This is a genomic window from Inquilinus limosus, assembly GCF_002195995.1.
In the GTDB taxonomy this organism is placed as follows: Bacteria; Pseudomonadota; Alphaproteobacteria; order DSM-16000; family Inquilinaceae; genus Inquilinus; species Inquilinus limosus_C.
In genome coordinates this window covers 1-55,932 of the sequence record NZ_NHON01000045.1, presented here as the reverse complement: position 1 = coordinate 55,932, position 55,932 = coordinate 1, and the positions used below count along the sequence as shown (strand labels likewise).

Annotated in this window: 53 protein-coding genes and 1 tRNA gene (1 of these 54 only partly in view); 25 read left to right on the top strand and 29 right to left on the bottom strand. The window is 69.0% G+C overall.

From position 1 onward, the window contains the following. On the top strand, positions 1 to 665 hold the 3' portion of the coding sequence (locus BWR60_RS21905; protein WP_088153140.1) for a response regulator. The gene continues 46 nt to the left of window position 1, outside the view; 665 of the gene's 711 nt are visible here — the last part of the coding sequence; its start codon lies beyond the left edge, outside the window; its stop codon occupies positions 663 to 665. On the opposite strand, the gene BWR60_RS21900 is transcribed toward BWR60_RS21905, so the two are convergent. Next, a complete protein-coding gene (locus tag BWR60_RS21900; RefSeq protein ID WP_179221890.1) occupies positions 662 to 2,101 on the bottom strand; it encodes an MFS transporter in 1,440 nt (479 codons plus the stop codon). The two genes, BWR60_RS21905 and BWR60_RS21900, sit on opposite strands and share 4 nt — an antisense overlap. Positions 2,102 to 2,658: 557 nt before the next feature. On the opposite strand from BWR60_RS21900, the gene BWR60_RS21895 reads away from it, so the two are divergent. From BWR60_RS21895 to BWR60_RS21865, 6 genes are all read left to right on the top strand, one after another. Further along, entirely contained in the window at positions 2,659 to 3,300 is a 642-nt protein-coding gene (locus BWR60_RS21895) for an RNA polymerase sigma factor (protein ID WP_218823613.1), read from the top strand. Positions 3,301 to 3,316: 16 nt separating this feature from the next. Continuing rightward, positions 3,317 to 3,547, top strand: a complete 231-nt coding sequence (locus BWR60_RS21890) for a RebB family R body protein (protein WP_088153138.1) — start codon at positions 3,317 to 3,319, stop codon at positions 3,545 to 3,547. 16 nt (positions 3,548 to 3,563) lie between these two features. Continuing rightward, a complete protein-coding gene (locus tag BWR60_RS21885) occupies positions 3,564 to 4,058 on the top strand; it encodes a hypothetical protein (protein WP_088153137.1) in 495 nt (164 codons plus the stop codon). Positions 4,059 to 5,916: 1,858 nt separating this feature from the next. Continuing rightward, complete coding sequence (locus BWR60_RS21875) at positions 5,917 to 6,264, top strand: hypothetical protein (RefSeq protein WP_088153135.1); 348 nt, start codon at positions 5,917 to 5,919, stop codon at positions 6,262 to 6,264. Continuing rightward, positions 6,224 to 6,868 (top strand): hypothetical protein, encoded by a 645-nt coding sequence (locus tag BWR60_RS21870; RefSeq protein ID WP_088153134.1) that lies wholly within the window; start codon positions 6,224 to 6,226, stop codon positions 6,866 to 6,868. The genes BWR60_RS21875 and BWR60_RS21870 overlap by 41 nt, the downstream gene beginning before the upstream one ends. Before the next feature lie 106 nt (positions 6,869 to 6,974). Next, positions 6,975 to 7,307 carry a RebB family R body protein gene (locus BWR60_RS21865; protein WP_034845624.1) on the top strand — a complete coding sequence of 111 codons (333 nt, stop codon included), beginning with the start codon at positions 6,975 to 6,977 and terminating at the stop codon, positions 7,305 to 7,307. A 77-nt stretch (positions 7,308 to 7,384) separates the two neighbouring features. Here BWR60_RS21865 and BWR60_RS21860 read toward each other — a convergent pair whose 3' ends face one another. Further along, a complete protein-coding gene (locus BWR60_RS21860) occupies positions 7,385 to 8,200 on the bottom strand; it encodes a DUF1194 domain-containing protein (protein WP_088153133.1) in 816 nt (271 codons plus the stop codon). Positions 8,201 to 8,535: 335 nt separating this feature from the next. Between BWR60_RS21860 and BWR60_RS37185 the strand changes: the two genes are divergently transcribed. From BWR60_RS37185 to BWR60_RS21850, 3 genes are all read left to right on the top strand, one after another. Continuing rightward, positions 8,536 to 8,682, top strand: a complete 147-nt coding sequence (locus BWR60_RS37185) for a hypothetical protein (RefSeq protein ID WP_179221889.1) — start codon at positions 8,536 to 8,538, stop codon at positions 8,680 to 8,682. A gap of 46 nt (positions 8,683 to 8,728) precedes the next feature. Then, on the top strand, positions 8,729 to 8,932 hold the full coding sequence (gene rpsU, locus BWR60_RS21855; protein ID WP_034845628.1) for a 30S ribosomal protein S21: 204 nt from the start codon (positions 8,729 to 8,731) through the stop codon (positions 8,930 to 8,932). Positions 8,933 to 9,109: 177 nt separating this feature from the next. Continuing rightward, positions 9,110 to 9,394: a hypothetical protein gene (locus BWR60_RS21850; RefSeq protein ID WP_088153132.1), complete on the top strand. Its 285-nt coding sequence runs from the start codon at positions 9,110 to 9,112 to the stop codon at positions 9,392 to 9,394. Positions 9,395 to 9,504: 110 nt separating this feature from the next. Here the strand turns inward: BWR60_RS21850 and BWR60_RS21845 are convergent, their stop codons facing one another. Further along, positions 9,505 to 10,479, bottom strand: a complete 975-nt coding sequence (locus BWR60_RS21845) for a quinone oxidoreductase family protein (RefSeq protein ID WP_088153131.1) — start codon at positions 10,477 to 10,479, stop codon at positions 9,505 to 9,507. Positions 10,480 to 10,609: 130 nt separating this feature from the next. Between BWR60_RS21845 and BWR60_RS21840 the strand changes: the two genes are divergently transcribed. Next, entirely contained in the window at positions 10,610 to 11,224 is a 615-nt protein-coding gene (locus BWR60_RS21840) for a helix-turn-helix domain-containing protein (RefSeq protein ID WP_088153129.1), read from the top strand. A 6-nt stretch (positions 11,225 to 11,230) separates the two neighbouring features. On the opposite strand, the gene BWR60_RS21835 is transcribed toward BWR60_RS21840, so the two are convergent. From BWR60_RS21835 to BWR60_RS21805, 7 genes are all read right to left on the bottom strand, one after another. Further along, positions 11,231 to 12,160 (bottom strand): histone deacetylase family protein, encoded by a 930-nt coding sequence (locus BWR60_RS21835; protein WP_088153128.1) that lies wholly within the window; start codon positions 12,158 to 12,160, stop codon positions 11,231 to 11,233. 3 nt (positions 12,161 to 12,163) lie between these two features. Then, on the bottom strand, positions 12,164 to 12,394 hold the full coding sequence (locus BWR60_RS21830) for a sulfurtransferase TusA family protein (RefSeq protein ID WP_088153127.1): 231 nt from the start codon (positions 12,392 to 12,394) through the stop codon (positions 12,164 to 12,166). Between the two features lie 45 nt (positions 12,395 to 12,439). Next, positions 12,440 to 12,808, bottom strand: a complete 369-nt coding sequence (locus BWR60_RS21825) for a DUF423 domain-containing protein (protein ID WP_088153126.1) — start codon at positions 12,806 to 12,808, stop codon at positions 12,440 to 12,442. Between the two features lie 132 nt (positions 12,809 to 12,940). Continuing rightward, entirely contained in the window at positions 12,941 to 13,945 is a 1,005-nt protein-coding gene (locus BWR60_RS21820) for a 4-hydroxyproline epimerase (RefSeq protein WP_088153125.1), read from the bottom strand. A gap of 7 nt (positions 13,946 to 13,952) precedes the next feature. Then, a complete protein-coding gene (locus BWR60_RS21815; RefSeq protein ID WP_088153124.1) occupies positions 13,953 to 15,182 on the bottom strand; it encodes an NAD(P)/FAD-dependent oxidoreductase in 1,230 nt (409 codons plus the stop codon). Between the two features lies 1 nt (position 15,183). Beyond that, positions 15,184 to 15,939 (bottom strand): GntR family transcriptional regulator, encoded by a 756-nt coding sequence (locus tag BWR60_RS21810; RefSeq protein WP_088153123.1) that lies wholly within the window; start codon positions 15,937 to 15,939, stop codon positions 15,184 to 15,186. A gap of 230 nt (positions 15,940 to 16,169) precedes the next feature. Further along, positions 16,170 to 16,877: a TetR/AcrR family transcriptional regulator gene (locus tag BWR60_RS21805; RefSeq protein WP_088153122.1), complete on the bottom strand. Its 708-nt coding sequence runs from the start codon at positions 16,875 to 16,877 to the stop codon at positions 16,170 to 16,172. Between the two features lie 130 nt (positions 16,878 to 17,007). On the opposite strand from BWR60_RS21805, the gene BWR60_RS21800 reads away from it, so the two are divergent. Continuing rightward, a complete protein-coding gene (locus BWR60_RS21800; protein WP_088153120.1) occupies positions 17,008 to 19,038 on the top strand; it encodes a glycoside hydrolase family 3 protein in 2,031 nt (676 codons plus the stop codon). Here the strand turns inward: BWR60_RS21800 and BWR60_RS21795 are convergent. Further along, a complete protein-coding gene (locus BWR60_RS21795; protein ID WP_218823612.1) occupies positions 19,032 to 19,985 on the bottom strand; it encodes a cupin domain-containing protein in 954 nt (317 codons plus the stop codon). The genes BWR60_RS21800 and BWR60_RS21795 overlap by 7 nt on opposite strands. 101 nt (positions 19,986 to 20,086) lie before the next feature. Here BWR60_RS21795 and BWR60_RS21790 point away from each other — a divergent pair, with 101 nt between their 5' ends. Both BWR60_RS21790 and rclC read left to right on the top strand, forming a co-directional pair. Continuing rightward, positions 20,087 to 20,434, top strand: a complete 348-nt coding sequence (locus BWR60_RS21790) for a carboxymuconolactone decarboxylase family protein (protein ID WP_429913035.1) — start codon at positions 20,087 to 20,089, stop codon at positions 20,432 to 20,434. Positions 20,435 to 20,458: 24 nt separating this feature from the next. Then, positions 20,459 to 21,067 carry a reactive chlorine resistance membrane protein RclC gene (rclC, locus tag BWR60_RS21785; RefSeq protein ID WP_088153118.1) on the top strand — a complete coding sequence of 203 codons (609 nt, stop codon included), beginning with the start codon at positions 20,459 to 20,461 and terminating at the stop codon, positions 21,065 to 21,067. 104 nt (positions 21,068 to 21,171) lie between these two features. On the opposite strand, the gene modC is transcribed toward rclC, so the two are convergent. The 10 genes from modC to galE all read right to left on the bottom strand — a co-directional run bounded on the left by modC (position 21,172) and on the right by galE (position 31,790). Then, complete coding sequence (gene modC / locus BWR60_RS21780; protein ID WP_088153117.1) at positions 21,172 to 22,296, bottom strand: molybdenum ABC transporter ATP-binding protein; 1,125 nt, start codon at positions 22,294 to 22,296, stop codon at positions 21,172 to 21,174. Continuing rightward, positions 22,293 to 22,985, bottom strand: a complete 693-nt coding sequence (gene modB, locus BWR60_RS21775) for a molybdate ABC transporter permease subunit (protein WP_230983135.1) — start codon at positions 22,983 to 22,985, stop codon at positions 22,293 to 22,295. The genes modC and modB overlap by 4 nt, the downstream gene beginning before the upstream one ends. Positions 22,986 to 23,189: 204 nt before the next feature. Then, positions 23,190 to 23,981: a molybdate ABC transporter substrate-binding protein gene (gene modA / locus BWR60_RS21770; protein WP_088153115.1), complete on the bottom strand. Its 792-nt coding sequence runs from the start codon at positions 23,979 to 23,981 to the stop codon at positions 23,190 to 23,192. Positions 23,982 to 24,100: 119 nt separating this feature from the next. Further along, a complete protein-coding gene (locus tag BWR60_RS21765; protein WP_218823611.1) occupies positions 24,101 to 24,877 on the bottom strand; it encodes a TIGR00730 family Rossman fold protein in 777 nt (258 codons plus the stop codon). Between the two features lie 87 nt (positions 24,878 to 24,964). Further along, entirely contained in the window at positions 24,965 to 25,933 is a 969-nt protein-coding gene (locus BWR60_RS21760) for a glycosyltransferase family 2 protein (protein WP_179221888.1), read from the bottom strand. Between the two features lie 327 nt (positions 25,934 to 26,260). Beyond that, the gene (locus BWR60_RS21755; protein ID WP_088153113.1) at positions 26,261 to 27,256 is read right to left on the bottom strand and encodes a glycosyltransferase family 2 protein; all 996 of its coding nucleotides are present in this window, start codon (positions 27,254 to 27,256) and stop codon (positions 26,261 to 26,263) included. A 14-nt stretch (positions 27,257 to 27,270) separates the two neighbouring features. After that, entirely contained in the window at positions 27,271 to 28,221 is a 951-nt protein-coding gene (locus tag BWR60_RS21750) for a polysaccharide pyruvyl transferase family protein (protein ID WP_088153112.1), read from the bottom strand. Positions 28,222 to 28,348: 127 nt separating this feature from the next. Continuing rightward, positions 28,349 to 29,080 carry a TylF/MycF/NovP-related O-methyltransferase gene (locus BWR60_RS21745; RefSeq protein ID WP_179221886.1) on the bottom strand — a complete coding sequence of 244 codons (732 nt, stop codon included), beginning with the start codon at positions 29,078 to 29,080 and terminating at the stop codon, positions 28,349 to 28,351. Positions 29,081 to 29,165: 85 nt separating this feature from the next. Then, positions 29,166 to 30,626 (bottom strand): oligosaccharide flippase family protein, encoded by a 1,461-nt coding sequence (locus BWR60_RS21740; RefSeq protein ID WP_179221885.1) that lies wholly within the window; start codon positions 30,624 to 30,626, stop codon positions 29,166 to 29,168. Between the two features lie 165 nt (positions 30,627 to 30,791). Then, entirely contained in the window at positions 30,792 to 31,790 is a 999-nt protein-coding gene (gene galE, locus BWR60_RS21735; RefSeq protein WP_088153109.1) for a UDP-glucose 4-epimerase GalE, read from the bottom strand. A 288-nt stretch (positions 31,791 to 32,078) separates the two neighbouring features. Between galE and BWR60_RS21730 the strand changes: the two genes are divergently transcribed. The 4 genes from BWR60_RS21730 to BWR60_RS21715 all read left to right on the top strand — a co-directional run bounded on the left by BWR60_RS21730 (position 32,079) and on the right by BWR60_RS21715 (position 36,619). Further along, complete coding sequence (locus tag BWR60_RS21730) at positions 32,079 to 33,047, top strand: glycosyltransferase family 2 protein (RefSeq protein WP_088153108.1); 969 nt, start codon at positions 32,079 to 32,081, stop codon at positions 33,045 to 33,047. A 66-nt stretch (positions 33,048 to 33,113) separates the two neighbouring features. Further along, on the top strand, positions 33,114 to 34,022 hold the full coding sequence (locus BWR60_RS21725) for a glycosyltransferase family 2 protein (protein ID WP_088153107.1): 909 nt from the start codon (positions 33,114 to 33,116) through the stop codon (positions 34,020 to 34,022). Positions 34,023 to 34,353: 331 nt separating this feature from the next. Continuing rightward, entirely contained in the window at positions 34,354 to 35,304 is a 951-nt protein-coding gene (locus tag BWR60_RS21720; protein WP_144445698.1) for a hypothetical protein, read from the top strand. After that, positions 35,297 to 36,619: an O-antigen ligase family protein gene (locus BWR60_RS21715; RefSeq protein ID WP_144445697.1), complete on the top strand. Its 1,323-nt coding sequence runs from the start codon at positions 35,297 to 35,299 to the stop codon at positions 36,617 to 36,619. Before BWR60_RS21720 ends, BWR60_RS21715 begins: the two co-directional genes overlap by 8 nt. A gap of 309 nt (positions 36,620 to 36,928) precedes the next feature. Here BWR60_RS21715 and BWR60_RS21710 read toward each other — a convergent pair whose 3' ends face one another. Further along, complete coding sequence (locus tag BWR60_RS21710) at positions 36,929 to 38,011, bottom strand: acyltransferase family protein (protein WP_088153104.1); 1,083 nt, start codon at positions 38,009 to 38,011, stop codon at positions 36,929 to 36,931. 370 nt (positions 38,012 to 38,381) lie between these two features. Here BWR60_RS21710 and BWR60_RS21705 point away from each other — a divergent pair, with 370 nt between their 5' ends. The 6 genes from BWR60_RS21705 (at position 38,382) to BWR60_RS21680 (ending at position 43,914) form a co-directional block, all read left to right on the top strand. Then, a complete protein-coding gene (locus tag BWR60_RS21705) occupies positions 38,382 to 39,407 on the top strand; it encodes a hypothetical protein (RefSeq protein WP_144445696.1) in 1,026 nt (341 codons plus the stop codon). Positions 39,408 to 39,444: 37 nt separating this feature from the next. Beyond that, positions 39,445 to 40,191, top strand: a complete 747-nt coding sequence (gene rfbC, locus BWR60_RS21700; protein WP_343216414.1) for a dTDP-4-dehydrorhamnose 3,5-epimerase — start codon at positions 39,445 to 39,447, stop codon at positions 40,189 to 40,191. Continuing rightward, on the top strand, positions 40,188 to 41,222 hold the full coding sequence (gene rfbB, locus BWR60_RS21695; RefSeq protein ID WP_088153101.1) for a dTDP-glucose 4,6-dehydratase: 1,035 nt from the start codon (positions 40,188 to 40,190) through the stop codon (positions 41,220 to 41,222). The genes rfbC and rfbB overlap by 4 nt, the downstream gene beginning before the upstream one ends. Next, positions 41,219 to 42,073 (top strand): dTDP-4-dehydrorhamnose reductase, encoded by an 855-nt coding sequence (rfbD, locus tag BWR60_RS21690; RefSeq protein ID WP_088153100.1) that lies wholly within the window; start codon positions 41,219 to 41,221, stop codon positions 42,071 to 42,073. The genes rfbB and rfbD overlap by 4 nt, the downstream gene beginning before the upstream one ends. A 63-nt stretch (positions 42,074 to 42,136) precedes the next feature. After that, positions 42,137 to 42,955 (top strand): NAD-dependent epimerase/dehydratase family protein, encoded by an 819-nt coding sequence (locus tag BWR60_RS21685; protein WP_088153099.1) that lies wholly within the window; start codon positions 42,137 to 42,139, stop codon positions 42,953 to 42,955. Next, complete coding sequence (locus BWR60_RS21680; protein WP_179221884.1) at positions 42,952 to 43,914, top strand: dTDP-glucose 4,6-dehydratase; 963 nt, start codon at positions 42,952 to 42,954, stop codon at positions 43,912 to 43,914. Before BWR60_RS21685 ends, BWR60_RS21680 begins: the two co-directional genes overlap by 4 nt. 168 nt (positions 43,915 to 44,082) lie before the next feature. Here BWR60_RS21680 and BWR60_RS21675 read toward each other — a convergent pair whose 3' ends face one another. The 4 genes from BWR60_RS21675 to BWR60_RS21660 form a co-directional block, all read right to left on the bottom strand. Beyond that, positions 44,083 to 45,999, bottom strand: a complete 1,917-nt coding sequence (locus tag BWR60_RS21675) for an ABC transporter substrate-binding protein (protein WP_088153097.1) — start codon at positions 45,997 to 45,999, stop codon at positions 44,083 to 44,085. A 306-nt stretch (positions 46,000 to 46,305) separates the two neighbouring features. Then, positions 46,306 to 47,442, bottom strand: a complete 1,137-nt coding sequence (locus tag BWR60_RS21670) for an acetate/propionate family kinase (protein ID WP_088153096.1) — start codon at positions 47,440 to 47,442, stop codon at positions 46,306 to 46,308. 8 nt (positions 47,443 to 47,450) lie between these two features. After that, positions 47,451 to 49,829 (bottom strand): phosphoketolase family protein, encoded by a 2,379-nt coding sequence (locus BWR60_RS21665; protein WP_088153095.1) that lies wholly within the window; start codon positions 49,827 to 49,829, stop codon positions 47,451 to 47,453. Positions 49,830 to 50,105: 276 nt separating this feature from the next. Continuing rightward, positions 50,106 to 51,407 carry a hypothetical protein gene (locus BWR60_RS21660; protein ID WP_088153094.1) on the bottom strand — a complete coding sequence of 434 codons (1,302 nt, stop codon included), beginning with the start codon at positions 51,405 to 51,407 and terminating at the stop codon, positions 50,106 to 50,108. Between the two features lie 250 nt (positions 51,408 to 51,657). Between BWR60_RS21660 and BWR60_RS21655 the strand changes: the two genes are divergently transcribed. Then, on the top strand, positions 51,658 to 53,046 hold the full coding sequence (locus tag BWR60_RS21655; RefSeq protein ID WP_088153093.1) for a DUF4910 domain-containing protein: 1,389 nt from the start codon (positions 51,658 to 51,660) through the stop codon (positions 53,044 to 53,046). 146 nt (positions 53,047 to 53,192) lie between these two features. Here BWR60_RS21655 and BWR60_RS21650 read toward each other — a convergent pair. The 3 genes from BWR60_RS21650 to BWR60_RS21640 form a co-directional block, all read right to left on the bottom strand. After that, positions 53,193 to 53,267: transfer RNA gene (locus tag BWR60_RS21650), tRNA-Thr, on the bottom strand. Positions 53,268 to 53,325: 58 nt separating this feature from the next. Further along, entirely contained in the window at positions 53,326 to 54,723 is a 1,398-nt protein-coding gene (locus BWR60_RS21645; protein WP_088153092.1) for a heme biosynthesis protein HemY, read from the bottom strand. Next, positions 54,720 to 55,932 (bottom strand): COG4223 family protein (locus tag BWR60_RS21640; RefSeq protein WP_218823610.1); only part of this gene is annotated, 1,213 nt, incomplete at its 5' end. The genes BWR60_RS21645 and BWR60_RS21640, both read right to left, overlap by 4 nt.

The window sequence follows — 55,932 nt, the reverse complement described above, 5'->3', positions numbered from 1 at the left end:
ACGACGAGCCGCAGATCCGCCGCTTCCTCAAGATCAGCCTGGCCGCCGACGGCTATGCCCCGATCGAGGCGGCTGGCGGCACCGAGGGGCTGGAGCGGGTGGTGCAGGACCGGCCCGACCTGGTGATCCTCGATCTCGGCCTGCCCGACATCGACGGCCAGCAGGTGCTGAGCCGGATCCGCGAGCTGTCGGCGGTGCCGGTGATCGTGCTGTCGGTCCGCGCCGGAGAGGCGGAGAAGGTCGAGGCGCTGGACCGCGGCGCCAATGACTATGTCACCAAGCCCTTCGGCATCGCCGAGCTGACCGCCCGGCTGCGCGCCGCCCTGCGCCGCGGCGGCCAGGAGGACGAGGCGGCCGAGGCGGTGATCGAGGCAGGGCCGCTGACCGTCGACGTGCCGCATCGCCGCGTGCGCTTCGAGGGGCGGGAGATCCGCCTGTCGAAGAAGGAGTTCGAGATCCTGCGCCTCCTGGCCGCGCATCACGGCCGGGTGGTGACGCACCAGAAGATCCTGCGCGAGGTCTGGGGCCCGGCCCATATCGACGCAATGCAGTATCTCCGCGTCTATGTCGGCCAGCTGCGCCAGAAGCTGGGCGACGACCCGGCCCGGCCGCGGCTGATCGCGACCGAGGCCGGGGTCGGCTACCGGCTGGTGGTGGAAGGTTAGGGCGGCGCTGACGACGCATGCCCGCGCCGCGCCGCCGGCCGGGCGCGGCCGACGCGCAGCGCCACCGGCAGGCACAGCAGCGGCGCCAGGGCGACCAGGCCGAACAGCCAGCGGGCGGCGCTGGCGGTGCCCGCGACGCCGCCGGGATCCAGCAGGCCGCCGAGATTGGCCACCATCCCGGCCAGGGCCGCGGCCAGCGCCGTGACGAACATCTGCACCGTGGTCAGCGAGCTGGCGGTCAGCGTCCTCTCGTCCTCGGGCGCGGTCTGCAGCGCCCGTGTCAGCAGATGCGGCCAGGCCGAGCCGATGCCCAGGCCGATACAGACCAGCGCGACGCAGATCGGGGCCAGCAGGGCCCAGTCGCCGCCGCCGGCGACCGGCACCAGCGCGGCCAGGCAGGCCATGCCGGCCAGGGCCAGCACCGGGCTGGCCAGGATGGCGCGGCCGGCCGCGCGCCCGCCGGCGCCGGAGCTGGTGATCGACCCGGCCGACCAGCCGGCCGACATCAGCGCCGCGAGGTAGCCGGAGACCAGCGGCGTCTGCTGGTGCAGCACCTGCAGGAACAGCGGGATGAAGATCTCCGTGCCGGTCACCGTCACGGTCAGCAGGGACATCACCACGAACAGGCGGCTCAGCGGCGTCGACAGCCGGAAGATGTCGCGCGGCAGCAGCCGGGTGCGGGCCCGCCGCTCGACCCCGATCAGCGCTGCCATCAGCGCCAGGGCGACGGCCAGGCCGGCGATGCCGATGCGGATGTCGGCCGAGACGCTGCCGGCGGAGACGACCAGGACGGCGACGGTGAGCAGGACGAGCTGGAGCAGGGGCAGGGCGGCGCGGTCGCCGGCCTCGCCCCGCTTCGGCAGCACCGAGGCGGCGAGCAGCGCGAACAGCACCGCCAGCGGCGCCGCGCACCAGAAGGCGGCGCGCCACACCCCCAGCTCGGCGAAGACGCCGCCGATCGCCGGGCCCAGCAGCGTGGCGATGCCCCACATGGCCGAGACCAGCCCCATGCCGCGGGACCACAGCGCCTCGGGCAGGATCAGCCGGATCATGGCGTAGGACAGGGCCAGCATGACGCCGCCGCCCAGCCCCTGCACCAGCCGGCCCAGCAGCAGCACCGGCATCGTCGGGGCCAGGCCGCAGGCCATGGCGCCGGCGGCGAAGGTCAGGGCCGCGGCGACATAGGCGCCGCGCGGCCCCAGCACCGCCAGCAGCCGTGGCGACAGCGCCGCGCCGAGGATCGAGGCGGCCACGAACAGCGTCGTGTTCCAGGCATAATAGTCCAGCCCGCCGATATCCTTGACCACCGAAGGCAGGATGGTGATGGCGATGTAGACGCTGACGGCGTGCAGCGCCGTCCCGCCGGCCAGGGCCAGCGAGCGGATGGCATTGGCGCCCGAGAACAGCGTCCCCCAACCCGGCTCCGGCTGCGACATGGAACGTCTCCTCAGATCCGTGGTCCCCCGTCCGATGACGGGTATTCCAAGGCATTTCTTCATTTATTAGCGAAGCCTTCCTGGATTGGTCAAGCTGCTACTTGGTAAACCGAGCGGCGAGGCTTTGGGGCGGATCCGGCGATGCGCAGGACTCGATCCTTCACCGGCCTTGGTCGCGTTCGAGTCCTGGATTGGGCCGGGCTGACCGGCCCCGGGTCGTTGCGGAGTTGCGGCTGCCCATGGAGTTCTCCACCAGTCTGCCGGCGGCCGTCCTTAAGGGACGCCGTCTCAATGTTCAGCTCCCGCTGTCTTCGCCGAGAGATGAACAGTCGTTCACATTTGCCGGATGAACTTTCTTTAAATTGAATCGATATCTCGCTGAAGATTTTGTGTGATTTGCAAAACTACTTATATTCAGGATCAAAAATTTCCTAAAATATAATCAATTTCTGGAATTTATATTGCGAATCTCTGAGCCGTTTTCACAAACAGCCGGCTCCCGCGTCGATCCCTCCGAATTCCAGGCCCTCGGGCCCTCGGACATTTCAGGAGGGATTATGACCGACCGTGACGGCGTATCGCCGGGCGGCATGGGCGCGGCTGCGCCGGATATTTGGGACAGCTGGATCAGCAACACCACCATTCTTCGCCGACGCGCCATCCGTCTGACCAATGGCAATATCGACGACGCCGAGGAAATATTGTCCTCGACCATCATCAAGACCGTCAGCCATGTCCGCCGGCACCAGACGGTCATCCGCGAGCCGAGGGCGTTCTTTCTCTTCGCCCTGAACAACGAGTTCATCAGCCATTGCCGGCGGCGGCGGAACGAACGGCAGATCCACGATTTCCACGTCGATGTCTATGCCGACCATTTCGACCCGCCGGCGGATGACGGGCCGGACCCGGAGCGGGTGCTGCCGCTGCAGGAGACGCTGAAGACCGTGCTCGCGGCGGTCGAAGGCCTGTCCCCCTCCTATCGAATCCTGTTCCGCATGCGTTTCTGCGAGGAGCGGTCCTACAAGGACATCGCCGAGTCCTTGAACATCTCGCAGCCGCTGGCGCGCAAGCGGGTGCAGTTCCTGCGCGAGCGGCTGCGCGACGCCGCGGCGGAGGCGCATCGGCGGACCCCCCGGAAAAATGGTTCACACCGGCTGAGGCCGGACGTCTCTAAGGGCACCAAGGCTTCCACGGCATGAACGGCAGGGCAGGACCATGGCTGACACCGTCAATCCCCAGATCACCGATGCGGTCACCCAGACCAACGTCAAGGTGGTGGCGGAGGCTCCGGCCCAGGCCATCGCCGCGCTGTACCAGGTGGTCAGCCACGCGTCCGGCCTGTCGGTCCAGAACGCGGTGCAGAGCCAGCAGGCGATGAACCAGATCACCACGGCCATCGTCTCCAAGGCCTGCCAGCTGATCATGGACGTGGCGGCGAAGGCGTAGGCGGGGAGGCCGGATCATGCCGCTCAACCCCTTCCGCTCCCGCTCCGGCCCAGGCGGCCAGTCCCTCGGCGCCGCCGTGCCCGGGGCCCAGGACGACGCCGCGCCGTCGCCGCCCCCGCCGCCGTCTCCCCCACCTCCGCCGTCGCCGCCGACGCCGCCCGCGACCGGTGCGCTGAACCAGCAGATCGTCCAGGCGGTCGGCTTCGCCAACCAGCAGACCACGGCGGCGCTGCCGCAGCTGGTCCAGGGCCCGCCCGAGGTGATGGTGACCGAGGCCGCCGGCCTCGCGGTGCAGGATGCGACCGGCTACATGAACGGCATCATGCAGATCGCGCTCGCGGTCCAGGCCGTGGCGGCCAAGAAGATGGCCGAGAACCCGGAGGCGGCGGCCACCGAGGCGCCGGTCCTGGCGGCCGCGCAGGCCATGGTCACCGCCGCGGTCACGGTGTTCGGCACGGTCAGCACCACCGCCGGCTCCGGCGCCCAGACCTTCATCGGCGACCTGTCCTAGCGCCCGGACGCATCCGCGCCGGCGCCCGCAGCAGGAGGATCTCTGCGATGACGACCTTCGGAGCCTATCTGTGGGGCAGCGGCCTGCCCGGCGACCGCACCTACGCGCTGGCGATCCCGGAGCTGAGCTATCCCACCTACAAGGGCGACCTGACCGACGCCAAGGACTTCTACCTGTACAGCGTCGATGTCGCCGATGCGAAGATCAACGGCACCGCCGACGCCTGGCTCGATGCCGATGCCGGCCGCGACGACCTCTACCTGCTGCCCGCCGCGCTCAGCTACCTGGCCGCGGCCGCGAAGGAGGGCGGGCACGTGATCCTCGACGTGGCGGTGCCGGGGTGGGATTCGATCGCCTATGAATCCCTGCCGTTCCTCTACATCAACAACGACAAGATGATGCTGCTGCAGCGCAAGTCGTCGCGGCGGATTCAGCTCGTGGCCGGCGGCGCGCTGCCCGGCGCCTTCGATCTGAGCCTCGATCTGCGCAGCGGCGACAGCGAGATCGGCAAGTCGGGCGTGTTCCGGATCACCGAGAGCACCGCGATCCGCGACTACGCCTATCTGCAGCCGGCCTTCGTCCACCAGATCCAGCTCCAGCGCGACTTCATCGAGAACATCGACCGGATCTTCGTCGCCGACGTCTTCGGCAACATCGAGACGTTCGACGGCAAGTACCGCGACGTCTTCGACGGCAAGGACCTCGGCGACCAGAACTCCGCCATGCGCCAGGTCCTGGCGCTGCTCGCCAATGAATGGGACGAGGGCCACCGGAAGCGCGGCTACAACATCGCCGCGGCCCTCGCGGTCCAGACCCAGGCGAAGCTTCAGCTGGCCCTGCTGGTGCTGAACGAGAAGAAGCGCAGCCGGATCGCCCATGCCGAGACGCGGGTGGTCTCGTTCATGAACGTCGCCTGCCGCGCGGGCGACTGGCAGGCAGGCAGCCCGGTGGTCCGGTACATCAGCGGGCTGACGGGGGCCGGCGGCCAGGGGGTGGGGCCGGACAAGGTGGTGGAGATCCGCGGCCGGTTCCTGGCCCAGGAGCAGGAGGCCTCGAAGCTGATGTTCTTCAGCTCCTTCCAGCCCTGCTACATGTGCCGGGCGGAGCCGGACGGCGCCGTCATCGACAGGATTTCGGCCGTGAACGGGACCGCTGTCGCCCCGGACGGCCGCACCCTGCGATCCTCCTTCGGCGGCTCGTATCTGAGCCGGATGGAGGAGCTCTACTACTTCGACATGGACTCCAACATCTTCTATCCGCGCGTGGTGGTGGACAGTGTCTCGGCCGGCGACGCAACGGCGCACCGGAGCCTGGTGCAGGTCGCGGCGACGGGCTTCGTGTCCCCGCAGGGGCAGCCGGTCTTCGGCCCGGTGGCCATCGGCAACGCCAAGGAGGACTACGCCACCAACGCCGCCCGGGCGCGCATCACCAACAGCAGCTACCTCCCGGTCGTCGCGGATGGCACGCTCGGCTTCCAGCCGGACGCGAAGGTGGAATATGAAGGGCTCGATCCCGGCCCGACGCAGCCGATCGGGATGCGGACGACGCTGGCCCCGGCCACGCAGCCGCTCGGGGCCGTGGGCGATGCGCTCCCCGGCGCCATGCCCGCCGCCGGCCCGCCCNGGCCGGGGGGCTCGCGGGCGCGCTCCCCGGCGCCATGCCCGCCATCGCTCCGGCCGGTCCGGACCCCGCGGCCGGGGGCGCCCCGCAGCCCGCATCCGGCCGGGGGCGGGCGCTCGGGATCTCCGCCGACCAGCTCAGGACCCTCCAGCGGGCGGCCGTGCTGCTGGGCACGCTCGGCCGCGGCTGACCGGCGGCGCCGTTCGTTCCAGGCCTCGGGCAAGCGAAAGGACATCCGATGGACCGCGACGTCGACTACATCCGCGAGGAGCTGGACGTGGTGCTGGCCAATTATCTGCGGCAATGGGCCTCGGCGCTGACCGATGCCGAGCGGCCGCGGGCCGGCACCGGCTGGTATCCGCCTTTGGTGCAGCACCTGACGCAGGCGCAGTCCGCGCTGCGCCATGCCGCCGGGGTGGTCGCGGCCGAGAGCGGCGCCGCGGCGGCCGGGGGCGCCGGCGACCCGGTCCCCTGCTGCGAGCAGTGCGGCCGGCCGATTGCGGCCGGCGAGGCCGACGAGTTCTTCCGTGGTGAGGAGAGATGCGATGACCGATGCAAAGGGAGGTTCCGGGGCCACCGGCGCTGATGCCGGCCCCGAGGCCCTCGGCGGCGCCGAGGGGCTGCTGGCCCGCCTGGTCCGGTCCGGGGCCGAGGTCGACTCGGCCCAGGCGGATTACGGCGGGCTTCGCCGTTTCCTGCCCGGCCTGCTGGCCCGCGCGGCCGGCACCACCGAGCGCCAGAAGGAGGTGGCGGCCGAGACCCAGGAGGATCTCGCCGCCACCCGCCAGGTGATCGACGCGATCACCGCCACCGCCCGCCGGCTGACCCGGTCGCTGGCGGAGGAGAACGACGCCCTGGTCGCCCTGTTCAGCGACCCCGGCGCGCTGGAGACGATTTCCCGCTCCGGCAGCGGGGTGCTGTCGCAGCTGCAGGCGGCCGCGCCGGCGACGACGCCGGCGGCCGTCCCCGCCGTCGCGCCCGCGGGCACGACGCCCGCGGCGCTGTCGCCCAAGGCGCAGTTCCTGCTGCCGCAGATCACCGAGGCGCTGCGCCGGGTGATCGAGCGCGAGGTCGAGCGCCGCGTCGACGAGCGGCTGGCGCCGCTGCGGGCGCAGCTGGCCGGGATCATCAACAGCGCGACGGCCGCGCCGCCGCCGCCGGCCGAGCCGCGCGGCCGGCTGATGCGGTGATCGGGCCTGTGAATTCTTCGGGGTCGGTTTCACAACTCCCCGGCCCCGGCGTCCTTTCCCATGCGTGAAGGCGTCGCCTTCGCGAGATCAACCCAGGAGTACGGACATGGCAGATCCCGTTACCGTCAACCCGATGGTCACCGACGCCGTCACCCAGTCCAACGTCAAGGTCGTGGGCGAAGCCCCGGCCATGGCCATGGGCACGCTGTTCCAGACCATGGCGCATTCGACCGGCATCCTGTTCGAGAATGCCGTCGCGGCGCAGCAGCAGCAGAACACGCTGGCCCAGGCGGCGGCGAACCAGGGCGTGATGCAGATCTACAGCCTCGACACCACCTCGGTCGCCGGTGCCACCGAGAAGGTCGGTCAGACCGGCGTCGCCGACAACCTGACCTCGCTGCTCACCGTGCTGCAGTCGCTGGGCGGCGGCGGCCGCTGACCGGCGGCCTTGCGATGCCGGCCCCGGCCGGCGTCATCGGCTCCCTCCCGGCCTCCGGGAGGGAGCTTTTTCATGGCTCATCGCTCGTCCAGGTCCAGCCAGCGCGGCCGGGTCTTCTCGCCGATCATGCAGTCGGTGCCGCCGGCCTGGACGGGGATGAAGGCGGCAGGCGTCGCCTCCGGCGTCCGGCCCGCGATCTCCAGCACCAGCTTGCGCCGGATCGCGTCGGCGAACTGCGCGGTGCTGCGCACCGGCACGGTGAAGGCGCCGGGGCCGCCGATCACGCAGTCGCGATAATAGGCGTCCAGCATCTCGGGCTCCGGCAGCCCGCCGAAGCCGCCGCGCTTCAGGATCACCGGCAGGCCGTTGATGGTGATGCCCTTGGCCAGTGCCATCTGGCGTGCGCCCGACACCGGCCAGCCGGCATTGTTCGGCCCGTCGCCGGAGATGTCGATGGCGCGGCGGATGCCGTCGAAGCCGTTGTTGTCGAACAGCGCGGCGGTGAACAAGAGCGCGCCGGAGATCGAGGTGCCGCGCCGGGTCAGCGTGCCGGAGGTCTGGGACAGCTCGGCCGCCGCCGCCCGCGCCGCCGCGGCGCCGTCGATCAGCCGCCAGGGCAGGATGATGGATTGCGAGCCGGGGCCGGCCCATTCGACATAGATGATGGCGATGCGGCCCTGGACGCCGGAGGTGATGGCGTCGATCACCTCGGGGTGGGTGAGGGCGGTGACGTAGCCGTCCCGCTGCAGCGCCTGCTCGTCCTCGTCCATCGAGCGCGAGACGTCGACGGCGAGCACCAGCTCGAGATCGACCGGCTGGTCCTGGGCGGCCGCGGAGGCGACCGGCAGGAACAGCACGAGAAGCAGGCCGAGTCCGACGAAGCCGAAGCGCATGGATGCCCCCCGTGTCAGCCGCCGATATCCTGTCGATGTGGGCATGGCCCGGCCGGCTGTCACCTCCGCCCGCCGGGTGTTTTTCGTCCCCGCGGGTTGCAATCCGCCGGCGGTTGCCCCATATGGAGCGTCGAGATCGGTTTCGACACGATCCGCGCCGTTCCGTGGGAACGGGCCCGGATCCCCCTCCCAACCATGATCCGAACGATAAGACGGGCGCTTCGCCTGTCGATCGTGCTTTGCGCCGGGACGGGCAGGCCGATGGCTTGGTGTCGCGGTTTAAGCGATATTGCGTGCAACGAGGCCCCAAGGGCCCAGAGAGTAAAGATACAGAGATGAAGACCGTACAGACCAAGACCTTCCGCCGCCGCCCGCGTCGCCCGATGCAGCGGCTGGCAACCACCCCGCTGCGGCAGCCGGCGCACAAGGCAGAGCTGTCCCGCGCCGAGATTCGTCGAATCGTTCTCGACATTCTCGGCTGAAAGGCGTAACCCCGCCCGACCCGTTTAGTGAAAAGGCCTTTGCCCGATGCAGGTGCTCGTCCGCGACAACAACATCGATCAGGCGCTGCGCGTCCTCAAGAAGCGTATGCAGCGCGAAGGCATCTTTCGCGAGATGAAGCAGCGTCGGAACTACGAGAAGCCGTCCGAGCGCCGCATCCGCGAGGAAGCCGAAGCCGTCCGCCGCCAGCGCAAGGCGCTGCGCAAGCGGCTGCAGATCCAGGGCTACTGATCCGGCTCGCCGGGGCCGTACGGTCCCGGGCCTGATCGTACCGACGGATGAGACCAGGGGCCTTATGGCCCCTTGTTTCGTTGCTGCGGCTCCATCTCCGGCTTGTGCCCGGCGCCGGGCTGTGCGGTGATCCCGACTTCGGGGCACCGCGCCCCGTCCGACCGGAGAGGCCGACCGATGGATGTCCCCGCCCTCAGGCGCACCCTCGACCAGGACCAGCCGCCCGCGACCCTGTCGCCACCGCTCGCCGCCTTGTGGTGGGACGCCAAGGGCGACTGGGACCGGGCGCATGGCTGCGTCGATTCCGAGGACGGCGCCGACGCCGCCTGGGCCCATGCCTATCTGCACCGCAAGGAAGGCGATCTCGGCAATGCCGGCTACTGGTATCGCCGCGCCGGCCGGCCGATGTCCCAGGTCAGCCTCGAGCAGGAATGGGCGGAGATCGCAGCGGCGCTGGGCTGACGCCGGCGGGCGCAGGGACCTCTTCCGCTCCGGCTTTCTCAGCCTCCTATGCCGTCATTGCTTCGCTACGCTCGCAATGACGGCGAGGAATGGGCGCCCGAGCCGCCGCCTCAATCCAGTCCGTCCGGCACCAGCACGATCTTGCCGGTGACGGTGCGGCTCTCCAGCCGGCGATGCGCGTCGGCGCCGCGCGACAGCGGGAACACCTCGATCTCGGGCAGGGCGATCTCGCCGGCCCGCAGTGCGGCGAACAGCGCCGCGGCGCGGGCCAGTCGGCCGGCGCGGCTGTCGAGATGGTCCCACAGGTCGCCGCCGACCACCGCCTTCGACTGCTCCATCAACAGCCGCGGATCGATCGCCGGCGGATCGCCGCCCGCGGTGCCGTAGGCCACCACCGTGCCGCGCGGCCGGGTGGTGGCCAGGCTGCCCGCCAGCGTCGTGCCGACCGAATCATAGGCGATGTCGACCCCGCCATCGCTGAGCCGCCGCACCGCCGCCACCCAATCCCCTTCATAGGTCAGCCCGTGCTCCGCACCCCGCGCCACGGCCAGCGCCGCCTTCTCCGGCGTCGAGGCCAGGGCGATCACCCGGGCGCCGCGCCGCCTGGCCATCTGCACCAGCAACTGCCCGACCCCGCCCGCCGCGGCATGGACCAGCACCCGTGCCCCGGCGCGGACCGGGGCGCTGTCCGCCACCAGATACTGGGCCGTCAGCCCCTGCAGCAGGATCGCCGCGGCCTCGCGGAAGCCGATGTCGTCCGGCAGCGGGATCGCACGCTCGACCGGCACGGTCACGCGCGTCGCGTTGGCGAAGGGCACGTCGGCGAAGCCGATGCGGTCGCCGAGGCGGACGCCCTCGACCCCGTCGCCCAGCGCCACCACCTCGCCCGCGCCCTCATAGCCGGCGATATGCGGCGCCGCCCCGGCCAAGCGGTAGTTGCCGCGACGGCGGTGCAGATCGGCGAAGTTCAGCCCGGCCGCGCGCAGCGCCAACTGGATATGGCCCGGCGGCACCGGCGGGTCGGGCAGGGTGCGGACCTCCAGCACCTCGGGGCTGCCGAACCGCTCGAACACCAGTGCTTCCATGATCCTGCCCTTCCACGGCCGATGATGAGGGTGGTTTGTCTACTATAATGGAAATTTCCATCATAGTGGAAAGGTGGCTTGACGGGCCGCGGCGATCGCCGGAGAAGCGGGGGCAGACAAGGACGGGACCATGCCGAAGATGGATGTGCGGCGGGCGCCGGAGCATGGCGGCCCTTCCGGCCCGGTGCCGGAGATCGACCTGGCGGAGACCGCGCGCCGGCTGCGGGCCGCGCGGGGCTGGACGCTGGAGGAGGCCGCCGGCCGCACCGGCCTGTCGCGCTCGGCGCTGTCGAAGATCGAGCGCGGCGAGATGTCCCCGACCTTCCAGGCGATGCAGAAGCTCGCGCGCGGCTTCGGGATCGAGCTCGCGGGGCTGTTCGGCCCAGCCGATTCGCCCCTGCGCGGCCGCCGCATCGTGGTGCGGGCGGGGGAGGGGACGGCGACCGAGATGCCGAACTACCGCCTGCGTCCCTTCGGCGGCGGGCTGAAGGATGCGCCCTTCCTGGCCTCGGAGGTCACGCTCCGAGCCCGCTCCTTGGATGCCTTCGAGGACTGGGAGCGCCACGACAGCGACGACTTCCTCTATGTCATCGCCGGGCGGGTGACGCTGTTCACCGAGCATTTCGGCCCGGTCGATCTCGACCCGGGCGACGCCGTGTATTTCGACGCCCGCATCGGCCACGCCGCGATCGCCGCGGGCGAGGAGGAGGCGCGGGCGCTGTGGGTCACGGCGCCCGCGCGATAGCCGGCCTCAGCCGGTCATCAGCGTGTGCACATGGGCGGCGGTGGAGAGGGCGAGGGCGCGCAGGTCGTAGCCGCCCTCCAGCGTCGAGACCACGCGGCCGCCGCAATGCCGGTCTGCCAGGCGCATCAGCTCCAGCGTCGCCCAGGCGAAATCGCCCTCATGCAGCTCGAGATGGGCCAGCGGGTCGCGGGCATGGGCGTCGAAGCCGGCGGAGATCAGCAGCAGCTCCGGCGCGAAGGCGTCGACCGCGGGCAGCACGATGCGTTCCATCGCCCGGCGGAACTCGACCCCGCCCGACATCGGCGGCAGCGGCGCGTTCAGGATGTTGCCGGCGACGCCGGTCTCGTCCTCCGACCCGGTGCCGGGATACAGCGGCGACTGGTGGGTCGAGGCGTAGAACAGGTCGGGCTCGGACCAGAAGATGTCCTGGGTGCCGTTGCCGTGATGGACGTCGAAATCGACCACCGCGATCCGCTGCAGCCCATGCGCCAGCCGGGCGTGCATGGCGGCGATGGCGACGCTGTTGAACAGGCAGAATCCCATGGCCCGCGTCGCCTCGGCATGGTGGCCGGGCGGCCGCACGGCGCAGAAGGCGTTGCGCGCCTCCCCCGCCAGCACCGCGTCGACCGCGGCGCAGCCGGCCCCGGCCGCCCGCAGCGCGGCGGCGCCGGACCCCGGCGACAGCACCGTGTCGGCGTCGATCGGCTGTAGCCCGTCCTCCGGCACCGCGGCCAGCAGGCGGCGGACGAAGGCGTCGGGATGGGCCAGGGCGATCTGCTCGATCGTCGCCTCCGGCGCCTCGCGCCGCTGCAGCAGGGCGAAGCTCTCATCCTCCAGCGCCGTCAGCACCGCCCGCAGCCGGTCCGGCCGCTCCGGATGGCCTGGGCCGGTGTCGTGGCCGATGCAGGCCGGATGGGTGAAGAGCAGCGTGTCCATGCCCTATCCTGCCTTGCGGATGCTGTAGCGGGTGGCGCCGTCCGGTTCGTCGGTCACTGCGACCAGGACATGGCCGGTGGCGTCGCAGAAGGCCGGGAAGTCCTTGCGCGCCGCGGCGTCGGTGGCTAGCACGTCCAGCACTTGGCCCGGCGCCAGCCCCTGCAGCGCCTTGCGCGCCTTCAGGACCGGCATCGGGCAGATCAGGTCGCGCGCGTCGAGATCCAAATCAGCCATGGCGAACCCTAGCGCGGGTCGCGGCCGCAGCCAACGGCTCCGGCCTCAGCTTTCCGCCAGGCGGAAGGCGGCCAGCACGGCCAGGCCCCAGCCCAGGATCATCAGCACGCCGCCGATCGGGGTGATGGCGCCGAACCAGCGCGGCGCGCCGAAGGCCATCAGATAGAGCGTGCCGGAGAAGATCACGGCGCCGGCCAGGAAGGCCCAGCCGGCCCAGCGCAGCGCGCCCGGCGCACCCAGCAGGGCCAGGGCCAGCAGGGCGGCGGCATGGACCAGCTGGTACTGCGCCCCGGTGTGCACCCAGCCCAGCCGCTCCGGCGCCGCGTCGGCCATGCCATGCGCGGCGAAGGCGCCCATCGCCACCGCCACCATGCCGTGCAGCCCGGCCCCGATCAGAAGCACCCGGTCGATCATCCCGTTCTCCCCGAGGAGAGGGAAACCGGAGCATGCCCCCTGACACCTCTCCTTGGGGAGAGGTCGAAATCGCGCAGAGATTTCGGGTGAGGGGGTGGCTCCGGCCCATACGGTAGCGGAGCGAGACCGTCGTCACATGACCGTGAAGCCGCGGACGAAGGGGTCGCGATCGTCGAGGAAGATGGTGTTGTAGCCGGTCAGCCAGGCCTGGCCGGCGATCGACGGGATGATCGCATCGAACGGCCCCACCTTGGCCGTGCCCTCGACCCGGCCGTGGAACAGGCTGCCGATGATGCTCTCATGCACGAAGGCGTCGCCGGTCTTGAGATCGCCGCGCGCCGCCAGCTGGGCCATGCGGGCCGAGGTGCCGGTGCCGCAGGGCGACCGGTCGATCGCCTTCTCGCCGTAGAACACGGCGTTGCGGGCATGCGCCTCGGGGTGCTTCGGCTTGCCGGTCCACTGCACATGGCGCAGGCCGCGGATGGTCGGATCCTCCGGATGCACCATGTCGAACCGCTCGTTCACCACCCGGCGCACGATCGGCGACAGCCGCTGGATCTCGCCGGCGGAGAGAGCCTCCAGATCGGCATAGCCCGGCTGCGGTTCGATGATGGCGTAGAAATTGCCGCCATAGGCGATGTCCGCCACGAGAGGGCCGAAGCCCGGCAGCTCGAACTCCAGCTTCTCCTTGTACAGGAAGGACGGGACGTTGCGGATGCGCACCGAGGTGACATGGCCGGCAGCGTCCTGCTCGTACTCCGCATCGACGATGCCGGCCGGCACCTCCAGCCGCAGCTTGCCCGGCACCTTCGGCCGCACCAGCCCTTCCTCGACCATCACCGTCACCGTGCCGATGGTGCCGTGGCCGCACATCGGCAGGCAGCCGGAGGTCTCGATGAACAGGATGGCGGCGTCGGCGTCGTCGCGGGTCGGGGCGTACAGGATCGACCCCGACATCACGTCATGGCCGCGCGGCTCGAACATCAGGCCGGTGCGGATCCAGTCGTACTCCGCGACGAAGTGTTGGCGCTTCTCGCTCATCGTCGCGCCCTGCAGCGGCGGGGCGCCGCCGGCGACGACACGGACCGGGTTGCCGCAGGTGTGGGCGTCGGTGCAGAAGAAGCTGCTCTTGGTCATGGCACTCTCACTGGAAGCGTTCGATGCCGAAGGGGCCGGGATCCGCCGGGCCGTTGGCCGACAGGAAGCCGGCGGCGAGGCGGGCGGTGGTGGCGGACAGGGTCAGGCCGAGATGGCCGTGGCCGAAGGCGAGGACGATGCGCGGGTCGCGCGGATGCGGGCCGATCACCGGCAGGCTGTCGGGGGTGGAGGGGCGGCGGCCCATCCATTCGGTGCCGCCGGTCTCCGGGATCGCCGGCAGGTAGCGCCGGGCCTTCTGCCGCAGCGCCCGGGCGCGGGCCAGATTGGCCGGCGCGTCCACCGCCGCCAGCTCCACCGCCCCGCCGATCCTGAGGCCGTCGGCCAAAGGCGAGGCGACGAAGCCGTGATCGGCGAAGACCACCGGCATCGGCAGCGTCACCGGCGCCCCCGGGATCGTGGTGTTGTAGCCGCGCTCGGTCTCCAGCGGCACCTTCAGGCCCAGGCCGCGGACGATGTCGCGCGACCAGACGCCGGCGGATACCACAACCCTGTCGAAGGCACGGGCTGTGCCGTCGGCGAGGCGGATGGTGACGCCCTCGGCCCCGGGCTCGACGGCGGCGACCGCGCCCGTGACCAGCCGGTCGCCCAGGCCGCGGCGCAGGCCCTGCAGCACGCCGAGCGGGCTGTCGACCATCCAATAGGCGGGGCACAGCACGGCGCGGGCGAATCCGCCGTTGAGGTCCGGCACCAGCTCGCGCGCGTGGTCCGGCGCCAGCGGCTCGAAATCGTGGCCGCCAAGGCGGCGGCGCAGCTCCCATTCCGGCAGGGCGGCCTGGAAGCTGGCCTCGGTGTCGTAGATGTCGATCGCGCCGGTCTGGCGGAGATGGCCGTTCAGCCCGGCGCGGCGGGCCAGTTCCCGATGGTCGTCGAGGGCGGAGCGCATCAGCCCGCCCAAGGCGGCGGTCGACCGTTCCACCTGCTCCGTCCGCGCCGCGGCCAGGAAGCGCAGCAGCCAGGGCGTCAGCGCCGGCAGGTCGCGCCAGCGCAGGGCCAGCGGACCCAGCGGGTCCATCAGCCAGCGCGGCACCGATCGCAGCACGCCGGGCCGGGCCAGCGGCGTGATCTCCGGAAAGGCCAGCATCCCGGCATTGCCGGCGGAGGCGTGGCGGTCCTCCGGCCGGCGCTCATAGACCATGACCTCGTGCCCGTCGGCGGCCAGCCAGGCAGCGATGGCGCAGCCGATGACGCCGCCGCCGAGGATGGCGATGCCCGCCATCTCAGGCCGGCAGCGCGGGCTGGGCGGGCTCGGCCGTGGGGCCGAGGGCGACGTCGCCGCCGACGCCGCTGGCCAGGAAGCCCTGGATCTGCCGCACCACCTGGCCGGCATGGGCGCGGCCCAGGCTGTCGGCGCGGTCGGCGTCGCGGTCGATGATCGCCTGGATGATGGCCTCGTGCTCGGCCACGAACTCGGCCGGCAGGTGGTCGTCGAAGCTGGCGTAGTAGATCCGGTTCAGCCGCCGCCCCTCGTCCAGCAGGCGGCCGAACAGCTCGGTGTAGTAGCGGTTGCGGCCGGCGCGGGCGATCGCCAGGTGGAAGTCGCGGTTGGCATCGGCCATGCCGATCGCGTCGGCCGCCGCCACGGCCCGTCCAAAGGCGGCCTGGTGGATGCGGATCTCCTCCAGGTCCTTCGCCGTGCGGCGCAAAGCGGCCAGCCGGGTGGTGACCCGGTGCATCAGGGTCAGCGCGTCGAAATGGGCGGGCAGGGCGGAGAAGTCGATCGGCGCGACGATGGTGTTGCGGTTCGGCAGGGTCTCGACCAGCCCTTCGCCGGCCAGCCGCACCAGCGCCTCGCGGATCGGCGTGCGCGACAGGCCGAAGCGCTCGGCGATGCGGGTCTCGTCCAGCGCCGAGCCGGGGGCCAGCACCAGGTCGAGGATGTCGTGCTTCAGCGCCTCATAGACCTTGGCGACGCCGCCGCCGCGGGCCCGGGTCTCGCCGCTCTCCGCCGCCTGTTCCTTCGCCGCTCGCGCCAAGGGCCTGTCCTTCCCCGCAACTCTGTTGAAGGCGGATGATAGGACGGTCGAATGCAGTTTGTCGACAAGGCTCGATGGGCCAAGAAAAAGGGCGGCGGATGGACCGCCGCCCCGAAAGGCTGGGCCGCGCGCCGGGCTTGGGACGGGACCGGCACGCAACCTGGGAGGCTGTCGGGACTGCCCGATCGCCAGTCGATATATTCCATCGAATATATCGTAAGGTCAAATCCTCAGTCGTCCCCGGCTGCCCTGGCCCGGATTCCAGCCTCCAGCCGCCGCAGATAGGCCTCGAAGCCGGCGGCCATGTCGACGCCGTCCGGGTCGCGCAGCCACTGGATCTGCAGCCCGTCCATCATCGCGATGAGCTCATAGGCCAGAAGCTGCGGGTCGAGGTCCGGCCGCAACTCGCCGGCATCGATGCCGGCCTGGAACGCGGCGCGCATGAAGGCCAGCAGATAGTCCGAGCGCCGGCGGAAGAAGGGCGCCGCCGGATGGTCCTCGATCAGGCTCTCGCCGTTCAGGATGGCGAAGACCTGGACCAGGTTCCGCTTGCCGGCATTGGCCCGCACCACCCGGCGGGCGTCGTCCAGCACCCGCCGCCAGGTCAGCCCGTCCGGGGAGAGCAGCCTTCCGGTCCTCGGGTCGCGTCCCTCCGTCTCCGCCGCCAGCAGCCGGCCGGTCTCGTGGTCGCGTTCCTCCATCGCCGCCAGCAGCAGCGACATCTTGCTGGGGAAATGGTGCAGCAGCCCGGGCAGGGTCAGGCCCGCCTTCTCGGCGATCGAGGCGATCGCGGTGCCGGCATAGCCGCCCTGGGCGAACATCTCCATGGCGGCGTCCAGGATCTGCTGGCGGCGGCGCTGCCCCTTGGGCGACCGCCGGGTCTTCGGGGCTTCGGCAGGCACGGCCGGACCGTCGGCCGCTGGGGTCTTCGAAGGCATCCCGCTCTCTAGCACGGCCGCGCCGCCTTGCGCAGCGCCGCCGCATCATCCCGCTTGGAAAACTTACCGAGTGATTGGTAGGTTTAAGCAAACGGGTTGCGCAACGACACCCAGCAGAGGGGAAGCGAAGATGCCCTTGTCACGATATTGGCCCGCCATCGCCGCGATTGGCCTCGGCGGATGGCTGGCGGCCGGCCCGGCCATCGCCGACGCGGCGCAAGGCCTGGAGTCGCGCTCGGCGCCGATCCTGTCGCAGCGCGGCTTCCCGTACCGCGACCTGAACCGCAACGGCCGGCTGGACCCCTATGAGGACCGCCGCCTGCCGGCCGCGCTGCGGGCGCAGGACCTGGTCCGCCGCATGACGCTGGAGGAGAAGGCCGGCGCCATGATCCATGCCACCGCGGCCTCGACCGCCACCGGCGACGGCTGGACCGAGGAGTCGCTGCAGGCGCTGGTCGGCGGCAACCATGTCGCCGCGCTGATCAGCCGCCTGTCCGGCAGCGCCGAGGCCCAGGCGCAGGCCGCCAACCGGGCGCAGGAGATCGCCGAATCGACCCGGCTGGGCATCCCGGTGCTGATCAGCTCGGACCCGCGCAACCACTTCCAGTATGTCGCCGGCGCCAGCGTCGAGAACACGGCCTTCTCGCAATGGCCCGAGACCACCGGCCTGGCCGCGATCGGCGATGCCGGCCTGGTGCGCCGCTTCGGCGACGTCGCGCGGCAGGAATACCGGGCGATCGGCCTGCAGGAGACGCTGTCGCCGCAGGCCGACCTGTCGACCGAGCCACGCTGGCCGCGCATCAACGGCACTTTCGGCGAGGATCCGCAGCTGGCCCGCCGCATGGTCGACGCCTATGTCAGCGGCTTCCAGAACGGCGGGCGCGGCCTCAACCCCGGCAGCGTCGTCACCGTGGTCAAGCACTGGGTCGGCTACGGCGCCCAGGTCGACGGGTTCGATGCGCACAATTATTACGGCCAGGACCTGACCTTCCCGGCCGGGCGCTTCAACGACCACATCGTGCCCTTCCTCGGCGCCTTCGCCGCGAACGCGGCCGGGATCATGCCGACCTATGCGGTGCCGCCGCAGGGCCTGACCCTGTTCGGCCGGCAGCTGGAGCGGGTGGGCGCCGGCTTCAGCAAGCAGCTGCTGACCGACCTGCTGCGCCGCCGCTTCGGCTTCGACGGCGTGATCCTCAGCGATTGGGCCATCACCGCGGATTGCGACGTCCATTGCCGCGACGGCTGGCCGGAGGGGCAGGCGCCCGGCTTCGTCGGCTTCGGCACCTCCTGGGGCGTGCCGGACCTGACGGTGCAGCAGCGCTTCGTCAAGGCGATCGACGCCGGCATCGACCAGTTCGGCGGCAGCGGCGACGACCCGGCGCCGATCGTGGCGGCGGTGCGCGCGGGGCAGCTGAGCGAACGGCGGCTGGACCAGTCGGTGGCCCGCATCCTGCTGCAGAAGTTCCAGCTCGGCCTGTTCGAGAATCCCTATGTCGACACGGCGGCGGCCGGCCGTATCGCCGGCAACGACCGGTTCAAGGCCGAGGGGCGTGCCGCCCAGCAGGCCTCGCTGGTGCTGCTGGAGAACCGCCCCGCGGCCCGAGGGCCGCTGGTGGCGGCGGCGGATGGCAGCGCCTGGCGGCCGAACCGCCGGCCGGTCCTGCCACTCGCCCCGTCGATGCGGCGGGTCTGGCTGCACGGCGTCGATGCGGCGACGGCGCGGGCGCACGGCTTCACCGTGGTCACCGATCCGCGCCAGGCGGATTTCGCGCTGGTGCGGGCGGCGACGCCGTTCGAGACGCTGCACCCCAACTACACCTTCGGCAGCCGGCAGCATGAGGGGCGGCTGGACTTCCGCGACGGCGATGCCGATTACGAGGCGATCAAGACGGCCGCGGCGGCGGTGCCGACCATCGTCACGGTCTATCTCGACCGGCCGGCGATCCTGGCCAATGTGCGCGACCGGTCGACGGCGCTGATCGGCAATTTCGGCATCACCGACGACGCGCTGCTGGACGTGCTGCAGGGCAAGGCCCGGCCGCGCGGCCGGCTGCCCTTCGAGCTGCCGTCTTCGATGGCCGCCGTCCTGGCCCAGGCCTCGGACGCGCCTTATGACAGCCGGGCGCCGCTGTACCGCTTCGGGGCGGGCCTGAGCTACTGAGGGCCGCCCGCCGCCTCGGCGCCCCGGCGGAGCTCGCCGGGGCGGAGGCCGTGGCGGCGATGCATGGCGCGGCTCAACGCGCTTTCCGACTGGTAGCCGACCTCGGCGGCGACCTGGGCCGCGGCCCCGCCGCGCAGCAGCTGCCGGCGGGCCAGGCCCAGCCGCAGGTCGGTGAGGAAGGCCAGCGGCGGGCAGCCCGCCGCGGCCCGGAACGCCCGCACCAGCGTGGCGCGCGAGGTCGCGGCCCGGGCCGCCAGCTCGTCCAGCGTCCAGGGCCGCGCCGGGTCGCGCAGCATCGCCAGCACCGCGCGGGCGGTCGGGCGGTAGCCAAGCAGCCGCAGCAGGCCGCCGGACGCGCCGTCGGCGCCGAGATGGGCGCGCAGCATCATCACGAACAGGGCGCTGGCGAGGTGGATGGCGATCGCCGCGGCCCCGGCGCCATCGGCATCCAGCTCGTCGCGGATGGCCTCGAGCAGCAGCCGCGTCCGCGCCGCGTCCGGCCCGCCCGGGCCGCGCAGCAGGATGCGGTCGGGCAGGGTGGCGATCAGCAGGCTCTCGCCGGCGGCCTCGAACTGCAGCCGGCCGCAGATGATCTCGGTGTCCGGCTCGACGCCCAGGCTGGCCCGGTGGCGGATGGCGTTGCGGTAGGCCTTGCCGGTGCCGGCCGGGATGCCGGTGGCGCCGGGGCGGGCGCGCATCACATGCGGGTCGCCATGCGGCAGCAGCAGCACGTCGCCGGCCTGCAGTCGCAGCGGGGGATGGCCGGGGCTCTCCAGCTCGCACTCCCCGCGCGCGACGATGTGGAAATAGGCCCAGCCGGGGCCGCCCGCAGCCGCGTGCGGCGACGCCCAGCGGCCGCCGAATTCGCAGAGGTCGTCGAGGACCGGGCGCACCTGCAGCAGCGGGGCCAGGCTGCTGAGGGGATCGTCGGGCGAGTCCAGGCTCATGATGCGGCTTTGATCCGTCCGGTCATACCGTTGCGCTTTGAAGCCATATCCTGAGCGCGGCGGCGAGCCTAGATCTATCTCAGCGATCACGGAGACGCATCATGCACATGCACGACTGGAACACCTACCGGCAGCAGCTCATCGCCGGTGTGGGCGAGCTCGGCAAGCTCAGCCCGGACACGGTTCGCGGCTATGCGGCGCTGGGCGGCGCCGGGGCCAAGACCAACCATCTCGACGCCAAGACGCGCGAACTGATCGCCCTGGCCGTGGCCATCTCGCTGCGCTGCGACGGCTGTATCACCGTCCATGCCGATGCCGCACTCAAGCAGGGCGCGACCAAGGAAGAGGTCGCTGAGGCTCTCGGTGTCGCCATCAGCGTCAATGCCGGCGCGGCGCTCGTCTACTCCACCCGCACACTGGATGCCTTTGCCGCAGCCCAGGAAGGCTGACCGGGGCACTCAGGGAGATCCAGCATGAACACCATCATCCGCCGGGGGCTGAGCCTTGTCGGCGGCGCCCGGTCCGATCGCATCGGGATCGACGCGATGCGGATTGCCATCGCCATCGTCTTCCTCTGGATCGGCACCCTGAAATTCGCGCCCTACGAGGCCGACAGCATCACGCCATTCGTCGCCAACAGCCCGCTGATGTCGATCTTCTACGAGCACCCCGAGGACTACAAGGCGCACCTCACCCGCGAGGGTGAGCTGAAGCCCGAAGACCGGGCGTGGCAGGCGGCCAACAACACCTACGGCTTCTCCCGCGGGCTCGGCACGCTCGAGATCCTGATCGGCGCCTTGACGCTGGCGGGCCTGGTCTCCGCCCGGGTCGGCTTCCTCGGGGCGGCCCTCGCCTTCGCCACCCCGTTCGTGACCCTGTCCTTCCTGGTGACCACGCCCGAGGCCTGGGTGCCGGCGCTGGGCGACGCGCAGCACGGCTTCCCCTGGCTGTCCGGCGGCGGCCGGCTGGTGATCAAGGACGTCACCATCCTGGCCGGAGCGTGGCTGGTGCTGGTGGACAGCGCCCGCGCCATCCTCCGGCAGCGATCGAGCCCTGCCGCGGAACGGCAGCTGGCCTCCTGACCCATCCCGATCCGGCACAGCGCGGGTCCCGTCCGGGAATCCCGCGCTTCGTGCTGTGACGGCCACCGGCGCCGGCACGAACCGTGAGCGAAGGCCATGGACGCTCAGCCGCCTTCCAGTTCCGCATCGGCGCCGTCCGGGCCGCGCAGGGCGCCGCCGACCGTGTGGCTGTCGAAGGCGACGCTCTTGATCACCGCATGCACCGGCCGGCCCGGTGCCAGCGCCAGCGCCTCGACCGAACGCCGGGTCAGCCGGGCCAAGAGGCCGTCGCCGGCGCAGTCCAGCCGGATCGCGGCGGTCGGCCCGTCGCCCGCCGCGATCGCCAGCACCGTCGCCGGCAGCACGTTCAGTGCGCTCAGATGGTCGGGCGGCTGCGTCGCCAGCATGACGTCGCGGGCGCGGATGCGTATGCGCACCGGGCTGCCGGCGGGCAGCTCGACCCGCGGCACGGTCAGGAACCCGGCGGCGACGCGCAGCCGGGTCAGCTGCCAGCGCTCGTCATGGTCCTCGACCACGGCCTCCAGCACCGCGCCGGCCTCGGCCCGCGGGAACAGGTCGGCCCGGCCCATCACCTCGCGCACCGGCCCGGCGGCGGCGACCCGGCCCTCGGCCAGCACCACCAGCGTGGCGGCCAGCCGCGCCACCTCGGCCATGGCGTGGCTGACATAGATGATCGGGATCCGCGCCTCGTCGCGCAGCCGCTCGACATAGGGCAGGATCTCGGCCTTGCGCGCCTCGTCCAGCGCCGCCAGCGGCTCGTCCATCAGCAGCAGGCGCGGGCTGGACAGCAGCGCCCGGCCGATCGCCACGCGCTGCTTCTCGCCGCCCGACAGCCCGGCCGGCCGCCGCTCCAGCAGCGCGCCGATGCCCAGCAGCTCGACCACCCGGCCGAACTCGGCGCCGCGGTCGGCCTTGGGCGTGAACCAGCGGCCGTAGAGCAGGTTCTGCCGCACCGTCAGATGCGGGAACAGCCGGCCCTCCTGGAAGACGTAGCCGATGCGGCGGCGATGCGGCGGCAGGAAGATGCGGCGCCCGGTGTCGACCAGCGGCCGGCCATCGACCACAACCCTTCCGTGCTGCGGCCGCACCAGCCCGGCGATGACGTTGATCACCGAGGACTTGCCGGCGCCGGAGCGGCCGAACAGCGCGGTCAGCCGACCTTCGCTGGCGAAGGCGATGTCCAGCGCGAAATCGCCCTGGCGGTGGCGGATCTCGACCTCGAGAGTCACGCTGCCTGCACCCGGACGCCGGCCCGGCGCGCCATGATCTCGGAGGCGAGGAGCGCGGCCATGGCGATGACGACCGACACCAGGGTCAGGCGCAGCGCGCCGATGTCGCCGCCCGGCACCTGGGTGAAGGTGTAGATCGCCGAGGGCAGGGTCTGGGTCTGGCCCGGGATGTTGGAGACGAAGGTGATGGTGGCGCCGAACTCGCCCATCGCCTTGGCGAAGCACAGGATGGCGCCGGCGATCACGCCCGGCAGGATCAGCGGCAGTGTGACGGTCAGGAACACCCAGGGCGGCGAGGCGCCCAGCGTGCCGGCCGCGGCCTCCAGCCGCCGATCCACGGACTCGATCGACAGGCGGATGGCGCGGACCATCAGCGGGAAGCCCATCACCCCGGCGGCCAGGGCGGCGCCGGTCCAGCGGAAGGAGAAGACGATGCCGAGCTGGGCCAGGACCGAGCCGATCGGCCCCATCTTGCCGAACAGCAGCAGCAGGATGTAGCCGGTGACGACCGGCGGCAGCACCAGCGGCAGGTGGACCACGCCGTTCAGGATCGACTTGCCCCAGAACCGGCCGCGCGCCAGGGCCAGGGCCACCAGCACGCCCAGCGGCAGGCTGACGACCATGGCCCACAGCGAGACCTTGAGGCTGAGGAGGATCGCGGTCAGCTCGTCGGGGGTGAAGTCGAACACGAGGTTTCCACACGCGGATCTCCCCCTCCCCTCGCGGGAGGGGGTAGGGGGAGGGGGCTGCCGGCGCCACGGCCGGCGCCGACGACTATAAGCGATGAAGGCCGGATCCCAAGGCGCAGCCCCGCACCGGCGGCCCCTTCCATCCTCCCCTCCCGCAAGGGGAGGGGAGGATGGAAGGGGCATGTCCGGGCCAGGCGCCCCGGCTTACTGCGCCACCACCGTGAAGCCCTGCTTCTCGAACAGGGGCTTGGCGGCAGCCGACTTCAGGTAGTCGACGAAGGCCTGGGCCTCGGGCTTGCTGCTGCTGGCCAGCACCGCCACCGGGTACAGGATCGGCGGGTGGCTGTCGGCCGGGAAGGTGCCGACGATCCTGACCCCCGTGTCGGCCGCGGCGTCGGTCTGGTAGACGATGCCCAGCGGGGCCTCGCCGCGCGACACCAGCGCCAGGGTGGCGCGGACATTCTCGGCCTGGGCGATCTTGTCCTTGACCGCATCCCAGACGCCCAGCTTCTCCAGCGCCGCCTGGCCGTACTTGCCGGCCGGCACCGCCTTGACGTCGGCCATGGCCAGATGGCCGTCGCCCAGCGCCTTGGCCAGCTCGAAATTCGGGCCGATGGTCAGCTGCACCGTCGACTCCTTCGGCGCCACCAGCACGATGCGGTTGCCCAGCAGGGTCGACTGCGTCTCCGGCTTGATCAGCTTGCGGTCGGCCACGTACTTCATCCAGTCGAGATCGGCCGAGATGAAGACGTCGGCCGGGGCCCCGGCCTCGATCTGCTTCGCCAGCGCCGAGCTGGCGGCGTAGGAGATGGCGGCCTTGTGCTTGAACTCGGCCTGCCAGTGGGTGTTGATGTCGTCCAGCGCGTCCTTCAGGCTGGCAGCGGCGAACACCGTGATGTCCTGCGCCTGGGCGCCCGCCGGGGCGCCGAAGCCGGCAGCCGCGCCCAGCACGCCGGCCAGCAGCGCGCCGAGCCAGCCGCGTCGAGTGATCCGCATTGTCCTGTTCCCCGTTCCCTATGCCGGCCGGGCGGGCGCCGGCCTGTCGCGCGCAATCTTACAGCGTCGCTATATCCGGGCAAACATTTCGCAAAATGCCGCGGGCCGCGCCGGTGTGGTCACGACCGCCGGTTCAGCCCCTGCTCGGCCAGGATCGACCAGATCTCCTCGGCGCTGTCGGCGAAGCGGAACAGCTCCAGGTCGCGGGCGTCGATCATGCCGTGCTCGACCAGCGCGTCGAAGCCGATCACGGCGCGCCAATAGGCCTGGTCGAACAGCACGATCGGCAGGGCCGAGGACTTGCCGGTCTGGCGCAGGGTCAAGAGCTCGAACAGCTCGTCGAAGGTGCCGAAGCCGCCGGGGAACACCACCAGCGCGTTGGCCCGCATCGCCAGATGCATCTTCCGCATGGCGAAATAGTGGAAGCGGAAGGTCAGCGCCGGGGTCGACCAGGCGTTCGGCTCCTGCTCATGCGGCAGGGTGATGTTGTAGCCGATGGTCGGGGCCCCGGCCTCGACCGCGCCGCGATTCGCCGCCTCCATGATGCCCGGGCCGCCGCCGGTGGCGATGACGTTGTCGCGCAGGCCGCCATGGTCGGTCAGGGCTCCGCCGCGCTCGGACGCGATGCGGCCGAACTCACGCGCCTGGGCGTACCAGTGGCCGTGGCGGCCGGGTCCGTCCTCGGCGGTGCGGGCGCTGCCGAAGACCACGATGGTGGAGCGCACGCCCCAGGCCCGCAGCGATTCCTCGGCCTTGGCGTATTCCAGCATCAGGCGCACGCCGCGCGTCGAATCGCCGAGCAGGAAATCCTGGTCGAGCTCCGGCAGGCGATAGGAGGGCGACGCCATCTGCGCCGCGTTGGAACGGGAGGGTTGGTCGGGGGCTGGCTTGCTCATCGCCCCTCTAAAGCAGATCGCGGGCCGGGCGGGAAGGGGCCCCGCCGTCACACCGTGCGATGCGGGGCGGTCGTCCCGGCCTCGCCGTCAGGCCCAGTAGCGCCGGTTCAGGCTGATCCGCCGCTTCAGCGGGCGCGGGATGCGGGCCTCGCGGCGGCCGCAGTGATACGCGGCCAGCTTGACCGCGCTGCGCAGGATCGCCGACGGGATCTGCAGCGGCTGGTGCCGGGCCAGGTGCCGCAGCTCCGACCGCACGAAGCGCCGGCCCTCGCCCCCGGCCTTGCCGAAGCGCTCCAGCAGCCAGGGGGCGCGGGCGTGCATCACGCCGACGTCGAAATAGCGGCGGAACTCCTCGCCGATGCTGTAGCTGTGCGAATGGTGCACCTGCGCCTCGGCGACATAGGCCTTGGCCCAGCCCGACAGCAGCATGCGGCCGGTCACCGCGGCGTCCTCGCCGAAGATGGTGCCGGACGGGAAGCCGCCGACCATCTCCAGCGCCCGCCGGCGATAGGCGGCGAAGGAGTTGGAGCAGAAGGTCGCCTTGATCCCGGCGCTGACGGCATCCTCCGGGCGCAGCACGACGCTGTCCGGCGGATAGTTGAACAGCCGGGCATGGGCCTCGATCGCGCCGGCGCCGTGATGCGGCAGCTGCCGGCCATAGGCGACGCCCAGCTCGGGGTCGGCGAAGGTGCCGACGATGCGGGCGATGGTGTCGCTGTCGGCCGGCACCGCATCCTGGGTCAGGAAGACCACCACCTCGACCCGCGGCGACAGGCGATTGACCGCGCGCTGGCGGGTGCCGCCATGGTCGAACTGGGCACGCGGGATGACGATCACCTCGGCGCCGGCTGCGGTGAAGCGCTCGGCCGTGTCGTCGGTCGAGCTGGAATCGATGACGAGCAGGGTTCCGGGCTGGAAGGACTGCGCCTGCAGGGCCGGGATCAGGACATCGAGATGCTTCGCGGCATTCAGCGTCGGAATGACCAGCGCCACGCGATTCTCGGCGATCGACGGCTCGAGCGCCGGCAATGACTTCTTTCCGTCGAGGGACGTCATGCTGCGCTCGTCACGTTGTGCAATGCAGCATCATAACGGCAATCTTTCATCGCGATCCAGCCGCACTCATTCCTAGGAAAGGTTCAAAAACATCCGCCGGCTGCGCCTCGAAGGGCAGGTCGCCCGACAAATCATTCGCCCGTGGATGACGGATGATCGTGGCGACACCGTGACGTCGGTGCCTGGGATGCGCCGCCCCGCCGCCGAAATGATTAAACACATGGGGCGCAACAATGATCCCACGAAAAATCGAAAATCGATCCTCATCGGAGCGCGGTCGGGCGAGGCGCCGTCTGCCCGTCTATGGCCCCGGTCGTCGGTTCCGGCTCAGCGGATGGCCCCGGCCGACCGCAGCGCCCCCTTGGCCGCCTTCGCCGCGACGAAGGCCGGATAGCAGAAGGTCAGCAGGAACAGCTGCGGGCTGCCCGCGGCATAGCGGCGGACGGTGGCCGGAAAGGCGGCCAGCGCCGGGTCGTTCAGGGCCAGGCCGCTGGTGCGGATCGCGATCATCGCATTGGTCAGCACGCGGACGACCAGCCGGCGCAGGCTGCCATAGGTCTCCGGCTTCAGGCCTTCCGTCCGCAGCATCGCCTCCAGGGTTCTGGCGGCACAGAAATAGCCGTAGATATGTCGTTCCGACTTGCGCCGGGTCATGATCGAATTGGCGCGCAGCCGCCGCTGGAAATACGCCTTGTCGCGCACGAAGGCCGGGCCGCATCGCACGAACAGCCGCGGCGTGTGCTCCTCGTCCTCGTGGAAGATCGAGAGGAATTCGAGGCCGTGCCGGTCGGACACGGCACGGCGATGGATATACAGCCATGAGGTCGGCAGGTAGTTCTTCCGGCCCACCTGGAAGTTCAGCAGATCCTCCCCGCTCGGGAACCGCCCCTCGGTGCGCTGGCGGTAATCGATCAGGGCGTGGCTGCCGTCCTGGTTCTGCCCGTCCAGGAAGGACTGGCCGGAGAAGCAGAACAGGTCGAGGTCCGGATGGGCCTCGAGCGTGGCACGGAAATCGGCGAACAGCCCGTCCGCCAGGATGTCGTCGGAGTCGAAATAGTAGATGAAGTCGCCGGTCGCGGCGGCGGTGCCGACGTTCCGCGCCGCGCCGAGGCCCTGATTCTCGGTGTGGATGATGCGGACATTGCCCAGCTGGCCGTAGAGCTCCTCCACCAGCCGTCCGGTGCTGTCGGTCGAGCCGTCGTCGACGATCACGATCTCGTCGGCCGGGGAGGATTGATGAACGACGGAGTCGATCGCCTCCCGGACATAGGCCTCGACATTGTAGCAGGGGATGACGACGGACAGGCGGGGCGGGTTCGGCATCGTCGGGGTCCCGCCTAGGCCTTGACCAGGTCGCAGGTCTCGACCCGGTTCGTCCACGCCTGGTAGTAGGTGGAGTTCTTGCCGTAGGAGTTGTCGAGCAGCGTCGTCCTCATGCCCAGGAGGCACCCCAGGATGTGGCCGTGCATGCGCGAGGTGACGATCCGGTCGTGCTGCAGGATCCGGCGGTTCAGGCGGTCGACCAGCGCATCCGTGAAGCGATACCAGGCGGCGTCGGTCGGGAATGTCTTGCGCCCGAGCCTGGCGTTGGTCCGGTCGGCCTTGACGATCAGGCGGGTGAGGAACCGGTCCCGCCCGTTGCACAGATCCTCCCAGTCGACGGGATGCTCGACCGTTCCCCGGAACTGCTCGGGGACGTCCGACTGCTCGACGTCGCGGCGGATCATCCACAGCGTCTTCGCCCCCACGGGACCCGCGCCGTACTGCTTCACCGGGAAGCTGCCCCACAGGAAATGCGCCATGTCCGGGCACATCTCGACATTGTTCGAGAAGGCTCGCCTGAAGGTATCGTAGGTGCGCTGGTCGCGGGCGAGGAAGTGCAGGTCGCGATGGCGGGTGAAGACCTCCGCGGTGTGCTGCAGCTCGGCCTCGTCGCTGAAGAACAGGGTCTGCGGGAAGATCACGATCCGGTTGTCCGGATAATGCTCGACCACATTCCGCCGCAGCACCTGGTGCGACTGGTAGATGTCGCCGAAGTTCCCCCCGCCGTGCAGGATGATGGTGGTGTCCCGGGACAGCTTGGGGAAATGCGCCGGATTCTCCGGGAATCCGAATGTCGAATAGCGGCTGACCACGTCGTACTTCCGATCCCGGAAGAACGCCTCGGTCCCCTTCATGATCAGGATGTCGCCCACATTGAGATGCATGGGGTAGTCGATGTAAATGACCTTGCTGCCCGGCTTGATATACTGGTCGATGACCGAAAGCCGATCCTTCAGATAATCCATTCCATGCATGCTAAAGGGCTTTTCCTGGTGATGCTCGGCCGCGGAAGGTTCTATATAGAATAGAGCCGGAAGGCGTGGCAATCTCATGGCCGAGATGCCGTTCGCCGCCCGCCGGCGGCAGCCATGCTCAGCCGATGCGGCGGAGCAGCACGTTCTCCCCATCCTCGAAGCGGAAGTCGCGGCGATGCGCCAGGAACTCGTCGGTCGCGGTCCGGCAGCCGGCATAGTCGTGATAATCGTCGATCAGGATCATGCCGCTGGGGCTGACCCGGTCGGCCACCGCGGTCAGGCAGTACAGCACCGGATCATACCAGTCGCAGTCGATATGGGCGAAGCTGACCGCCCCGAGCGGCGCCGCCGGCACCGTGTCCTCGAACAGCCCCTTGTGCAGCATGATGGTGCTGCCGTTGACGGCAAGGCCATGGCGGGCCAACGACCGGCAGACGTCGCCGTAGAGGTCCTGGCGATAGCCATAATAGTCGTCGCTGCCGCCGATGCCTTTCGAACCGCCCGAGGCGATCGTCTCATAGCGCTGCTTGGACCGGGCGTCGTCCTTGTCGGAGGTCGGCGGCGGGATCATGCCGAACACGTCGAAACCGTGGAAGCTGCGGCCGGCGCCCTGTGCCGTCTTGGCCAGGAGGATGGCGCTGCCGCCGAGCGCGACCCCGAACTCGATCAGGTCGCCCGGGATGCTGTCGTCCCGGACCCGGCGCAGCGCCGCTTCGAGCCGGTGCAGCTTGACCGGAGAGAGATAGGTCAGCCGCTCGCGCAGCACGGCCTTGGTGGCATCCCCCAATGTCTGCCGGAGCAGCGCCAGACGGGCGTGGCGGACCAGGCGACGTGCGGCCGAGACGGGCATCAGACAATCCCTCCAATTGCCGTGCAGGCTGCCGACCATGCGATAGATCCTGCGCCGGGGCAAGGAGCCGGCGTTGGATTCCGGGTCAGGCGTTCCTGCCCTGCTGCCGCGCCCGGCCTATCATCGACCGCAGCGGTGCGATCAGATCCCAGTTGAAGACCCGCATCGAGACCGCGGCGACGAGCAGCCCGACGACGATGCTGGCGGCCAGGCGCGCCCCGGTGCCGGCGTCCCGCAGCAATATCTGGGTCGCGATCACGAAGATGGCCATCAGCACCATCGGCAGCAGCGGCCGCACCACGGCGCGCAACTGCTGGGCGGCCGGGATGCCGCCGTACCGCCCGACCATCAGATAGCTCCAGGGCAGCGAGACCAGGTTGCGGGACGCCCAGCCGAGGACGACGAGGACCAGCGGCATCTGCGCGGTCACCAGGCCGCTGGTCAGGGTGATCACGCAGGCGACGAAGGCGTACAGCACCAGGATGTTCTGCCGCCCCTTGGCCCGCAGCAGCGGGCCGACGAGCGCCCGCGACAGCAGGAAGAACCAGGTTGCGGCGAAGATCTGCACCAGCGGTGCCGCCGGCACCCATTTGGCGCCGAAGACCAGCGGCACCAGGTCCGGTGCCACCAGCAGCAGGCCGATGAACATCGGGCCGCCGAAGGCGGTGATCAGGCCGGTTGCCGCCAGGAAGACGCGGCTCGGGTCCCGTGACGACCGCTCGAGGTCGGAGAAGAAGGACAGGCCGAAGCGGACGATGTTGCCCTGGATCAGGTTCCCGGCCTCCTCCACCAGCCGCTGGGCGAACTGGAAGTAGCCGAGCGCGGCGGTGCCGTGGAAATAGCCGACCATCAAGGCGAAGGCGCGCGACGTGCCCTGCCACAGCAGCATCTCCAGGCTGATCGACCCGCCGAAGGAGGAGAGCGACCGGAACTCGTGCGCATGGAAGCGGAAGCGGGGCCGCCGCGGCATCGCCGCCCACAGGACGACGACCGAGAGGGCGTTCGAGAACAGCATGCCGCCGATCATCGCCCAGGCGCCGAGGCCGGCGTATCCCAGCGCGGCGATGCCCGCCACCTGCGCCACCCGGGCCAGCATCATGCGCCGGGTCAGCACATTCGCCCGCATCTTGCGGGTCAGGATGGCGACCGGGACCGCCATCGCCGCGTTCAGCAGCAGCAGCAGGCTCATGGTGCCGAGCAGCAACGGCACCTGCGGGTCGTCGAACAGCCAGCCGACGGGAAAGGCCAGGATCCAGCAGGCGGCGACGGCGACCAGGGCGATGCCGACGAGGCCGGTGAAGGCCGTGTCGGTCACGCTGGTGTGCACCGAGCGGTGGCGGACGAGCGATTCCTGGATGCCGAAGCCGGAGATCAGCCCGAGCAGCATGACGATGCTGATGGCGATCCCGGCGCGCCCGATATCGACCGGGGCCAGGAACCAGCCGGCGACGAGGACCGACGCGAAGCCGGTGACGGCGTTGGACAGGGCTTCCGCCGCCGCCCAGGGGGCCGCCCGCACCACGCGGGTCTCCAAACGTTTCGACATGGCGTGCCTAGGCTGCGCGTCGGACAGGAATGAACGGCCGGGCCGAGCTCTCCCGCACGGGAAAGGTGGGGCGACCATAGCGGGATCGGTCCCCGCGGGCGATGGGAGATCGGCGGCCCGCCACGACGCCGCGGGCGGGCTGGGCGGCGATCCGCCGTCCGGCGGTCAAGCCTCCATGCCCCCGGACTGCTTGAGGTACCAGCGCCAGGCCGTGCGGATCGACTCCTCCAGGCCGAAGCGGGGCCGGAAGCCGAGGGCGGAGTCGGCGAGGCGGGGATCGGCGACGAGGCTCGGCGAGTCCCCCGGTCGGGGCGGCGACAGCCGCACCGGGACGGACCGGCCGGTCACCTTCTCCACCGCGGCGATCACCTCGCGCACCGTATGGCCGGTGCCGGTTCCCAGGTTGAAGGCGCGCGAAGGCCCGCCGTCGATCAGGTAGCGCAGTGCCCGGACATGGGCGTCCGCCAGGTCGGTGACATGGATGTAGTCGCGGATGCAGGTGCCGTCCGGCGTGGGGTAGTCGTCACCGAGGATCTCGATATGCGGGCGATGCCCGGCTGCGGCCATCAGCACCAGCGGGATCAGATGGGTCTCGGGGTCGTGCGCCTCGCCGATCTCGCCGTCCGGGTCGGCACCGCAGGCATTGAAGTAGCGCAGCGCGGCCCAGCGCAGCCCGTAGGCGGCGGCAAAATCGGCCAGCATGCGCTCGATCATCAGCTTGGACGCGCCGTAGGGATGGATCGGATGCTGCGGCGTGTCCTCGGCGATCGGGCTGCGTTCGGGCGGACCGTAGGTCGCACAGGTGCTGGAGAACACCACATTGCCGACGCCGTGGCGCCGCGCCGCCTCGAGCAGGGACAGCGAGCCCGAGACGTTGTTGCGATAGTACAGGGCGGGTTCCGTCACCGACTCGCCGACATAGGTCAGGGCCGCGAAATGCATGATGGCGACGGGCTTGTGCCGCGCCATCACCCGGTCCAGCGCGGCTTCGTCGCCGATATCCGCCTGCTCAAGCGGTCCCCATTTGACGAAGTCGCGGTGTCCTCGCGACAGGTTGTCGACGGTGACCGGAAGAAAGCCGGACGCAGCCAAGGTCTTGCAGGCGTGGCTGCCGATATAGCCGGCGCCGCCCGTCACCAGCACGGTCCGCTTGTCACTGTCCATGATCAGGGAATCCTGCCTTCAAGCCCGCGAGCACCACGCCGTCACCGACGGATATTTCACGCCCATCGGTCAGAAAGATGGCAGTGTCTGCCACATCGTGCCGCCGATCGCCAAGGTCTGTGGCCACCCTGCCCAGAGATTGTCGGAATGTTCCGGTAGGAAAGAGCCGGCGCCCACGGGCATGGCCAAGCCGGCACGACCGTGATAGGAGCGGGGCCGCGTCGCGATGAATGAGGTGGCCTGCCGGGCCGCGGCCCGGGCGGGCGGGAAAATCTTTGTGAAACGCAGATGACCGACGATCGTTCGACAGACGCTGGCGGCCCCGAGGTCGATGTGCTCGTGGCCACCTACAATGGCGAGTCCTTCCTGCCCCCGCTGCTGGATTCGCTGCTGCAGCAGAGCCATGCCCGCGTGAACGTCATCATCGGGGATGACGGGTCGCGCGACCGGACGCGCGCGGTGGTGGACGCCTACCGCCCGAAATTCGGGCGGCTCGACTTCCACGATTTCAGCGCCGAGGCGTCGCACGGCGCCAGCATCAACTTCTCGCGGCTGATGGGCAAGGCCGGGGCCGACTATGTCATGTTCTGCGACCAGGACGATGTCTGGCTGCCGACGAAGATCGAACGGACGCTGCGGCTGATGCGGTCGGTCGAGGCGGTGCGGGGAGCGGAGCTGCCAGTCCTGGTGCACACTGATCTCCGCGTCGTCGGCCCCGACCTGGCGCCGATCGCGGAGTCGATGTGGCGGTCGCAGGGCATCGATCCGGAGCAGACATCGGTGCGCCGGTTGATCGTCGAGAACAACGTCACCGGCTGCACCGCGATGATCAACCGCGCCCTGCTGCGGCTGGTGGGCGAGGTGCCGCCGCAGGCGATCATGCACGACTGGTGGATCGCCCTTGCCGCCGCGAATTTCGGCGCGATCGCCCATCTGCCGGAGCAGACGATCCTGTACCGGCAGCACGGGGGCAACGCCATCGGGGCGAAGCGCTGGGGCGCGGCTGCGATCTACCGGCAGATGATCGACGTGCTGGCCGGGGGCGGGGCCGCCGCCTCGGTGCAGAAGACGATCGACCAGGCGGCGGCGTTTCTCGCCCGCCATGGCGACCGGATGGACGAGGCGACGCGGGCGCTGTTCACCCGGTACGCCGCGGTCAAATCGATGCCGAAATTCGAGCGGAAGCTGTTCCTGATCCGCAACGGGCTGGTCAAGACCAAGTGGCAGAAGTCTCTGGGGCAGATCCTGGTGACATGACGGGCCGGACCATCGCATTCCGACGAGCTTTCCAGGGCGCCGGACGCGCATTTCGAGGACGTAACGATGCCCCAGGTCTCCGTCATCATCCCCACCTACAACCGCGCGCAGACGATCGAGGCTGCGGTGCGGAGCGTGCTGCAGCAGACGTTCCAGGATTTCGAGCTCCTGGTCGTCGACGACGCATCGACCGACGACACGGTGGCGCGGCTGTCGCGGATCGACGATCCCCGCCTCAGCGTGGTCCGGGCGCCGAGCAATGGCGGTGGCGCGCGGGCGCGGAATCTGGGGCTGGAACGGGCGACGGCGCCGCTGGTCGCCTTCCAGGACAGCGACGATTTCTGGCTGCCGACCAAGCTGGCCAGCCAGGTGGAGCGGCTGCAGGCGGCCGGGCCCGCGGCGGTCGCGACGTTCTGCAACTTCATCTATCTTTCCGGCGCGCGTGCGGCGGTGCTGCCTGTCGCCGTCGAGGTCCCGCCGGCCGAGGTCGGGCGGACCCTGTTCCGGCGCAACCTGATCAGCACCCAGACCCTGCTGGCCCGCCGGTCGGAGCTCGAGGCCATCGGCGGCTTCGACCCGGCCATGCCCCGTTTCCAGGATTGGGAGCTGTGCATCCGCCTGGCGCAGCGGGGCGAGCTGCACCACGACGCGGTCCCACGCGTCGTCGTCTGCGCGACGCCGAACAGCATCTCCACCCGGCACGCGGCCAGCCTCGAGGCCCGGCAGCGCATCATCGACCTGTGCCGCCGGCTGGATGCGCCGAAGGAGGCGCAGGCGGCGCAGTCCTTCACCCAGGGCACGCGGCTGCTGGCGGTCGGGCGCACGCGCGAGGCGGCGGACGCGTTCCGGACCTCCTACGGGCTGGGCGGCGGGGTCAAGCCGCTCGCCGGCCTCGCCCTGTCCTATCTGCCGGGCAAGCTGTTCAAGACCTTTGCCGAGCCCGCCATCATCCGCCGGGACAGCGGCCTGCGCTGAGAACGGGAACGGGAACGGGGCGAGGGATGCGGCTTGAGGGACGCATGATGCTGGACCGGAGGGGGCGCAGCCGCCGACTCGGAAAAGGAACTTGGGGAGTTGATCGCCGCGGCTGCGGCATTGTAGACGTATGTGCCCTCGAAATGGGCGATCGCAAGAGGATCCTCAGAGCTTCCCCGAGCGGGACTTGGATTGAAGCTGCCTCGCATAGGCCGGAACGCCCGATGGCGGAGCGGCAGGTGTGGGCTCGTGCGATCGGCGGATCGATGCACGCTGGCTGCCTGAGGCTGGAGCAGCAATCAAGGCAAGCAGGATCTGTAACGGAGATTCCATGACAGTGACGCGTGAACTCTCGGGCCAGAGCGCTCCTGACCTTGTGGTACGAGCCCGGCCTGTTACCAGAAGATTTTCCATTTCGAAATGGGAAGTTCTCATCGCCGCTGTCGTCGTCCTGCTGGTCTGGTTCCTGGTCTGCTTCTATCTGGCGACCGCGGTTCCGAGATACACGGCATCCGTCGTTATCGGCTCCGCAGGGCAGGACGCCAACCAGAGCTCATCCTTGTCGGCGGCTCTTTCCGCGCTGTCCCTGCCGGTGCCGACGGGGCGCAGCAACGCGGTCGACAAGTACCTCTATGTCATCACCACTCCCAGCTTTGCGAAGCGGCTCATGGAGAAGCACGGCTTCGAGAAGCTGATTTTCGAGAGTCGGTGGAGGGGCAATCACTGGATCGCGCCCCCGGGATTTATCAACGAGTTCAGCAGCGGCCTCAAGGAACTGTTCGGCTACCAGCCATGGGCGCCGCCCGACGAGATCGACGTCGCCAATTTCCTGGCCAACAACCTGCTGATGGAACCGGACAATGACAGCGGCTTCGTGAAGATCTCTTTCGACAACCGGGATCGGAATCTGGCTGTCAGCGCGCTCAATATCATCACGATGGAAGGTGATGCCTACCTCAAGGAGGTCAACGAAGGGCTCTATCTGTCCCAGCTCGACTTCGTGACCAAGAAGATTGCCGAGACCAGCAATCTGGAAGTGATCAACGCGCTTCGGGCTTATCTCGTGAACGTGGTGCTCAGCAAGACTCTGCTGAGCGACAGCGACAGCTACGCCATCCGGACCTGGGGCGGTGTCAGCGTGACGAGCCTTCCGACCAAGCCGCAGGTGCCGGTGACGATCCTTCTTGGTTTCGTTCTTGGGCCGCTTCTGGCTCTCTCGCTGATCTTCTTCGGACGCTGGATGCGTCCGGGCCGTGACGTCCGGGCGAGGGCAGATGGATAGCCATACCGTCCCATCCCCTTCCGCGGGGCCTGCCATGGGGCGGGTCGATCTGGCCATGTTCAGGGCCGTCGTGGCGATGCTGTTCGTGGCCGTCGTCCTCGGGATCGGCAGCTCGCTCGCGGTCACGGCCGTGCAGATCCTGCTTTTGCTGGCGCTGCTGGCCTTTATTCTGAAGGACGCGATCGCCCGTCGATTTGACGTGGACCCGACCTTCGGCGCCCTGGGCCTGATTCTGCTGGTCGTCGGTTCCACTATCGTGGCGATATTTGTTTCGTATTCCGATGTGACGCAGTCGCTATCTTTTCAAATAAGGTACTCACTGAATTTTCTCTCGACGATAGCGGTTATATGGATTTTATATTACTCTATCGTAAATGAACTTATTTCTCCCCAGCTGGTTTTGAGATTTTCAATTTATGCCTATGTGATATATGGGCTGGCAAAGATTGTGCTAAATGTCTTTATTATTGTTCAGCTGCTTAGGCAGGATGCACTTCGGTCGTTTATTTTGAGCAACCTTAATGTGTCGTTTTTGACCACCGGAATATTTTTTGGATTGATCAGAGTTAACTTTCCGCCAGATTTTGGATTGCCAATTGTAACTTTTGCAGCTTTGCTTTCGAAGCGGTTGGGAGTTTCGTTTTTTCCGTCGGCGAGATTTTTTTATATTTTCATTCTTTTGACGGCAATCTTGATCGCCTATTCACGCTATCTCTGGATTGTTGCATTCTTTGCGACCTTCTTTGCGGCCGTGGTCATGGGCCGAAAGCAATTGGCAGTTTTTATCATGCTGACGCTCGCGATTGGCGGACTCGCGCTGACTGTGGAAGAGGTGCGTGACGCAATCGAGTATCGATTTTCTTCAGTCGGCGTCGATTCTTCAGACGATATTCGCGATACCCAAGAAAGGGCGTTGGTGGATTCAATCGAAACTCAGCCCTTCTTCGGGAAAGGGTTGGCAACATACGTGCCATATCAGCTGCTCCGCCGTGGGACTATTGGAACGGCATCGCCCTACAGCTATGAGTTGCAGATAGTCGCCACCGTTATGCAATTCGGTGTCATCGGTGTGATCCCAATTATGCTTTTGATGTGCTCTTTTGTTTATACAATTCGAACCAGAAATTTCCTTATCTATTCTGTTGTCTGTGTAATGTATATATTTTGGATTTTGGCTGGATTCACCAATCCTTCTCTCATCGGGCGGGCTGCGGGGCTCGTTTTCGTGATGTATGTGTGTGTGGGGCTCTTGTCGCAACGGTTGGAGCCGGGGCGGCGAGCGGCGGATATGGCCGTGGACAAGGACGGGCGATAGTCCCTGCCCGGACGGGGACTGGCGCTCCTCGGAGTGGCTGCGGGAGTGCGCCTCCGGACTGCCCGGCGCCGTTGCAACGCCTGGCGCTGGGGGGGGGCTTTGTCATCCGACAGCCGGCCCGGAATGTCTTGCCCGCCATTCGCTCGACAAGCCCAATGGCCGGCATGCATATGCGGCGCCCGTTGGGGCGTCGGGTGGAAGCCTCTCCCGGAAGCCGGCCTGAGGATCACGGAAAGGCGAGGCGAAGGGGCGTCGCATCCGCAGGCGGCTGCTCGGGGCGCGCCGGCTTCAGATCGAAGCGATCATGCTTCAGCTCGCGCCAAGCCTGTGAGAGGCAGGTTTCCCGTCTTGCCGGAGAGCGCTCCTCGCCTTCTGCCAAGCCGCCAGCCGGGCGAGGAGCGGCTTCTCGACGACAAGATGGAAGGCCACGCCCAGTGCCAAGGTCACGGCAAAGATCGCGATGAACAGCGCCCAGGCCGGCATGTGGTTGGTCAGGCCGAGCCGGATGCTGATCTTGGCAAATACGGACAGAAGCGGAAGGTGGGTTATGTAGATTGAATACGACGCTTCGCCCAGGAGCACCATCGCAGCGGGGACTCGGATGCGGTTCGCGAGTTCCAGGCTGGCGAAGCCGAGAAGGAGCATCACGCTCGCGAAACCGTACAGAAACGTGCCGCCGGCAATCCCCCCGCCATAGACCTGCATCAGTCCATTGCCCAGGAACAGGCCGACACCTCCAAAGGCCAGGACCCCGGCAGCCGGCAGCGGGGCGGTCGTCCGATGGATCAGGGCCGCGAGCATACCCATTCCGAACAGGAGGTTGAGTGGCGATCCCAGGAATTCGGCTATCGGGGCAGTATCCGCTGGTGCCAGGTATTGGAATGCCAAGATGGCAACGCCCCATAGGGCATAAAATACAACACCGTAGGTACGATTGCATAAGAGGATAATGAAGGTAATATAAAATAAAATCTCATGATACAGCGTCCAGGCTGTGCCCAGAACGGTATTGCCGTTGATATAAACCAGAAATAGAGAGGAAATTATTGTGGATGGCTCGGTTTCCTGCCCAGTCCCAAATGCCGGATAGAGGGAATAGATTGCAATGAGGGGAAGCAGGACGACCCAGTAAACCGGAAATATCCTCGTGAATCTTCGCCACAGATATCTGGGCACCGTCCTGGGGTCGCCGATGTCGCGCGTGTGCGCGTAGAATATTATAAAGCCACTTAGAACAAAAAAATAGTCGACGCCTGATGACCCGAAGTCAAATATCGGCCCGAAAGGTTGCCCACTATAGTACTTGTCTCGACCGAACACGGCAGTGTTCAGATGATATAACAGCACGAGCAGGGCGGCAACGCCTCTGCCCGCTTGGATCGAGAGCAACATCTCTTCCCTCCGACTGCCATGCGGCCGCTTAGTACAATAGCCTGCAGGGGCGCGTTTTAACAATCCCGGACCGTTGGCCTCCGATATTTTCAGGCTCCGGGAGTGTCGGCCAAGCGGCGCGGCGAGGTGGACATACTTCCCGTCATAGGGTCGTGGCCTGTGGCGGGACGATCGCCATCCATGCAGGGGAGACGCGCTTGCGTGCTGTCAAGGCGACTTCACACCCGACGCAATCACCTATCCTGTTCGGAAAATGCGGTTCCGGACTGTTTCGAGGGATCAACCACTCCATATGATCTCGTGACCCGTCCGGCTATGGGCCGGAGGGTGATGGATGTCGCATCCGGCTCCCGGAGACAAGGAGAAGCATATGGGCTGGGGTAAGCCATCATTGGCGTGCTGTTCGGCTTTGATCTGGGCATTGGGTGGCAGCGCTTCGGCTCAGGAGCCCGCCCGCTGTGCCGGCGGGATCGAGGCGGCCGTCTGCGGCGACGGCACGATACAGGCCGACGTCTTCGGCTCTCCCCTGGAGATCAAGACGTCGACGCGGATGGGGGGCGCCATCGAGTCCCTCACCTGGAAGGGCAAGGAGTTCATCAACAGCGCCGATCACGGCCGCCTGATGCAGTCGGCATCGAGCTTCAACAAGCTGGGCGAGTGCTACAACCCCACCGAAGCCGGGTCGGCCTACGACAAGCGTGGGAAGTCGAGCAGCGAGTTGATCGAGTTTTCCGCCGAAGGAAACCGGCTGACGAGCACCAGCCGTCCGGCCTATTGGAGAAACTGCGTCCGCGACAAGGATCGCAGGGCCACATCCGCCCGGGCCGACTCCGCGACGCCCCGGTTGCTGCAAAGCGTGGGCGGAGCGGAGGAGTTTTCGAAGCCTTCGGACCAGACCTTCTCCAAGGAAGTCACGATCGGGTTCGAGGGGCACCCCAACATTATCGCGTACAAGGTGACATTCCGGCTGCCTGATGACGCTTCCTTCACCCAAGCCGTCTTCGAGCCCTTGACCGCCTACATGCCCACCAGCACGGTTTCTGAATCCTTCAGATACGCCCCTCTCGGCAAGGCGAACTGCTCCTGGCCGGAGATGTGCCGTCTGCCCGGCGCGCCCAAAGGGCATGCGCAGATGCTCCCCCTGATTTTTTCCTCGCCGGACGGCGAGTATGCGATGGGCATCTACTCGCCGGATGTGGCCTCCGCCGATGCCCGCAGCCGCGGGGATTTCTATAACTTTATTTCCAGCGCCGCCGTCGTTAAATGGAATGTGACGGCGATCCGGGAAAACCCGTCCGCCGGGGACCATTCGTTCACCGAGTATGTGGTCATAGGTTCGAAGGAGCAGGTGAAAGACGGAATCGATTTCCTCTACACCCGCTTTCGCGAAAAATAGGACCTGACGGGCCATCGCTCGCTTCGGCGATCGATGAATGCGTCGAGCGAATATCGGCCGGATCCGGCGGGGCGAGCTTTCGATGTCGGAGGCCTGCCCGAGGGGCCCGGTCCGGCAGGGCGCGTCCCGTCGGTTCGAGGAGTCGACAGCGCCGAGGCGGAACGATAGGGTGGCGCCGCCTTCCCAATGCCGTTTTTGTGATGGAGAACCTGAATTGGTTGAGCTGTCGTCAACCGCAATACCGGACGTGAAGCTCGTGAGATTGCGCAGGTTCCAGGATGCTCGCGGTTATTTCTTTGAGACCTGGAATTCGGACAAGTTTCGTGCCGCCGGGCTTGCGGTTGATTTCGTGCAGGACAACCAGGCCGGCAGCGCCGCGGTCGGCACGATGCGCGGCCTGCATTACCAAACCGCCCCGTACGCCCAGGGCAAGCTGATCGGCGTGATCCGCGGGTCGATCTTCGACGTGGCGGTCGATATCCGCCGCGGGTCGCCGACCTTCGGCCGCTCGATCGGGGTGACCCTGACCGCGGCCGATCCCGCCCGGCTGTGGGTGCCGGCCGGCTTCGCCCATGGCTATGTCACGCTCGAGCCGGATACCGAGGTGGTCTACAAGGTCACCTCCGGCTATGCGCCGCAGGCCGAGGGCGGCATCCGCTGGGACGACCCGGCGCTGGGCATCGACTGGCCGATCGATCCGGCCGGGATGACCGTCAACGACCGCGACCGCGACTGGCCGCGCCTGGCCGACGCGCCCGCCCATTTCGAATACGGTGCAGCATGACCATCTTCGTCACCGGGGGCGCCGGATTCATCGGCTCGGCCCTCGTCCGCCAGCTCGTCGCCGACGGCGAAAGTGTCGTCACCATCGACAAGCTGACCTATGCCGGCAACCTGGACAATCTGGCCGGGCTCGACGCCACCGGCCGGCACCGCTTCGCCCAGGCCGACATCTGCGACGTCGACGCGATGCGGGCGCTGTTCGCCGAGCACCGGCCGGATGCCGTCTACCACCTGGCGGCCGAAAGCCATGTCGACCGGTCGATCGACGACCCGCTGGCCTTCGTCCGCACCAATGTCATGGGCACCGCCAGCCTGCTGGACGCGGCGCTGAAATACTGGCGCGGCCTGCCCAAGGGCAACGGCTTCCGCTTCCTGCACGTCTCGACCGACGAGGTCTATGGCGAGCTCGACGCCACCGGCCTGTTCGCCGAGACCAGCCCGTACCAGCCGAACTCGCCATACTCGTCGAGCAAGGCGGGCTCCGATCACCTGGCCCGGGCCTGGCACCGCACCTATGGCCTGCCGGTGATGGTGTCGAACTGCTCGAACAATTACGGGCCGTACCAGTATCCGGAGAAGCTGATCCCGGTCGTCACCCTGAACGCCCTCGAGGGCAAGAAGCTGCCGATCTACGGCCGCGGCGAGAATGTCCGCGACTGGATCCATGTCGACGACCATGCCGGCGGGCTGCGGGCGATCATGGCCAGGGGCCGGCCGGGCGAGACCTATCTGGTCGGCAGCCGGTCGGAGCGGACCAACATCGAGCTGGTGCGCCAGATCTGCCGCATCCTCGACGAACTGCAGCCGGCGGCGCAGCCCTATGAGAGCCTGATCACCCACGTCACCGACCGGCCGGGCCACGATGCCCGCTACGCCATCGACCCGGCCAAGGCCGAGGCGGAGCTGGGCTGGCGGCCGCAGCACAGCCTGGAGCAGGGGCTGCGCGAGACCGTGGCCTGGTACATCGCCAACCGGGCCTGGTGCGAACGGGCGGGCGAGCGCAGCCGCATCGGGCTCGGGCACGCCGCATGACGCTGGTGATCTTCGGCGCCGGGGGCCAGGTCGGGCGTGAGCTGACCGAGGCGGCCCGGGCGCAGGGCCTCGACATGCGGGCCTTCGCGCGGGCGGAGGTCGACATCACCGATGCCGCCGCGGTGGCCGAAGCGGTGCGCGGCGCCGACTTCGTCGCCAACTGCGCCGCCTACACCGCGGTCGACAAGGCCGAGGCCGAGCGCGACCGGGCCTTCGCCGTGAACGCGACCGCGCCGGGTGTGATCGCCCGGGCCAGTGCCGCGGCGGGCGCCGCCTTGCTGCACATCTCGACCGACTATGTCTTCCGCGGCGACGGCGACCGGCCGTGGCGCGAGGATGACCCGATCACGCCGCTGTCGGTCTATGGCGAGAGCAAGGCGGCGGGCGAGGCGGCGGTGCGGGCGGCGCTGCCGCGCCATGTCATCCTGCGCACCGCCTGGGTGTTCGCCGCGCACGGCCACAATTTCGTCCGCACCATGCTGCGCCTCGGCGCGGAGCGGCCGGAGCTGCGCATCGTCGCCGACCAGCGCGGCGGCCCGACCCCGGCCGCGGCCATCGCCGCGGCGATCCTGGCGATCCGCAGCCAGGCCCTGGCGCCCGGCTTCGACGGCTGGGGCACCTTCCATTTCGCCGGTGCCCCGGCGACCACCTGGCACGATTTCGCCGCCGCGATCTTCGCCGCGACGGGCCGGCCGGGGCCGGTGCTGCATGCGATCACGACCGCCGACTTTCCGACCCCGGCACGACGGCCGTCGAATTCGGTGCTGGATTGCGGCAAGATCGGCCGTGTGTTCGGGCTGGGGCAGCCCGATTGGCGGCTGGCGCTGTCTGCCATGGTGCGGACGCAATAGCGACGGAGAAGGGGGCCCGGCCGACGGGCCGGCTGCGTGTCTTTGGGGGAACGATTGGCTGAAGTGCTGGTGATCGGGCGGTCGAGTTTTCTGGCTCGCAGCTTCGTCGACGCCCATGGCGCCGGCGGCATCCGCCACGCCGCCTGGGCCGATGTGGCGCGGCCGGAAACCTTCGACGGCATCGGCTGCGTCGTGAATTTCGCGCTCGACCCGCGCTACATGCGCGAGGCCTACGACCCGGATCACGACTGCGACCGCACCCTGGCCGAGGCGATCGGCCGGGCGCAGCGCGACGGCCGCATGCCGGCGGATGCGCATGTGGTCATGGTCAGCACCCGCAAGGTCTACGGTCCCGCGGACGGCCAGCCGCTGGTCGAGACCCGCGTGCCGGCGCCGCAGGATTCCTATGGCCGCAACAAGCTGGTGACCGAGCAGCTGCTGCAGGACCGGTTCGGCTCGAACCTGACCATCCTGCGCCTGTCCAACGTCTTCGGCTTCGAGGATCTGCCTGGCCGGCGCACCTTCCTCGGCCTCCTGCTGCGGTCGCTGCGGGAAGAGGGCGTGATCCGCTACGACGTCAACCCGTTCACCGTGAAGGACTTCCTGCCGGCCGAGGCCTTCGCCGCGGCGCTGGTCAAGGTGGTGCGGGCGCGTCCCGGCGGGCTGTTCAATGTCGGCTCCGGCGTGGCGCTCGAGGCCGGCTGGCTGGCGATGTGGATCCTGGAAGGCTACGGCCGCGGCAGCCTCAGCATCACCGATCCGTCCATTCGCGATGCATTCACGATGGACGTGGACAAATTCGTCGCGCGCTTCGGCCCGGTCGCCGATCGCGACGGCATCCGTGCGGCCTGCCTGGCCATTGGAAGGAGACTTCGGGGTTGAACAAGATCGTCATCACGGGGGCCGCCGGCTTCCTCGGCTCGCATCTCGCCGACCTGTTCGTGGCGCGCTACCCGGAGTCCCGATTCGTCTTCTTCGACAAGATGACCTATTCGGCGGATATCGAGAACGTCGTGCACCACCTGCATGACCGCCGGCGCCAGCTGCTGGTGGGTGATATCTGCGATCCGGAGTTCTGCCGCCAGGCGACGGCGGGGGCAGACCTGGTGATCCATGCCGCGGCCGAAAGCCATGTCGACCGTTCCTTCATGAACGCGACCCGGTTCGTGCACACCAACGTGTTCGGCACCCACACGCTGCTGGAGGCGTGCCGCATCAACCAGGTGCCGCGGATCATCCATGTCTCGACCGACGAGGTCTATGGCGAGGTACTGGAGGGCGAGGTCGACGAGGACACCATCCTCAATCCGACCAACCCCTATTCGGCCTCGAAGGCGGCGGCGGAGATGATGGTCCGCAGCCTGATCCACTGCTACAAGATGCCGATCCTGATGATCCGCGGGAACAACATCTTCGGCGCCCGCCAGTATCCGGAGAAGATCATCTCCCGCTTCTGCCTGCGCCTGGTGCGCGGCGAGAAGCTGCCGATCCACGGCAATGGCAGCAATGTCCGCCACTACCTGGCGGCGCAGGACATGGCCGAGGCGATCGCCATGATCAACGAGGTCGGCCAGATCGGTCAGGTCTACAACATCGGGTCGGACGAGGAGTACACCAACCTCCAGGTCACCCGGATGATCTGCGACGCCTTCGGCGTGGAGATGCAGGAGGTGGTGGAGTTCGTCGAGGACCGGCCGTTCAACGACCGGCGCTACTCGATCTCCTCCAGCAAGCTGCGCAGCCTGGGCTGGGCGCCGAAGCGCCGCCTGGCCGACGAGATCCCGGGCATCGCCAAATGGTATCGCGACAACGCCAAGCGCTACGAGTGGGACGAGGTCTGACCGGGGTCAGGGTGGCTATTCGCTTTCCTCTCCGTCATGGCGAGGCGCGCAGCGCCGTGGCCATCCAGGGGCCGGTGCGAACCGGCCCCTGGATGGCCACGCCCCTTTCGGGGCTCGCCATGACGGTCTCATGTTTGACGGCGGGAATTGACGCCCGCCGCCGTTCCATCAGGACGGATCGACCCAGAAGGTGTCGGGGCGGTAGACCCCGAAATGGGCCCCCGGGTCCCAGGAGAAGATGCCCTTCTCCGGCACGTTGTGCAGCCGGGTCTTGACCACGACGGGCTGCAGCACGCCCTGCACCGTGCCGATCGAGGTCACCTCGTCGGCCTGGATCTTCACCATCTCGCGCATGATGGCGTCGCGGCGGGCGGCGTCGGTGGTGCCGCGCCATTCGGCATACAGGGCCATCAGCGTCTCGCCGAAGTCGAGGTCCGGCTTCTCGCCGGCACCGCCGCCGGTCTGCACGAACTGGCCCCATTTCGGGTACTGCAGCCAGTTCTGGTCGACCGGCGCCAGCTGCGACGGGCCTGTGGTCGGCGTGATCAGGCCGTTGTCCCAGCCCTGCCACACCGACATCACCGTGTCGCCGGCGAAGATCCGCTGCAGGAACACGTCGCGCTGCGACTGGGCGGTGTGCAGCGCCACGCCCATCTTGGCCCAGCTCTCGCGCACCAGCTGCAGCACATCGGCCTCCAGGCTGCGCTCGCCGGCGCTCTCGACCACGATCTCCAGCCGCTTGCCGTTCGGCATCAGCCGGATGCCGTCGCCGTCGCGCTTGGTCAGCCCGATCTCGTCCAAGAGGGCGTTCGCCTTGTCCAGGTCGAACCTGGCCCATTCGGTCGCCAGCGCCTCGTCATAGTAGGGCGACTGCGGCAGCACTGTGTTCTGGCTCGGCCGGGCCTGGCCGAAGAACACGGTCTGGTTGATCTCGTCGCGGTCGACGCCGAGCGACAGGGCGCGGCGGAAGCGGACGTCGCGGTTCAGTGCCCGCCAGTCCGGGTCGTTGCAGTTCAGGTTGGGGTACAGCGCCACCTCGGAGCCGAGCGCCGTCGGCCACAGCCGCACCTTGTAGCCGCCCGCCTGCTCGCCGGCCTTGAGGAAGCTGATATTGTCGAAGCGCAGGCCGCGGGCCTGCAGGTCGGCCTCGCCCGTGCCGGTCTTGGCCGGGATCAGCGAGCCCTCGACCACATTGACGATGACGCGGTCGAGATAGGGCAGCTGCCGGCCCTGGCTGTCGACCCGGTGGTAGTAGGGGTTGCGGACGAAGACGAAGCGCTCCGACGGCGCCTTGGTGGTGTTGACCCAGGGCTCCAGCTCCGGCAGGTCCGGGTTGGCGGAGTCGATCAGCTTGCTGCGCTGGTTGTACAGCGCCACCCAGTTGCGGGCGCCGGTGGCCTTGACCAGGGCGTCCAGCGCCGCGGCGTCGGTGTATTTCTTGTGGAACTGCTTCAGGTAGTGCGCCGGCGCGAAGATGTAGAGCGGGGTCGCCCCCGCGATCGCCGGCAGGAAGTCCGGGTTCGGCTTGGACCAGCTGTAGCGGACCGTCACCGCGTCCGGAAACTCGACCTTCGGCTGCTCGCCATCGACCAGCAGCCGGGTGTCCGGGCCATACGGCATCAGCTCCTTGTCCTGGGACACGTCCTCCCAGAAATAGCGGAAATCGTCGCTGGTGAAGGGCTGGCCGTCGGACCATTTGTGGCCCGGCCGCAGATGCAGGGTGAACACCTTCTCGCCGTCGACGTCGATCGACTGCAGGATGTCCGGGTGCAGCTGGAAATCCGGCCCGTAGGCGACCAGCCGGGCATAGCTGTAGGTGTTCATGATGCGGACGTCGCGGGCGCGGCCGGCCATCCAGGCGATCTCGCCGCCCGGCTTGCCCGGCTCCTTCTTCTCCGCCGCCAGATCGACGACGGAGGGATCCTGCGGCACGCGCTGCGCCACCGGCGGCAGCTTGCCGGCGGTGACGTCCTGCTCGTACATCGGCGTCTCCACCAAGGTGGGGGACGCGGCGCCGGCCGGGACGGCGACAGCCAGCGCTGCGGCAGCTGCAGCTGCCGCGGCAAAACGGTGAATCCAGGTCATCTGCCTACCCTGTTGTGGGTTTTGGTCGTTTCCCTCGAAGGCGGGCAGTATCTGCCGCCAGGGGCGACGTTGTGAAGCCGGACAATTGAGGCAGGCCGGCGCGTACCGGCCCGCTCCGTTGCTCGTCGGAACGGAGCGGTTGGTCTCGGGGTCATGGGTGGAGGATCCATTTTTGGGGCGCAGCGGCCTTTGGCGGCGGCGGCGGCACCGTAACGGCCGTCGGCGACACCGATGTGTCGAATTCGATCCAGAAACACTACGGCTGGATGACCTTCCGGCTACCCGCAGGGGCCGCGGCCTGTCCAGTCAGCTCTCCGCCGCCCGCACCCGCAGCGCCTCGTCGGCCACGACCTGCTCCTCGTCGGTCGGAATCACCAGCACGGTGACGGGGCCGTCCGGCGCCACGCCCAGCCAGCCGAGATGGCCGCAGATCCGGTCGCGGATCTCCGGCTGGTGTTCGCCGATGCCGGCGGTGAAGACCAGGGCGTCGAGCCCGCCGAGCGCGACGGCCAGCGCCGCCACGGCCTGGGCGATGCGGAAGGCGAAGATCTCGACGGCCTCGGCCGCCGCCGGGGCGGCGCTGGCCAGCAGGTCGCGGGTGTCGCCGCTGATGCCGGACAGGCCCAGCAGCCCGGCGCGGTGGTACAGCAGGTCCTCGACCTCCGCGACCTCCATCCCGTCCGGGCCCAGCAGATGCAGCAGCACCCCGGCGTCGAGCGCGCCGGGCCGGGTCGCCATCGGCACCCCGTCCAGGGCCGAGAAGCCCATGGTGGTCTCGACGCTGGCGCCGCCCTTGAGGGCGCAGAGGCTGGCGCCGCTGCCGAGATGGGCGACGACCACCCGGCCCGCCGCCAGCTCCGGATGGTCGCGATGCAGCGCATCGGCGATGAAGCGGTAGGACAGGCCGTGGAAGCCGTACCGCTTGATGCCCCGGTCATGCAGCGCCCGGGGCAGGGCGAAGCGGCGGACCCGGTCGGCCTGCCCGGCATGGAAGGCGGTGTCGAAGGACGCGGTCTGGACGATGCCGGGCCGCAGCGCCCCCAGCGCCTCGATCAGCCGCAGCGCCGGCGGCTGGTGCAGCGGCGCCAGCGGCACCAGCGCCTCCAGCTGCGCCTGCACCTCCCCGGTGATGCGGACCGGGGCGGTGAAGGCCTCGCCGCCATGCACCACCCGGTGCCCGGCCAGGGCCAGGCCGTCGAGGCCCAGCCGGTCGTCCAGCACCCGCAGGCAGCCGTCCAGCACGGCGCGCAGGTCGCCGGCATCCGCCACGCCGATCTCGATGGTGTCGGCTATGCCCTCCGCCTCCAGCCGCAGCGCCGGCGGCTGTCCCTTCAGGTCGAGCGCCGCCTTGGCCCGGCGCACCGCCCGGCCGTCCCGCGCCTCGAACAGGCCGAGCTTGATCGAGGAGGAGCCGGCATTGAGGGCCAGGATCTCCATGGGCATCGTCCGGCTCAGTCGAACGGCGCCGCGGTGCCGCGGCCGGGCCAGCGCCAGTCGGCGACGTCGGGCATGTCGCGGCCGTGCTGGCGGACATAGTCGTGATGCTCGGCCAGCCGCTCCTGGAACCGGCGGCGGGCCCGGTCGGCGTCGGCGCCGAGCTGCGGCAGCCGGTCGATCGCGGCGATCGCCAGATGGAAGCGGTCCAGCTCGTTCAGCACCACCATGTCGAAGGGTGTGGTGGTGGTGCCCTCCTCGCGATAGCCGCGGACATGGAAGTTGTCGTGGTTGGTGCGCTTGTAGGTCAGGCGGTGCACCAGCTGCGGATAGCCGTGGAAGGCGAAGATCACCGGCCGGTCGCGGGTGAACAGGCGGATGAAATCCTCCTCCGGCAGCCCATGCGGGTGCTGCTCCTTCGGCTGCAGCGCCATCAGGTCGACCACGTTGACCAGGCGGATGCACAGGTCCGGCAGCTGCTCGCGCAGCAGCGACACGGCGGCCACGGCCTCCAGCGTCGGCACATCGCCGGCGCAGGCCAGCACCACATCGGGGTCGCCGTCGCCCTCGTTGCTGGCCCAGCCCCAGCGGCCGATGCCGGCCCGGCAATGGGCGGCCGCCTGGTCGATGTCCAGCCATTGCGGCGCCGGCTGCTTGCCGGCGATGACGACGTTGATCCGGTCATAGGTGCGCAGGATGTGGTCGGTGACCCACAGCAGCGTGTTGGCGTCCGGCGGTAGGTAGATGCGGACGATGTCGGCCTTCTTGTTCACCACATGGTCGATGAAGCCGGGGTCCTGGTGGCTGAAGCCGTTGTGGTCCTGCCGCCAGACATGCGAGGTCAGCAGGTAGTTCAGAGAAGAGATCGGCTGCCGCCATTCCAGGTCGCGGGTGACCTTCAGCCATTTGGCGTGCTGGTTCACCATCGAATCGACGATGTGGATGAAGGCCTCGTAGCAGGAGAACAGGCCGTGCCGGCCGGTCAGGAGATAGCCCTCCAGCCAGCCCTGGCACAGATGCTCGCTCAGCACCTCCATCACCCGGCCCTCGGGCGCCAGGTGGACATCCTCGGGCAGGATGTCCTCCATCCACACCCGGTCGGTCGCCTCGAACACGGCGTCGAGGCGGTTGGACGCGGTCTCGTCCGGCCCCATCAGGCGGAAGGACCTGGGATTCTCCCGGATCACGTCGCGCAGCAGCTGGCCCATCGCCCGGGTCGCCTCGCCCTGGACGCCCCCGGGCTCCGGCACGTCGAGGGCGAAGGCGCGGTGGTCGGGGACGCTCAGCTCCCGCCGCAGCCGGCCGCCATTGGCATGCGGGTTGGCGCCCATGCGTCGGTCGCCTTGCGGCGCCAGCGCCTGCAGCTCCGGCACCAGCCGGCCGGCCTCGTCGAACAGCTCCTCCGGCCGGTAGCTGCGCATCCAGGCCTCGAGCTGGGCGAGATGCTCCGGCTTGTCGGCCAGGCCGGACAGCGGCACCTGGTGCGACCGCCAGAAGCCCTCGGTCTTCAGCCCGTCGACCTCCTTCGGCCCGGTCCAGCCCTTGGGCGTGCGCAGGATGATCATCGGCCAGCGCGGCTGGGCCATGCCGTCGGCCAGGGTGCCCTGGCGGATCTCGCGGATGCGGCCGATGACGATGTCGAGCGTCGCGGCCATCGCCTGATGCGTCGGTATCGGGTCCGACCCCTCGACGAAATGGGGCTCGTAGCCGAAGCCCTCGAACAGCCGCAGCAGCGCCTCGTCGGTCATCCGGCCGAGGATGGTCGGGTTGGCGATCTTGTAGCCGTTCAGGTGCAGGATCGGCAGCACCGCGCCGTCGGTCTTCGGGTTCAGGAACTTGTTGGAGTGCCAGGAGGCGGCGAGGGGCCCGGTCTCGGCCTCGCCGTCGCCGATGACGCAGGCGACGATCAGGTCGGGGTTGTCGAAGGCGGCGCCATAGGCATGGGCCAGGGCGTAGCCCAGCTCGCCGCCCTCATGGATCGATCCCGGCGTCTCCGGCGCTGCATGGCTGGGGATGCCGCCGGGGAAGGAGAACTGCCGGAACAGCCGGCGCATCCCCTCCCGGTCCCGGCCGACCTCCGGATAGATCTCGGAATAGATGCCCTCGAGATAGGTGTTGGCGACCACTGCGGGCCCGCCATGGCCGGGGCCGCAGATGAAGATCATGTCCAGGTCGTCGCGGGCGATCACCCGGTTGAGATGGGCGTAGATGAAGTTCAGCCCGGGCGTCGTGCCCCAATGGCCCAGCAGCCGGGGCTTGATGTGCCCGATCTCCAGCGGCTGCTCCAGCAGCGGGTTGTCGAGCAGGTAGATCTGCCCGACCGAGAGGTAGTTCGCCGCGCGCCAATAGGCATCGAGCCGCCCGAGGTCCCGGGTCTCGGCATGATGGTCTGTCATTCGTTCCCACCCTCGCTGCCAGTCGATCCGAACGCGGCGCCGCCTCGGGGACGGCTCTGCCGCGCATCGATCCTACCGCAGCAATAGAGGCAGTCGGGGTTTCGGCCCGGCCCCTGGGACGATTTTTAGCAGGGGGCGATCGCGGATCGATACGCGGGTATGACGCAGCTGGCGGACATGCCGCCGCGCCGGTTCCGCGCCCGGCGATGCGGCAACGCATGGCGACGGGCGGATGGAGCTACGGGTCGTGTCCAGCGCCGCCGGGGCCGATGTGCCCTAGGTCGCTGTCGCGCCGGATGCGGCCGGAGACCGGCGCCTGGCAACGGCAATGGCAACCCAGAGCGTCGCGAAGGCGATGTCGTAGAAGATCCCATAGGCGCTTTGGATTGCATTGATCACCACGGTGGCCGCCACCTGGATCACAAAGCAGATATAGAGCGGCAGGGCCGCGATGTCGCCGAGCAGGACCTTCCGCCGCGTCCATGACACCAGGGCGCCGATGGCGAAGCAGAACATCGGCGTGAACGGGCCGAAATCGACGTAGAATGGGCCGAACAAGGTGGTGTAGATGCCGACCCGCGGCATCAGGAACATCGCGGCCTCGCCATCATACGGCACGCCCCAGAGGATGGCTGCCAGGCGTGTGATGACATTGAAGCTATAGGTCCCGCCTTGATCGGCGTTCTGATAGTGCTCGACAAGGTAGGCGAATTCAGGAACTCCATGAACATAGTACTGAATGAAAGTGGTTGCGATAAAGAGGGTATTTCGTCCCCATTCTGGTAATTTGGATGCAAAATAAAAATAATCTTGTGTGACCGGAGCCAAGTGCGTGAAGGCTGAAAGCCTGATGACGTGTTCGACATTCAGGCCGATCTGTTGCAGGCGCTCAATGAATATGAGGCCGCCGGCATAGATCAGGCCGATGACGAGGACGCAGCATAAAGCGATCACCTTCCGTGACGTGTGCGGGAAGATGACAAGCCGGGAAATGATGATCATCCCGAGGCTCATGAACATGCTGGACCGGGACCCGATGACGATCGTGAGGATCGGCCACAGGGTCGCCAGCCCGATCGCCTTCCAGGCGTTGCCGACACGCTCGCCGTTCCGTTTCGCCACCGCGTGGATCATGTAGGGCACGATGGAGAAGGGGATCATGACGATGGAGATCATGGCGAAGGCGTTCGTGCCGGCGCTTTCGATTTTCTCGCGGTTCTTCAGAAATTCGGTGTCGATCGACAGGCCTCGCAGGAAGACCCAGTCGGCAACCCGCAGGGAGATGCCGATCATGCCGATGACGAAGCTGATCTCGTAGATCTGCTTCAGCGTTCGGTGCAGGTCGGCCGGGCGCATCGACGGGGCGACGTTCGTCCCCGGCTCGAACACGGCCAGGCCGAGCAGCAGGCCGATGAGGCAGCCGCCGAGGATCAGATACGGATAGTCGCTCCCGGCGCGGTAGAGTCCGATCGGAGCCAGGAAATAAAACGCACCCCATGCGACGCAAGCCGCCAGCAGGACGCCGATCGGCGTCAGCTTCCGCGGGTTGATAAGGCTGAATCCGGAAGATCGGTCCATCAGAAATTGTCGGCCATGAATTGACCGATCTTGGCCGCTCCGCCGGCGGATTGCCAGCCTCAAGCGCTGCCCGCGCCGCCGGCCTCGCCCAGCTCCCACCCTATTGCATATCAGCATAGGACGCGGAGCCCACTCGACTCACCCCCGCAGATCAGCCACGATCATCGTATTTCGGGGGGATTTTAATAATGCTGTCTGGAGATAGCGGGATTACCGCCCCGCTCCGAGCCCTGCGCGAGCACGGCGGGTAATGCCTGACATTGCGGCTTTCGACCGGTCCGCCATGGCCGATTGCGGCCAGGAGATGCACGACTTCGTCCGAGCCCTGTTTCCGATCTGCCGCAGCCTGACCGGTGATGGCGTGCGCCAGACCCTGGCCCATATCCGGGGCCTGCTGCCTGGCCTGACCGTGCATGAGGTGCCGTCCGGCACCCAGGCGTTCGACTGGACCATCCCGGACGAGTGGAACATCCGCAGCGCCCGGCTGACCGGCCCGTCGGGCGAGACGGTGGTCGATTTCGCCGACCACAACCTGCATGTCGTCGGCTATTCCGAGCCGGTCGATGTCGAGCTGTCGCTCGAGGAACTGCAGCCGCATCTCCATTCGATCCCGGAGAAGCCGGACGCCATCCCTTACGTCACATCCTACTACAGGCGGCGCTGGGGCTTCTGCCTGCCGGACCGGCGGCGCAAGACGCTGCCGCAAGGCCGCTACCATGCCGTGATCGACGCCACCCTGGCCCCCGGCCACCTGACTTATGGCGAGCTGATCCTGCCTGGGGCGAGCGACCGCGAGATCCTGATCTCGACCTATGTCTGCCACCCCTCGATGGCCAATAACGAGCTGTCCGGGCCGGCGGTCACCACCTGGCTGGCGCGCTGGCTGTCCGAGCAGCCGCGCCGGTACACCTATCGCATCGTCTTCATCCCGGAGACGATCGGGTCGATCACCTACCTGTCCCGCAACCTGCCGCATATGAAGACGGTGACCATCGCCGGCTTCAACGTCTCCTGTGTCGGCGACGATCGCGGCTATTGCTATCTGCCCAGCCGGCTCGGCGGCACCCTGGCCGACCGGGTCGCCCTGCATGTGCTGAAGCATCTGGCGCCGGACCACATCCACTACAGCTTCCTCGACCGCGGCAGCGACGAACGGCAGTACTGCGCGCCGGGGGTCGACCTGCCGGTATGCTCGATCATGCGGTCGAAATACGGCCGCTACCCCGAATATCACAGCTCGCTGGACAATCTGGATCTGGTGACCCCGGCCGGGCTGCGCGGCTCGTACGAGGCGCTCAAGGCCTGCCTGGTCTGCCTCGAGGGCAACGCCATCCCGAAGGTCACGGTGCTGTGCGAACCCCAGTTCGGCAAGCGCGGGCCATCCGCGTCGTTGTCGGGGGACATGTCGGAAGACCGGTCGACCCCGGCGGTCGCCACCATGGCGAACCTGATCGCCTATGCCGATGGCGACCACGACCTGCTGGCAATCGCGGAGAAGATCGGCGCGCCGATGTGGACGCTGATCCCGGTGCTGGAGAATCTGCGCCGGCACAACCTGCTCACCGACACCCGCGCTCCCGCCGACAGGCGGTCCGAATTCCGTGAAAGACAGGCGGCCAGGCCTCGCGCGCGTCGGTGAGCGCGCCGCACGTCCGACACCGCCAGCCGGCTTCACGGAGGTCCTGAAGAGACGGCGCGTTCGGGATGTTGGGCGCTTCAACTCGGGAAAGTTGAACGCAACGGACAGGGAACGCGGGATTTCCCCAATGATATCAAGGGGAAGAATGGTGCCGAAGCGGGGATTTGAACCCCGGACCTACTGATTACGAATCAGTTGCTCTACCCCTGAGCTACTTCGGCGCCGCAGGGCGCGCACCCTATACAGGGCACGCGCCGCAGCGTCAACGGCCTGGCAGCCTCAGGCCGTGGCGGCCGGGACCGGGGCGACGGCCGTGCCGGCCGCCGGCGGCAGCGGCGCGGGCAGCAGGGCGTCGATCTCGACCGGCGCCGGCGCCAGGCCGCGGGCCGGGCCGGGAATGCGCCAGGCCAGCGTGTCGAAGCCGTGGCAATGGTCGCACAGCGCCGACCAGCGGGCGGCGCGGGTGCCGCAGGCCTCGCACTCCCAGGCCTCGTCCGGCGCCGCGGTCTGCGCCTTGGCCAGCCAGCTGCGTGCCGCGATCGGGTCGTTGCGCTCCGCCGTCTCCAGATCGGCCAGCAGGCGGTAGACGCGCTGCGACGGCCCGACCTGCTCGGCCTTCAAGAGATGGGTGCGGGCGCTGCCCCACAGCTGGGCCGACAGCTCGGCCTCGGCCAGGGTCACCAGGCCGGTCGCCGAATCCGGCCGCAGCCGCACCAGCTTCTCCAGCCGCTTGACCTTCAGGAGCGTGCCCTCGTCGGCCGGGCCCAGCGCGGCATAGGCGCGGGCGATCTCCGCATGCGGGGCGCGGCCCCAGCTCTTCTCCAGCAGGCGCGCAGCCTGGGAGTCGCGGCCGGTCTGCTGCAGCAAATGGCTCTCCTGCAGCGCCGCCGGCACGAAATCCGGCTCCAGCCCCACCGCCTTGTGGGCGAAGTCCAGCGCCTGCGACAGGTTGCCGGTCGATTCCGCCTCGCGGCTGCGCTCGACCAGGATGCGGGTCTTGTAGCGCCGCCCGTCCTCGGCCGAGATCGCCTTGACCCGCACGGAGTGGGCCAGGCTCAGCTGGGCGTCGGCCCAGCGGTGCTGCGCCACCTCCAGGTCGAAGCAGGCGCGATGGGTCCAGGCCGCGTCCGGCCGCAGCGACCGGGCGCGCTGCGCCATCTCCAGGGCCTGCAGCGAATCCTTGTGCCGCAGCGACTGGTTCAACAGGCCGCGCAGGCCCAGGAACTCCATGTCCGGGCGGCGCAGCATCGCCTCGAAATAGCGGCTGGCAGCGGTGTCGTCGCCGGCCAGCTGCGCCGCCTGGGCCGACAGCAGCAGGGTCAGCGGCGGCTCGTCCAGCAGCACGTCGGCCTTGCGGGCGAAGCGCCGCGCCGCCTCGGCGTCGCCGGCCGCGACCGCCACCATGCCGCGGGTCAGGGCGCGATAGCCCTTCTCGCGGCGGGCGAAGCGGCGGCCCTCGACGAAGCGGCCCGGGGCCCGGCGCAGCGAGCGCCAGAAGCGGTAGAGATACGCCGCCAGCAGCATCAGCGCCGCCGCGGCCGCCATCAGCACCGCGACCGAGGTCTCGATCACTCGGCCCTGCCACTGGATCGCGACATGACCCGGCCGGTCCGCCAGCCAGACCGCGACCGCGATCAGGATGGCCAGCTTGAGGGCGTAGAGCAGCAGACGCTTCATGGCGCCTTCGGGGGCTGGGTGTCACCGGGAGCCGTCGCCGCCGACAGGCGCTGCACCGCCAGGGCGGACAGGCTCTGCAGCGCCGATTCGGCGGACAGCCGGGCCTCGGCCTGGCCGCGCCAGGCTGCCAGGGCCGAGGCCGCGGGGCCGCTCAGGCCCTTGACCGCCTCGACCGTGCCGGCCAGGTCGCCGCGCTGCAGCCGGCCTTCGGCCCGGGCCAGCACGGAATTGGTGTCGGTGCCTTCGACCTCGCCCGGGGCCGGGCGGACCGTGACCAGGCCCTGCACCACGGACAGGCTGCGGTCGACCCAGTCGCCGCTTTCCGGCTGGTCGGCCTTGCGCGCCGCCTCCGCCGCCTGGGCGAAGCCGGTGGCCAGGGCGGTGCGGCTGGGCACGCCCTTCGCCGCCGGCTCCAGCGCCGCCACGGCATTGGCCAGGCCGGGGTCGTTCTGGGCCAGGCCGCGCAGCAGGGCCAGCGTCTCGTCCAAGGGCGCGCCGGTGTCCAGCGCGCTGCGCAGCTGGCCGGCCGCCAGGCTCAGCGCCTGGGCGCCGGTGTCGCTGTTGCGCAGCCGCTCGACCGTCGCCTTGACCGCGTCGACCTGCTGCTGCAGCGCCGCCAGCGTGCTGCCATTGGCCTGGGCGCCGGCGGACAGGGTGGCGACCGTGTCGCCCAGCGTCTTCACCGCGGCCTGGGCCGATTCCAGCGCCGCGATCCGGGCCTCCAGCGCCGCCACGGCCTCGGGGGCCAGGGCAGGGGCCGCCGGGGCCGGCTGCTGCGGTGCCGGCGGCTGGGCCGGCTGCTGCGGCTGGGCGGGAGGCTGGCCCTGCTGCGGCGCAGCGCCGCCGGCCAGCTGGTCCAGCTTCTGCTGGATCGCGTCGACCCGGGCGGCCAGGTCGGCGCGGCCCTTCTCGATCGCGGCGGGGTCGATCGGTCCGCCGGGCGGCTTCTCCAGCGCCTCGACCCGCTTGCCGAGGCCGTCGATCGCCTCGGTGGTGCCGGACGGCAGGTCGGCCAGGCGCTTCTCGATGAAGGCGACGCGGTCGCCCAGCGTCGGCGATCCCTGCGGCGCCGGGGCCGGGGTGGCGGGGCCGAAGATCTTCGGCGACCAGATCGGCGACGTGACCGCGATCGCAGCGGCGACGACGGCGACGGCGGCCGCTGTCCAGGCCGACCGGGCGACATTGCCCGGCGGTTCGGCCGGGCAATGT

Coding starts and splice junctions, on each gene's coding strand:
- BWR60_RS21715 (WP_144445697.1), top strand. CDS start 35,297: ATGGATAGCCATACCGTCCCATCCCCTTCCGCGGGGCCTGCCATGGGG.
- BWR60_RS21725 (WP_088153107.1), top strand. CDS start 33,114: ATGCCCCAGGTCTCCGTCATCATCCCCACCTACAACCGCGCGCAGACG.
- BWR60_RS21865 (WP_034845624.1), top strand. CDS start 6,975: ATGGCAGATCCCGTTACCGTCAACCCGATGGTCACCGACGCCGTCACC.
- BWR60_RS21890 (WP_088153138.1), top strand. CDS start 3,317: ATGGCTGACACCGTCAATCCCCAGATCACCGATGCGGTCACCCAGACC.
- BWR60_RS21710 (WP_088153104.1), bottom strand. CDS start 38,011: ATGTTGCTCTCGATCCAAGCGGGCAGAGGCGTTGCCGCCCTGCTCGTG.
- BWR60_RS21755 (WP_088153113.1), bottom strand. CDS start 27,256: ATGCCGAACCCGCCCCGCCTGTCCGTCGTCATCCCCTGCTACAATGTC.
- BWR60_RS21870 (WP_088153134.1), top strand. CDS start 6,224: ATGACCGATGCAAAGGGAGGTTCCGGGGCCACCGGCGCTGATGCCGGC.
- BWR60_RS21760 (WP_179221888.1), bottom strand. CDS start 25,933: ATGACGTCCCTCGACGGAAAGAAGTCATTGCCGGCGCTCGAGCCGTCG.
- BWR60_RS37185 (WP_179221889.1), top strand. CDS start 8,536: ATGAAGACCGTACAGACCAAGACCTTCCGCCGCCGCCCGCGTCGCCCG.
- rfbB (WP_088153101.1), top strand. CDS start 40,188: ATGACCATCTTCGTCACCGGGGGCGCCGGATTCATCGGCTCGGCCCTC.
- BWR60_RS21835 (WP_088153128.1), bottom strand. CDS start 12,160: ATGGACACGCTGCTCTTCACCCATCCGGCCTGCATCGGCCACGACACC.
- rfbC (WP_343216414.1), top strand. CDS start 39,445: ATGCGTCGAGCGAATATCGGCCGGATCCGGCGGGGCGAGCTTTCGATG.
- BWR60_RS21885 (WP_088153137.1), top strand. CDS start 3,564: ATGCCGCTCAACCCCTTCCGCTCCCGCTCCGGCCCAGGCGGCCAGTCC.
- BWR60_RS21845 (WP_088153131.1), bottom strand. CDS start 10,479: ATGGAAGCACTGGTGTTCGAGCGGTTCGGCAGCCCCGAGGTGCTGGAG.
- BWR60_RS21720 (WP_144445698.1), top strand. CDS start 34,354: ATGACAGTGACGCGTGAACTCTCGGGCCAGAGCGCTCCTGACCTTGTG.
- BWR60_RS21705 (WP_144445696.1), top strand. CDS start 38,382: ATGGGCTGGGGTAAGCCATCATTGGCGTGCTGTTCGGCTTTGATCTGG.
- rfbD (WP_088153100.1), top strand. CDS start 41,219: ATGACGCTGGTGATCTTCGGCGCCGGGGGCCAGGTCGGGCGTGAGCTG.
- BWR60_RS21790 (WP_429913035.1), top strand. CDS start 20,087: ATGCACATGCACGACTGGAACACCTACCGGCAGCAGCTCATCGCCGGT.
- BWR60_RS21730 (WP_088153108.1), top strand. CDS start 32,079: ATGACCGACGATCGTTCGACAGACGCTGGCGGCCCCGAGGTCGATGTG.
- BWR60_RS21900 (WP_179221890.1), bottom strand. CDS start 2,101: ATGTCGCAGCCGGAGCCGGGTTGGGGGACGCTGTTCTCGGGCGCCAAT.
- galE (WP_088153109.1), bottom strand. CDS start 31,790: ATGGACAGTGACAAGCGGACCGTGCTGGTGACGGGCGGCGCCGGCTAT.
- BWR60_RS21750 (WP_088153112.1), bottom strand. CDS start 28,221: ATGGATTATCTGAAGGATCGGCTTTCGGTCATCGACCAGTATATCAAG.
- BWR60_RS21655 (WP_088153093.1), top strand. CDS start 51,658: ATGCCTGACATTGCGGCTTTCGACCGGTCCGCCATGGCCGATTGCGGC.
- BWR60_RS21675 (WP_088153097.1), bottom strand. CDS start 45,999: ATGACCTGGATTCACCGTTTTGCCGCGGCAGCTGCAGCTGCCGCAGCG.
- rpsU (WP_034845628.1), top strand. CDS start 8,729: ATGCAGGTGCTCGTCCGCGACAACAACATCGATCAGGCGCTGCGCGTC.
- BWR60_RS21670 (WP_088153096.1), bottom strand. CDS start 47,442: ATGCCCATGGAGATCCTGGCCCTCAATGCCGGCTCCTCCTCGATCAAG.
- BWR60_RS21745 (WP_179221886.1), bottom strand. CDS start 29,080: ATGCCCGTCTCGGCCGCACGTCGCCTGGTCCGCCACGCCCGTCTGGCG.
- BWR60_RS21765 (WP_218823611.1), bottom strand. CDS start 24,877: ATGAGCAAGCCAGCCCCCGACCAACCCTCCCGTTCCAACGCGGCGCAG.
- BWR60_RS21800 (WP_088153120.1), top strand. CDS start 17,008: ATGCCCTTGTCACGATATTGGCCCGCCATCGCCGCGATTGGCCTCGGC.
- BWR60_RS21660 (WP_088153094.1), bottom strand. CDS start 51,407: ATGGACCGATCTTCCGGATTCAGCCTTATCAACCCGCGGAAGCTGACG.
- BWR60_RS21850 (WP_088153132.1), top strand. CDS start 9,110: ATGGATGTCCCCGCCCTCAGGCGCACCCTCGACCAGGACCAGCCGCCC.
- BWR60_RS21805 (WP_088153122.1), bottom strand. CDS start 16,877: ATGCCTTCGAAGACCCCAGCGGCCGACGGTCCGGCCGTGCCTGCCGAA.
- BWR60_RS21645 (WP_088153092.1), bottom strand. CDS start 54,723: ATGAAGCGTCTGCTGCTCTACGCCCTCAAGCTGGCCATCCTGATCGCG.
- modA (WP_088153115.1), bottom strand. CDS start 23,981: ATGCGGATCACTCGACGCGGCTGGCTCGGCGCGCTGCTGGCCGGCGTG.
- BWR60_RS21875 (WP_088153135.1), top strand. CDS start 5,917: ATGGACCGCGACGTCGACTACATCCGCGAGGAGCTGGACGTGGTGCTG.
- BWR60_RS21825 (WP_088153126.1), bottom strand. CDS start 12,808: ATGATCGACCGGGTGCTTCTGATCGGGGCCGGGCTGCACGGCATGGTG.
- BWR60_RS21895 (WP_218823613.1), top strand. CDS start 2,659: ATGACCGACCGTGACGGCGTATCGCCGGGCGGCATGGGCGCGGCTGCG.
- rclC (WP_088153118.1), top strand. CDS start 20,459: ATGAACACCATCATCCGCCGGGGGCTGAGCCTTGTCGGCGGCGCCCGG.
- BWR60_RS21840 (WP_088153129.1), top strand. CDS start 10,610: ATGCCGAAGATGGATGTGCGGCGGGCGCCGGAGCATGGCGGCCCTTCC.
- BWR60_RS21795 (WP_218823612.1), bottom strand. CDS start 19,985: ATGAGCCTGGACTCGCCCGACGATCCCCTCAGCAGCCTGGCCCCGCTG.
- BWR60_RS21815 (WP_088153124.1), bottom strand. CDS start 15,182: ATGGCGGGCATCGCCATCCTCGGCGGCGGCGTCATCGGCTGCGCCATC.
- BWR60_RS21830 (WP_088153127.1), bottom strand. CDS start 12,394: ATGGCTGATTTGGATCTCGACGCGCGCGACCTGATCTGCCCGATGCCG.
- BWR60_RS21665 (WP_088153095.1), bottom strand. CDS start 49,829: ATGACAGACCATCATGCCGAGACCCGGGACCTCGGGCGGCTCGATGCC.
- BWR60_RS21860 (WP_088153133.1), bottom strand. CDS start 8,200: ATGCGCTTCGGCTTCGTCGGACTCGGCCTGCTTCTCGTGCTGTTCCTG.
- BWR60_RS21740 (WP_179221885.1), bottom strand. CDS start 30,626: ATGTCGAAACGTTTGGAGACCCGCGTGGTGCGGGCGGCCCCCTGGGCG.
- BWR60_RS21820 (WP_088153125.1), bottom strand. CDS start 13,945: ATGACCAAGAGCAGCTTCTTCTGCACCGACGCCCACACCTGCGGCAAC.